Raw genomic sequence first — 55694 nt, 5'->3', positions numbered from 1 at the left:
GATCAAATTGAATGGGTTTCGAACTACTAGGAATTATGAGCGATATTCATCGGCGGACACTACTCGCGATGGGAGCAACCGGCCTCGTCGGCAGTGGAGCGGGCTGTCTAAACGACGACTCCGAGTCCGACAAGTGCAACTCGAGCATCTGGAACAGTGATCTCTCCCCGGCGGCGCAATGGATCCCGACCTCGGCAGGATCGGACTGGTTCTTCAAATACACGGATCTCGAGACCGTCCGAAGCCACGAGGACGGTCTTTTGGAAGACACGATCGACGAAATCCCGGTCGCGCCGTCCGGTGCTGGCGGGCGGATCGTCGGGCGACTGGACACCGAGCCGACGTTCGAGTACATCCTCGAGTTCGGGCCGGAAGGTCAGAGTGGTCACTACGTGATGCGCGGAACGTTCGACCTCGCCGGACTCGACGTAGGCGACCCAACCGACGAAGTCGGGGAGTTCGAGGTCTTCGACGCGGCGGGTGAATCGGTCGCCGCCTCGAGCGACACGCTGGTCGTCATCGATCCCGAGGTCGGTAGCATCGACGACGTGCTGGCGGCGGGACTCGACGGGACGGACCGGCGAGTCGACGGCGATGGACCGTTCGAGACGGTACTCGAGCAGTTGGGTGACGACACGCTCGGTTTCGGGGTCGTCCCCGAATCGTCCGACGGAGTCGCGGTCGGAAACTCGTGGGCAATCGACTCCGAGACGACGACGTACACGCAAGTCATGACCGGCGCGGACTCGTCCGAGTTGAACGAAGACCAGCTGGAGTCGGAACTGGCCACCGAGTCGCCCTTCGATCGATTAGATGCGTTTTCTATCGACATCGAGGACGACACCGTCATCGCGACCGGAAGCGTGCCGACGACCGACTTCCGATATACCGATTCCATCTCGAAAACCCAAGCCGGCACCGGTAGGCCGGTGCGGGCGAGTATCTCCATCGCCGTGGAGACGGCAGCACAGTCGGTCACTGTCGTGCTCGCGTCGGTGGAAACTGGCGCTCACGTCGAGGTCCGTGACGGTGACGGAACGCAGGCAACGTTGACCGAGCGCGGCGAGGAGGTGACACTCGAGTACGAGGTCGGAGAGACCGAGACCATCTCCGTGGTCGTCGTCGAAGGCGATCAAGAGTCGGTTATCACGACCGAAACGGTCGAGTTCTGAACGGCCACCGCGATCGCGAATCTACAGGACGATACTCTTCTTGCGCATCATCGCGTGGATCGAGGCGTCGAGACCCTCGCGGCCGATGCCCGAATCTTTGTTGCCGCCGAAGGGGACGTCACCGAGGCCGTGGCTTGGCGCACCGTTGATGCGGACCGCACCGGCGTCGATACGCTCGGCCATCCGCATCGCGCGCTTGTAATCGCTGGTGAAGACGGCAGCGTCGAGCGCGAGATCAGAGCCGTTGGCGATCTCGAGAGCCTCCGCTTCGTCTTCGAAGGTGGTGATCGCCGCGATGGGGCCGAACTGCTCTTCGTCGACGAGGCGAGCATCGTGTGGAACGTTCGCGAGCAACGTCGGCTCGAAGAACTGATCGGCGAGTTCGTCCGGGACGCCCTCGGGTGCGCGGCGTTTACCACCGCGGACGAGATCGGCACCTTTCTCGAGGGCGTCGTCGACGAGTTCTTCGACCCAGTCGGCCTGCTCCTCGCTGATGAGCGGGCCGAACGCGGTGTTCTCGTCGAAGAGATCGCCAGCCTGCCAGGCGTCCATCTGGCCGTCGAGTATGTCGACGAGGTCGTCGTGGACCGACTCGTGAGCGAGCACGCGCGAGATGGCCGAGCAGCGCTGACCGGCGTACTTGAACGAGCCCTTGGCACAGTTGCCCGCGACATCCGTGAGGTCGGCGTCGTCGAAGACGATCGCTGGGGCGTTCCCACCCAGTTCCATGTGCAGGTTGACCATGCCGCTCTCGCGGGCGACGTGTTTGCCCGCCCCCGAGGAGCCGGTCATGGCGATCGCGTTGATGCGGTCGTCGCCGGCAAGCACGTCGCCGATCTCGCTTGCTTCCCCCGGCACGAAGTTGAACGCGCCGTCCGGCATCCCGTCGATGTCAGCGATGACGTCGGCGAGGATCGCCGCCGAAATCGGCGTTTTGCTCGCGGGCTTGAGCAGGACGCTGTTTCCCGCCGCGATCGCGGGCGCGACCTGCAGCGCCGTCGTCGCAAGCGGGTAGTTGTACGGCGTGATACAGAGGACGGCACCGATCGGCTCGTGCTTGACGATTGCCTGCCAGCCCTCGTGGCCCGCCGTCGATCCCTCGCGATATTCGCCTTTGCTGACGATGTTGCGCGCCTCCTCGGCCGCCCGGTCGAACCGTTCGGCTGCCTGCTCGACCTCGCCGCGAGCCGACGAGATCGGTTTGCCGGCCTCGCGGACGATGACCTCCGCGAGTTCCTCCTCGCGCTCGCGGAGTCCCTCGGCGATCGACTCACACCACGTCGCGCGCTCGACGACCGTCGTCTCCCGCAGCGTCGGCTTGATTTCGTGAGCGGCCGCGAGCGCAGCCCGTGCCTCGGTCGGTCCCGCTGCGGCGACCTGTGCGAACTCTCCACCCTCGGCGAGGTCCGAGACCGATACTACGTTCTCGGTCTCGAGCCACTCGCCGTCGACGTAGATCCGCTCTCGCCGCTGTGCGATTCTGGTTGCCATATTACTCCCTTGGACTCCCTCACTGAAAATGTTTACTCAGTCTCGAAAAAACAAATACTATATTGACAGTGTCAGTCAGTAACATGATTGGCGAATCACGGGGCGACTGGATCTATATATGTCGGAAATTATCTTTAGGTCTACCAAAGAAAAGTTTCCTCATGGAGGGGTTTTAAGTGGATCGCGGCGCTACCAATAGATACGATGAGCACTCAAAAGACCGTCCGCCAGTCGGCTGACAGTGTCGAGGAGAACAGTCTTCGCCTCGAGCAGGAGAAGGCTGAACAGATCGTCGACGCGCTGAACACGGAGCTGGCCAATTCGTACGTGCTCTACCACCAGCTGAAGAAACACCACTGGGTGGTCGAGGGCGCAGAGTTCCTTCCGCTGCACGAATTCCTCGAAGAGGCGTACGAACACGTCGAGGAAGGCGCAGACGAAATCGCCGAGCGCGCACAGGCGCTCGGTGGTGTCCCCGTGTCGGGTCCAACAAACCAGGAAGAACGCGCCACCGTCGAGTTCGAGGGCGAGGACGTCTACGACGTCCGCACGATGTTCGAACACGACCTCGAGATGTACGGTGACATCATCGAATCGATGCGCGACAGCATCGAACTCACGGAGAACTTGGGCGACCACGCGACTGCCGAAATCCTGCGCGAGATCCTCGTGACGCTCGAGGAAGACGGCCACCACTTCGAACATTACCTCGAAGACGACACGCTGGTGCTCGAGGACGCGACGCACTGAGCACAGCCCTTACAGCAACCGGCTCATACGGTCCGACGGTGCGTCGGCGGCTGCCAGAGCGGAGGGCCGAAAGCGGAGACGGCTTTTTCACCGAGGACGATCAGAAGCGAAGCGTCGTTTGCGATCGGGACGGGTGCATCACTACCAACGAGTCACACCGATCGCATGACGGCCCAGCGATCGACTGTGCAGTGGCCGACAGTCACTCCTGACGAGGCTCTCGTCGTCCCGAACGATAGCGAAATTAGGGCTCGAGGTCGACGATGAGATCCGTCGCGATCCAGCCGTCGCTGTTGTTTCGTTCGGTAAAAACGACCTTTCCGGGGCGGGTCTCGTGGCTCGTCACGGCCACTGCCGGCTCCTCAACTTCGGGGGTATCGTCTGCGTCTATGTCTTCCCTGCGAGCGGGCACGTCCATCACGATGAGTTAGGTGAGCCTAAATCTAAAAAGGTTTTGGTCGGCCTAAGACATGCTGCTGGACAACGACATCCGGTGACTGGTCTTCTATTCGGTGGTTTCGCCTGTTGATGTGCATCACGCGAAGATAGTACCTTTTTTCGTACCGGAGCGATTTCATCGTCATATGAGTTCACACGAGAACAGGTCACAGGGGCCAATGGATCGGCGCGGTCGGAATCTGGTCGCCCACCTGTTCGACGTTGATATCGAACGCATCGAATCACTGAGCTGGTCGCTTGGCAACCAAATCATCGCCGAGGGGGACACAGACCAGCGCTTTCGATTCGATCACCAGCGGTCCACCCGGACAGTGACTGCGTTCGAGGTAACCGACTATACGTGCGTGCTCCGGCTGCGGACTCCGGTCGGTCGCGAGAAGTTTTACGGGATTGCACGCGCCGATCTCGAGCCCGATCCGATCGCCGCTGACTGGGTTCGGACGGCGTGAGCCACGCCGAATCAGGTCCCACAGAGCGATCTCACGAGTATAGTAGCCACTGAACGTCAGTGCAACCTGATCGCACGACAGCTGTGCGATCAGTGTGTCACTCGTTTCAGTTGTTACTATAGCTTCATTGAGCTTGGTGCGAAACGACCGCACATGGAGTACGACGTCGTTCAGGGTGACATTGCTGCACAGTCAGCCGACGCGCTCGTCAACGCCGCCGGCACGAGCCTTCGGATGGGCTCTGGCGTCGCCGGCGCGCTCCGACGTGGCGCGGGCGGAGAGATCAACGAGGACGCGATGGCGAAGGGGCCGGTCGACCTCGGCGACGTCGCGGTCACCGACGCCTACGACCTCGACGCCGAGTACGTCATCCACGCGGCCGCGATGCCCCACTACGGTGACGGTCAGGCGACCGCCGAAAGCATTCGGAACGCGACCGAAAACAGCCTCGCGGAAGCCGACGAACTCGGCTGTCGCTCACTCGTGATTCCCGCGCTCGGCTGTGGCGTGGCCGGCTTCGATCTCACGGAGGGAGCGGCGATCATCGGCGGCGTGATCGACGACTACGACCCGGACACGCTCGAGGACGTTCGCCTGATCGCCTACAGCAAAGCGGAGTACGACGCGATACGGGCGGCGACAGCGCCGAATCAGTAACAAGGCAGTCTCGAGCCCACTCGCGGTAACTGGCGAATCGCTCGAGCAGGTTTTGAGAAACGGTGGTAGTTTTTCCACGAGGCAGGTTCAATCGTCACCTGAAGAATGTACGATACGATCCTGATTCCGACCGACGGGAGCGAACAGGCCGAGCGCGGCATCGACCATGGACTCGATCTCGCCGCTCAATACGACGCAACGGTGCTGTGTCTCTACGTCGTCGACGAGCGTCGATACGGCAGACCGCCGGCGCTTGGCACTGTCGAGGTCGACCACGAGAAACATGAAGATGAGGCCATCGAACTGCTCAAAGCGATCGAAGCCCGCGGTCGTGACCGTGGCGTCGAAGTCGAACACGAGTGTCGACGCGGCAACCCGTGGGACGAGATCGTCACCCTCGCAGAGCGCGAAGACGCCGATCTGATCGTCATGGGGCGGCGTGGGGAGACCGACGACCGGCGAACACCGCTTGGAAGCGTCACCGAACAGGTTATGCGCCAGACGGAAATTCCCGTCCAGGCGGTCTGATCGAACTGAAAGCGATCGATCCCCTGGTTCAGGACAGCGAGAGGCCGCGAATCTCGACCGAGTCGCCGTCTTCGACGTGGCCGATAACCTGTCCGTCGGTGTCAGCGACGAGGTCTTCGGCACGGTCCTCGGGCAGCGCGACGGCGAAGCCGGTCCCCATGTTGAACGTCCGGTGCATCTCTTCGTCCGTGACGTTACCTTCCTCCTGAATGAACTCGAAGATCGGCTGTGCCGGCAGCGGGTCGTCGATCACGTACTCGTACTCGCCCATCCGCAGCAGATTCGTCCAGCCACCGCCCGTGACGTGGGCTGCCGCGTGGACGCCGTGCTCGCGCATCGGCTCGAGCAAATCCGTGTAGAGTCGCGTCGGTCGCAGCAGTTCCTCGCCGATCGACCGGTCGGCATCGTGTGGGAACGGGTCAGTGTACTCGTGGTTGCGCGTAACGGCTTCGCGAGCGAGCGTGAGGCCGTTCGAGTGAACGCCGTTCGAGGCGAAGCCGACGAGGACGTCACCGACCTGTGTCTCGCCTGAGAGGATCTCGTCTTTGGCGGCGAGACCGGCACAGGTCCCCGCGAGGTCGAAGCCGTTGATCACGTCGGGCATGACGGCTGTCTCGCCGCCGAGCAGGGTCATGCCGGATTCCTCGAGGCCGACGGCGAGCCCTTCGCCGATCTCGTTCGTGAGGTCGTCGTCGGGTTCGTCGATCGCGAGGTAGTCGACGAACGCGACGGGTTCGACGCCCGCTGCGACGAGGTCGTTGACGTTCATCGCGATGCAGTCGATCCCGATCGTCGAGAAGTCCTCGATGGCCTCGGCGACCATGAGCTTCGTGCCGACGCCGTCGGTCGCCAGCGCTAGATACCGGTCGCCGATATCGATCAGGCCGGCGTACTCGGTGGTCAGGTCGCTGCCGAAGGCCTCGAGCAAGGCCGCAGTCGCGTCTTCACTTGCCTCGATGTCGACGCCGGTTTCGGCGTAGGTGAGTCGATCCGCATCGGTTCCCTCGTCGTCCGTGTCGGTCATACTCGAAGGACCTCTCGGGGCGAGCAAAAGGTCACCGGTCCGGCGGAGCCACCGCGGTTGGCGACGACCGCTTGTGGGGCTCAGAAGAGCCCGACGAAGAAGAGAACGTAGCCCGCAAGCAGGACGCTCGGGACGAACACCAGCACGAAGACGCCCTTGTGCCACTTGAGGACGGATTTCCCGTCCAGCGGGCCGAAGGGGATCATGTTGAACGCGGCCAGAAAGAGGTTGATCCCGACCCCCATCTGCCCGATCGCCGTAAGCAGGGCCGGCAGGAAGCCGGGCGTCGCAGCGAACATCAGCAACGGGACGAAGAGAGCGGCGAGCAGGAGATTCGTCACTGGGCCGGCGACCGCGATCAGCCCGTTCTCCCGCGTCGTGATCTGGCCCCGGTGGTAGACGGCCCCGGGTGCGGCAAAGAGGAAGCCGACGACGGCACCGACGAGCGCCAGAAAGAGCATCTGGTAGTCCGCGCGGAACTCTGCTATCTGGCCGTGTTCGATCGCGACGACCTTGTGTGCGAGTTCGTGCAGCAGGAAGCCGACGCCGACGGTCACGAAGCTGATGCCGACCGAGATGGTGAACTCCTCGAGACTGGCGAGCCCGCGGTGAAACGGCGCGCGGATCAGCGCGAACGCCACGCTGAGCGCGATCCAGGCCACGGCGAGATCCCGTAGCTCCCTGTCGCTGAACGTCAGGTCTTGCTCTTGGGCGTGAGTCGTCCGGTGGCTCATTAGAGGAATCCTCGCAGTAACTCGAGACTGTTTCTCGCTCCTTGCAGGAGCTGTCCCATCAGGGCGTCGACGCCGCCGATCTCGGGTGCCAGCCACGGCAACACCACGAACGGGAACAGGAACGTCGCGATCATGCTCCCGACGTTCGTCAGCGCGACGATCATGATCAGCCGAAACAGTGGGACGTCGAACATCGCTGAAAGGGCCTCGTCGACCGGACGGTCAGTGTCGTCGACGATCTCGTTTAGCGTCTGGATGTCCCGGACGTTGACCGGTCGGTGCCTGAGTTCGACGTAGCCGGCGAACCAGCCCGGCGCGAGCAGCGGATTGATACTCGTCAGCCAGGCGATCGCACCGCCGACGCCCGCGCTGGTCCAGCGCGCGCCGGCCAGTCGCGCCAGCCCAAAGGCGAAGACCCCGTTGAACAGGAACCAGGCGACGAACAGCTTCAGCAAGAACATGTTTCTGACACCCGCCATGATCAGCAGGAAGAAGAAGGCCAGAAAGCCCACCATGATCAGGTAGCCACCTATCTTCAGCGGCGAAAACCGGCGGCTCGAGGCGGTGCCCGAGATCGACTCGAGCGACGGGAGCCCCCCTGGGTTTCGCAGGTGGTGTTCGATGCCGGCTTTGTGGCCGGCACCGACGACGGCGAGGACGTCGTACCCCTGCTCGCGCAGATCGTGGAGGTTGTGTGCGATGTAGGCGTCACGTTCGTCGATCAGGGCGTTTGCGCCGCCCGGACTGAACTGGCGAAACTCCTCCATCATCGCGTCGACGACGTCGCCGTCGGTCATCTCCTCGATGGCGATCTCGTCGACATCCTCGACGTCAGCGCCGAACGCGTCGAGGACGAATCCGAGGGCGGCACCGACCGTCACGCCGACGCCGAGTCCAGCGAGGGTACCGGCCGCGCCGCGGACCGCGTAGACACCGACGTTCTCGACAGCCGCAGCCGAGAACGGCCCGGCGAACGTGTCGGTCGCGACCATGGCGAGCCCGCCGCCGAGGCCGAGGACGACCCCGGCAAGGATTCGTATCGAGAATCCCGAGAGATAGCCACCGGTGTACCGGCCTGCAGACTCGAGAGAGGGAAGCGCCGCGAGGCCGACGAACGCACCGACGAGCGCGCCGATCGCGCTGCCGCCGGCATACTGCAGCAGCGTGGGGTCGGACAGCCCGACCAACAACAGCTCACCGACGCCGAGCAGCGGAGCGAGAAACGCGCCGATAACGAGCCCGGCGAGCGCACCACTGACGACACCGAACGTGAGTCCGAGGGTTCGTGGCTCGGTGATCCCGAGTGCGAGCCCACCGACCATCTTCAGCTTCTCGACCCCGGAAAGCCGGCTCCAGAATCGCTGGATCGTCACCTGAATGTCGCGGTCGACCAGCGCGACGCCGCTGCCGTTTGCCTCGGCGGCCTCGATGGCGGCTCGCATGTCAGCACCGGGCTCGATGTCGAACTGGTCGCCCAGCCGCGACTGGACGTACGACAGCATCCAGTAGGCCAGAAACTGGAAGACGGTGTTGCCAGACAGGAGATCCTCCGCTTCGATGTCGTCGGGTGTCCCACCCTGCATCTGACGGTAGCGCCCCTCGTCGAGTTCGACGGCGACGATGTCGGGGTCCTCCTGGTCGATCGTTTCGCGCACTTCGTCGACGCTCGCTTGCGAGACGTGTGCTGTCCCGAGGACTTCGACGGAGCCGCCGTTGCCATCGGGTGGTGCTGGCGGCTCCGGCACGTCGGCCTCGCCTGCATCGCTCATTACAGGCTCAAATCGGCGGCGACTTTTACCAGTATCGGACACCGGGTCGAACCTGTCACCGATCGCAATCGTGACGTGGACCGTCCTCGACTCCCCCGTAGGCCGGGGCTATACTTATGAAAGTGGATGTACAAGTCACTGGTATGCCTCACGATCAGGACGTCGAAGGTGCGAACGATCCGGACTCTGCGTCGACGTACGAATGCCTGCAGTGTGGAAACGTCGTCAAAGCGACGACTAATCCGGGGAAATGCGAGTGTGGCGGCGAGTTCCACAATCGGGCAAAATCGCTCGAATAATAGGCCGATCGACTACTCCGCGTCAGTCGAACCGGACCGCGGGTCGTACTCTTCGACGGTCTCGAGTAGGTCCTCGATGGTTCCACGAGTGTCGGCGGCGGTCGCGCCGATGAGGCCGCCGATCGCACCGCCAGTACTCGCGGCGTTGCGACTGAAGACGCTGCCGATTGCTGCACCGATCGCTGCGCCGATGGCTGCGTATCGTGCACGCAGCAACACTTCGCTGAGACGTTCTCTCATGTGTCGTACGTTGTGACTGTGAGTGATAAATATATCTCTCGAGCGCGCGTGACGAGGGAGACGGGGTGGAAAAGCGGCGTCTGGAGACGTACCTACAGGAGCGTCTCGACTCCAGCAAGCGACTCGAGGACGTGGTCGGGTTCGATCGACGACTCGGCGAGGGCCGCCCGGTCGGTGACACCGGTGAGTACCAGGGCCGTCTCCATACCGGCGCGGTTCCCGAGTGCGATATCGGTGTTGAGCCGGTCGCCGACGACGAGCGTGTTCGACGGAGCGGCGTCCAACCGATCCATCGCCGCCGTGGCCGCGACCGACGACGGTTTGCCCAGAATCGCATCCGGTTCACGACCGGCGACGGTCTCCATCGCGGCGAGGATCGCTCCCGTGCCCGGAATCTCTCCCTCGTCGATCGGAATCGTCGCATCTGGATCGGTGCCGTAGAAGGGAACGCCACCCTCGAGCGCTCGCAGGGAGTCCCAGAGCGTTTCGAACGAGAATCCCCTGTCGAACGATCCAAGCACGACTTCCGCCGCATCGGGATCGCTCGTCAGTTCGACAGCTGCGTCCTCGAGAATCGCCTCAAGTCGCCCGTCGCCGACGAGGAAGACCCGCTCGTCTGGATGAGTCGCCGCGAGATACGCCGCCGAGACGGTCGCGGAGGTGAGAACGGTCGCCGGATCGACATCGATCCCGTGGGGTGTGAGTTTCTCCCGGTAGTGATCGGCCCCGCGCGTCGGGTTGTTCGAGAAGAGCAGCCGCGAACAGCCCACCGCCTCGAGCGCTCGCAGGCCGTCGATCGCACCGGGGAGTAACTCCTCGCCCCGGACGATCGTCCCGTCGACGTCGAGGATCGCCGCCTCGTACGCTGTCATCGCCTCCCGCTAAGGCTGGCAGGCGATTGAGTGTTTGGATGGCGAGACGACTCCGACGGCACGTGGCGGGCGGTGCCCACGGCTCGATCCACCAGCACGACCGGTGGGAATTCTTATCCGATGACCCGACCTACGACCGCGTATGACACTCGAGGTCGAACCCCCCGAGCCGCCGGAACTGGAGTTCGTCGATCCGAACGAGTACGAGGACGCGACCATCAGCGCCGACGGCGAGGAGATCGACTACCGTCGCGAGGAGCTGCAGGCGTTCCTCAAGGACGGGGCCTGGGAGGAAGCGTTCGACGAGTGGCGCGCGGACACGGACCTCGACGAGCGCGAGTACGGGATCGCTCGCGACCTCGAGCTCTTTGCGGGCTTTGACTTCTTCTGGGACGACTTCGCCGACCGCGTCGGCTATCACGCGCCGGGAATTCCGGAGGACTGGCAGGCACGGAAGTACCACCCGGACCTCGACACGTGGGGAACGGTTTCTTCGATCAACGCCGAGCTCACGGAGTTCGGCCAGATCGTCTCGGTCACGCTCAAAGAGGAGTACGTCGACTGGGAAGCCGAGTACGAACCGCCGGAGGACCTGCCCGATTTCGACTGATACTGCCGGACAGAACTACGTGAAGTCGATCATCCCTACATCGGCCGGCACTACTCCCGAGCAACGGCGATATTGCGAACGTGACTGCCACACTCCGGACAGTGCCCGAGCGACTCGGTAGTCTCCCGGTAGGTGCAGTTCAGACACTCATAGTACGATCGAGCTGGCGTATACGGATCAGTGTATGCCATGGCCACTCATGGGATTCTATAGCGCAAAAGTGTTTCTCTAATAGTGTTCTAGCCGGATACAAGGCACGATAGTACGCTAGATCTCATTAATTACTGGACGAATGACCATCAGGAACAACAGCAGTGAGCACAGCCGCGTCAGTTCGCAGTACTCAACCCTCGATATCGAGCCCGCGGGACTGACGCGTCTGTTGATACAGTTGGCGTCATGACCGGCTCTGTCGGCAAAAACTGATCCCCAGATGGCTGTGGTGAGTGGTCGAAGACGATGGAACTGGCGGTTCACACACCGACTACACGAGCCACGATCGGGCTCGTGGACAGGTGTCCGTGGACTACCCCGTCCACTCGCCCGCGAGGTCGCCGGCGATGTTCGCTCGCCAGTGTTCGAATCCCACCTCGCAGTCGGCGCTGTCGTCGATATGATCAACGAACCCAGCACCGGGCGACGCGAGCTCGTCTCCGCAGAACGGACAGGTGACCGGGTCATTCCAGTTTGTCGTCGTGTTGGTAGCCATTCGTACCTCAGTCTATCATGAACTCTCATATAAACTCTGCCTGGTAATATCTATTACAATATTATGTTATTTAATGCCAACATTACATGGGTCGCAGGACGTTATCACACTGTTCGAGACACGACGCTGGCGACAGTTGCGACTCGAGTATCGGTTTCGAATCATCGAAGCGGGCCGTGAGCCGTCGCAGCGTGCGACTCGAGGGTGCGATCGGAGAATACTCGGTCGTCCGGTTGCGAGTCTCGGCGAGAACGGATGTCGGTTCGACACATCGCCGGACGGGTCGTGGGCTACGACGCGCTCGTGTTGACAGCGGCGATCTGGTTTCTCGCGAAGTTCCTGCGGTATGCCTTCCCGCCGCTGTTCGACGCGTTTGGGACGAGCTACGGGGTCTCGGTCCCGTCCTCGGACCGCCTTTTCGGGACTCATGCACGTCTACGCGATCATGTAGTTTCCGTCGGGCGTGTTCGCAGATCGGTTCGGCTCGTTCGTCGTCATCACGGCCGGGGTGCTCGTCGGTACCCTTTCTGAGACCGCCGGTTTCAGGACCGCGTTCTGGCTGCTCGCGATGGCGATCATCGGTACCACGGTACTGGGCTGTCTGCTCTGGCTCTTCAACCGGAACTCCGATCGTGGCCACTGACGGCCATTGCAATAGCTCGCACTCGGTGTCTCGATCGCCGTCTGAAAGGGGGATTTACCACAGTAAGAGTTAACACACATCTCGGTGTATGCTACCATATGACTCGAAAAGGGGAACGCGAGTACGTCTGCGTCCAGTGTGGTCGACAAGAGACGGTCGGTGACGCACTCCTCAGCACTTGCCAACAGTGCGGGGGCGAGATGCGAAACGTCGACCTGATTCGCGGGTAGTCGTCCTCGACTTCCGTCTGTCCACTCGAGCGAGACATCCCGTCAGGCTGTGACGCAACCTTTGACGCGTAACGCCTCACCGAGCGAGGCTGGCCGCAACGGCGATCAAAACGAGTCCGACGACGGCTGCACCGGCTCCGACTGTGGCATCGCCAGAGAGTGCAGCGATAGCGCCAGCGACGACGCCCGCTCCGCCACCGCCGGCGACGATCGATGGCGGAAGCGCCGGCGTCGCAGCCGCGTCGGCCCGGACGGCTTCGAGCTCGCTCCGAAGTGCCTCGAGTTCTTCCTCCCGGGTGGCCTGCGTCTCGACGTCGTCGATCCGGCCGTCGGTTGCGTCGAGGCGGTCCTCGAGCGCCGAGTGCTGATCGACGACCGTGGTCAGTCGCCCATCCAGCGCGTCGAGATCGGATTCGAGCGCCTCGAGTGCCGATTCGTCGGGATGCGTCTCGACGGCTTGGGCAAGGTCGTCGTGGTCCGCCCGGAGTGACTCGAGACGATCAATGACGGTCTCGAGGTCGGTTTCGACCGCTGGTATCTCGCTGGCCGCAGCCTCGACCGTCTCGAGCGACGATGTGAAGTCGTCGAGACGGTCGCTCTGGTCGTCCAGCTGGGACTCGGTTTCATCGATGCGCTCGTCGTGATCGTCAAGTCGACGCTCGGTCTCCTCGACGCGCTCGTCGATCGTCGCAATCGTCTCAGCGAGTGCATCCGTTTCGCGCTCGAGGTCGGCCTCGAGCGCGGAGAGGTCCGCCGTGAACGTCGCTTCCACGTCGTCGATTCGGTCGTCGACCGTCTCGAGTGTCGTTGTGAGATCGGCGAGGTCCGTCGCGACCGCGTCGAGTTCGTCGTCGGTGTCGGCGAGCGCGTCACGCAGGGCGTCCAACTCGTCGTCCGTGACCGATTCGGCATCGATCCGCTCGACTGTCGACTCGAGCGCCGCGAGATCGTTGTCGAGCGCGTTTGTCGCCGACTCGATACGGGCATCGATGTCGGCGACGGCGGCATCGATCTGACCCTCGAGTTCGTCTTCGAGCGAGTCAAGCGAGGACTCGAGGCCACGGACAGCCTCTTCGACCGTCTCGAGATCCGTCGTGAGGGTATCGACCGTCTCCGTGCTGGCTGTACGCGTTTCGAGGTCGGCCAGTTGCGTTTCGACCGCCGAAATCGTCTCGCCGGCGTCGTCGACTGCCGTCTCGAGATGTGCCAGTTCGTCCGCGATATCGTCGACCCGCTCGTCCGTCGCTGTCGTCGATTCGATGTCGGCGATCGCATCGCGAACGCGCTCGATACGGGTGTCGACCGTCTCGCGGATCGTGTCCAGTTCATCGTCGACGGCGTCGAGCTCCTCGTCGAGGGTCGTCTCGACCGTCTCGATCCGTGCGTCGGTCCGCTCGACGTGTTCCTCGAGGCGGCCAGCAACACCGTCGAGGCGCGTCCGGAGTTCTTCGAGTCGGCCAGCGACGCCATCGAGTCGCGCGTCGCGTTGCTCGATGTCTCGTTCGAGATTCGCGATGTCGCCCGTGAGTTCCGAGACGGTTCCCTCGAGCGTCTCGAGTGACGCTTCGGTCGCGGCGGTCACGGCGAGGTCGTCGAGGTCCGTCCGAACTTCGTTGAGTGCCTCGTCGATCGTCGCCGTCCGATCGGTGACGGTCTCGAGGTCGCCGGCCAGCTCGGCGAGTCGGTCGTCGAGCGTGGATCGCTCGTCGGCTGCGGTCGCCTCGATCTCCGTGAGCGTCTCGCCGACTTCGTCGACATCGGCCTCGAGTGCGTCGAACGCGTCCGACAGGGCCTCGAGATCGGCGTCGAGACTCGCAACGTCAGTTTCGGTGGCGTGGGTCTCGCTTTTGGTCTCGAGATCGGACAGGTCGGCGGCGAACGACTCGAGTCGGTCATCGAGTGCGGCGACGTCTTCGGCGGCAGCCGTCCGTGCCTCGATGTACTCGAGGTCCTCGAACAGGGCATCGAGATCCTCGCGAACGGACTGGATCTCGTCGTCGCGATTCGCGAGCCGATCGAACAGCTTCTCGATAGCGTCGTCCGTCGGATCGGGCGTCGTCTCGGCAGCGTCGAACTCGTCGAACGCGAGTTCCGTGGTCGTGGGTGACGCGCCCTCGACAGCCGACTCAGCGGCGGCCGATTCGGTGTCGCCCCCAGCGGATTCGGACCGGGTCATCGCTTCGTCGGCTTCGACGTCGTCTCGAGCGGCCGCGAGCGCGCCTCGAGCGGCGCTCTCGACGGGGACATCCGCGAGTCGAACGTCTCGGATCGAAAACGGGACCGTCGCCGCATCGAAGCGGCCACCGACGAGGAACTCGAGGCCCTCGATCGCCCCCTCGCCTGCGATCGCGACCGGGATAGACAGCCCCCGCTGGACGTCGTTCTCGTCGGCTTCGTCCCGGATCGCGTCGATCAACTCGGCCACGAGCTCGTCGTAGGCCTCGGCAAGGGCACTCTCGAGTCCGCCTGCTTCCACGTCGGGGTCGAGCGTCAGGTTCTCGAGTGTGCGAGCGACCTGCGACGGCGCGTGACCGGTATCAGCGGCCGCGCGGTCGACGACCCACTCACGTCCCTTCGCGATCGAAACGGTGACTGCTGGCACGCCGTAGTACGCCACCGTCGCACTGGTCGTCTGGGTCTCGAGACAGACGCCGAGTCCGGTGTAGTTGTCGGCCGCAAACTGATCGTAGACGACGGCGAACCCCTTGCTGATCGGCGTTGGATCGACGCCACGATCGGTCAGTGCTGTCGTTACGGCTTCGTGGTGGGTGTCGGTCGGCGCTGCCGAATCGACTGGCGTTCCCGCTGTCGTATAACAGAGTCGGCCGTCGGCCACGTCCCCGATGGCGTCATCGATGAGCGCGTCCAGCACGACCGTTGCGTCCGCAGGGCTATCTTCCGTGAGGAGACCGTTTACAAACAGTGGCTGGGGTTCTTCTTCAGCCGTCGCTGCGGCGTTCCGGGCTGCCGTACCGACCGCATACGTCGTTCCGTCGACCTGGACGGTGTCGCTCTCCCTCGAGAGACCTGCCCTGGTAAGCGTATCGTCGTCGACCGGCATCACGACCGGCGAGACCGAGTCGATCGTCGGGCCGTCACCGTCGTCGGTGGCGGCGCGAATCGCTGCTGGCCCGATATCGAGACCGTACATGCCCTCGGCAACTCAAACCACCCTCTTGTGATTTTTCCCTGGACTACCAGATGTGATACTGCCGGATAGCACGGAGGAGCCGCGAAGCACGATCGCTGACGGCGAGAGAGCTCGAGGCGTGAGACGGGCTGCTGTCAGTCAGTGCCGGTGGGACCGCACACCGGTCGCGGTTGGACCGGTACACAGTGACAGCAGCCCGTTGAGTGGGCGGTCATGGACAGCTATCGAACAGCACTCTACTCAGAAATCCGACGCTATATTGACCAGAATTATCTCGTATCTGAATACTTGTGGCGGGGTGTCACGGAGGCTGTCTTACAGTGGCGTGCCAATCAGAGTATTGCCGGCTACTCAGGGTCTACGCACCGTACGTCATCTCGTCACTGGGTACGCCATGCCACACAAAGAGAGAAATCCTCACGTTTATCTATCAGGCTGGTGGTGGTTTATGTGTATGTCTGAAACCGGGACGGAGTCTCGTCCGCTGGTCCGGCAGCTTCCCGATCCAGCGGCAGCGTCGAACGTCCGGTACAACCCGTCGCTCGAGGAGCTGCGCGAACTTGCCACACCAGACGAGACGACGACTGAGTTCGGGTCGCCGTCGTACGTCAGCGAGTTTCGATCACGGAGTTCCGATCGGACGAAAAACGCCATCGACCACGAGTTCACCGACCACGATCAGGAACTGATCGACGACGCCGTCGATCTGGCTTCCGACGTCGAACTGGTCTGTGTCGACCGGCTGATGGGCCGCCATCCGGACGCCTCGTTCTGCTGTCGGCTGTTCGTTCCCGTCGAGCACGCACGGATCGCCTACGCGTGGGCGAACCTCTTCGAGCCCGCTGACGGCGAGGACCCCGACCTCTACACCGTCCAGCTGCCCGACTACGACGAGACTGCGATTCGCGTCCTGCCCGACACCGGCTTTACCGCCGTGCTGGGCAGCGACTACACCGGTGAGGCCAAGAAGTCGTTCCTGCGGCTGTTCATGTACCGGATCAAACAGCAGGGCGGCCTCGGCCTCCACGCGGGCAGCAAGCGCGTCCGCGTCCGCAACGAAAACGACGACCTCCAGACCGTCGGTCAGGTGTTCATGGGTCTGTCCGCGACCGGCAAGTCCACGCTGACCTCCCACGGCTGCTGGCTCGAGGACCCCGAAGACGCGTCCATGCTGCAGGACGACGTCTGTGGCCTGCTCTCGGACGGCTCCGTCGCCGGCAGCGAGGGCCAGGGCCTGTTCATCAAGACGATCGGCCTCGGCGAGGACGAACAGCCCGAACTCTACGAGGCTGCGACCGACGAGTCGGCCATTCTGGAGAACGTCGCTGTCGATGACGACGGGACCGTCCACTTCGACGAGGACCGCTATACCGCGAACTCCCGGGCGATCATCCAGCGTGACGAACTCGAGAGCGCCGACGAAGAGATCGACCTCGGCAGCATGGATCAGGTTTTCTTCATTACGCGCAACCCCCTGATGCCGCCAGTCGCCAAGCTCAACGAGGAGCAGGCCGCCGTCGCCTTCATGCTCGGTGAGTCGATCGAGACCAGTGCTGGCGACCCATCGCGCGCCGGCGAGTCGATCCGCGTCGTCGGGACCAACCCCTTCATCATCGGCCCGGAGGGCGAGGAAGGCAACATCTTCCACGAACTGATCGACATCCTCGACGTCGACTGTTACGTAATCAACACGGGCTATCTCGGCCAGAAGTCCCAGGACATCGGCGTCACCGAGTCCGTGACGATCCTCACCGAGGCCGCTCGCGGCACCATCGAGTGGACCGACGACGAGGAGATGGGGCTGACGATCCCCGAAACCGTTCCGGGCATCGACATCGAGGAGTTCTACGTACCGGACCACGTCGAGGACTACGACGAGGCGCTTTCGGACCTCCGCGCCGAACGGCGGGAGTATCTCGAGCAGTTCGAGACGCTGCGCGACGAGATCAAAGACGCCGTGTACTGATACTACTGGACAGCAGTCAAGACGACGCCGGTCGCGAATTTGCGGCCGGCGTCACGTCGATCTGTCCGGCAGTATGACGCTGCCGGACACTCGTTCGTCCGACGGACGCGTCGCACACCGTTTTCCGATCTGCGCGAGCCGCTTTCCTGCAGCGAGCACGCCGCTCGAGCGGGAGTGCTGTGCTTACCGCACACAAATACTGTTATATGTGTCGAGTTCCCACGGGTGGGTAATGAGCGCACAGGTACGAACACCGACCGCACGAGTTTGCGAAATCTGCGGCCGCAGCGAAGTATGGGACGAGGACCTCGAAGCGTGGCAACTCGCCCGCGAAGACGGCGAGAAGCAGGTTGGCAATCCGCATTGTCTCCACGAGTGGGACATCAATGGCACGTTCAACCCAGTCGACGATCCCGATAGCTAACTGCCGACAACCCACACGACGGCTATAGCCGCGCGACGACAGTGCTCTTTTCCCCAACTCGAGCGTAGCCCCTGCTATGCCGACCGTCTACATCACGGTCCCACCCGAGGCAGCCGACGAGCTCGCCGATGTGCTCGTCGAGGAGCGACTCGCCGCCTGCGTCAATCAGATCGAGACGACGTCGACGTATCGCTGGGAAGGCGACGTCCATCACGACGACGAAGTGATCCTGTTGGCGAAGACGACTGACGATGCTGCCGCCGATCTCGTTGCACGCGTCCACGAGATGCATCCCTACGACGTGCCCTGCATCGAACGGTTCGACGAGGGAGACATCCTCGAGTCGTTCGCGACGTGGCGAGCCGACAGCGTCGAGTAGTCGTGAGACTCGCGATGGTACGACAGACGGTCACAGGCGATGATTGGCTGAATTAGCAACCCTTAAAACTCGCGCACGGGTTGTGACGGGTATGGCTGGAACCATCGAAGTGCTCGTTCCGGGTGGCCAGGCCAACCCTGGCCCACCGCTCGGTCCCGAGCTCGGACCGACCCCCGTCGACGTGCAGGCTGTCGTACAGGAGATCAACGATCAGACCGAGGCGTTCGACGGGACCGAAGTCCCCGTTACCGTCGACTACGAGGACGACGGCTCCTTCGAGATCGACGTCGGTGTCCCACCGACGGCGGCACTGATCAAAGACGAGGCCGGCTTCGACACCGGCAGCGGCGAGCCCCAGGAGGACTTCGTCGCGGACCTCTCGGTCGATCAGGTCAAAACGATCGCCGAGCAGAAACACCCCGACCTGCTCGCGTACGACACGATCAACGCCGCGAAGGAAGTCGTCGGCACCTGTGCCTCGATGGGCGTCACCATCGAGGGCAACGACGCCCGCGAGTTCAAAGAGCGCGTCGACAGCGGCGAATACGACGACGTGCTTGCGGCCGACGCATAATCGACGGATCTCGAGCGCGTTTCCGTTTTCGCAGCAGTCAGTGAGACGACCACTGAAAGTCAGTGCACACCTGATCGTACGAGAGCTGTGCGATCGGTGTGTCGATCGTTTCAGTTGGTACGATAGGTCGTCGAGTAGCGAACGCGAGCGAAAAACGAGTTCCAGTACGGTCAGTGCCGAGTTCGGAGAGCGATTAGCGAGAGCGTCGAACGGAACGCAGGAACTCAGATTTTGTTCGCGGGCGGGACGGTTCGCTCGTCGGGTCGCGCTGTGCCGACGCCGCTGAACAGGACGCGAATCCCCGCACCGAGACCGAGCGCGCCGGCGAGGGTGGCAACGGCGACGGTCGCCGGAAGTGCCAGCCCGGCGAGCCCACTCACGAGTGCGCCGCCGACGATCCCGACCCACAGCCGGTCGGTCCCGAACCGCGCGGCGAGCGTGCAGCCGATCGCAGTGAGCCCGATCGCCAACACCACCGGAATGACTGTTGCTCCGAGAATGACCAGCGGAATGCCGAAGAACACCCCGATACTGGTGTCGACGATGAGATAGCCCGTCCCCGTAAGGCCAACGACGACGAGCAGGCTTGGAAGCCCGATCCCGACCGATATCACCGGACTGCGTCGCGATTTCGTCACCGCGTTGCTCGCGTAGGAATGGAGCAATCCGAACACGTTCATCGTGACGAGCACGGCGACGGCGAACTGAACACCGACGCGAACGAGCGGCTCGAGCGATCGATACGCCGCGAGCATGCCGTCGGCGACGGGCAGCGTGCCGGTCGAATTCGGAACCGGGAGCCCAACCCTATTATATAAGTCTAATGGCCAAATCGATGTATATTACACGCGACCTTATAATAGAACTTTTGATTATCGGGGTGACATACCAGTTGACGAAGAGACGGGAGACCGTATCGGTCCGTCCTGCGCTCGAAGTGCAATCGCTGATGAGACGCACGGGCACAGCCTGAGCGCGCGGGTAGTTCGACGGGTTTAAGTCTGCGATGACACTTGGTTCAACGGAGACAGGCATCGCCTGTTTCACTGACCCGTAGGAGCACTCCTGCGTACTACGGAGGTGAACGATGGCAGATTCGGATATTGAAACAGCAGTAGCCCGCGCACTCGAGGATTCGCCCGATCGGAACTTTACCGAGACGGTCGACCTCGCGATTAATCTGCGCGACTTAGACCTGAACGAACCGTCGAACCGCGTTGACGAGTCGATCGTCCTCCCGTCCGGTACCGGACAGGAAACGCGTATCGCCGTCATCGCCGAGGGAGAAACCGCAGTCCGTGCCGAAGAGGCAGCGGACGAGGTCCTCTCGGGCGATGACGTGGCCGATCTGGACGACGACGAGGCCAAAGACATGGCCGACGAGACGGACTTCTTCATCGCCGAAGAGGCGATGATGCAAGACATCGCCCGGCACCTGGGTACCATTCTCGGTCCCCGAGGGAAGATGCCGGACCCGCTCGCACCCGACGACGACGTCGTCGAAACCGTCAACCGGCTCAAAAACACCGTGCAGCTTCGCTCCGGCGACCGACGTACGTTCCACACGCTCGTCGGCTCCGAAGAGATGGACGCCGAGGACGTCGCCGACAACATCGACGTCATCCTGCGTCGCCTGCACGCCGACCTCGAGAAGGGGCCCCAGAACATCGACGCCGTCTACGTGAAGACGACGATGGGGCCGTCCGTGGAGGTGGCCTAGAATGAGCGCACAGGCTGAACGCAAAACCGAGAACCTTCCCCAGTGGAAGAAAGAGGAAGTCGACGAGCTCGCCGAGATCATCAGTGAGTACGAGAGCGTCGGCATCGTCGGCATCGCCGGCATTCCTTCGAAGCAGCTTCAGGACATGCGCCGCGACCTGCACGGCACCGCCGAGTTGCGCGTCAGCCGCAACACCCTGCAGACGCGTGCGCTCGAGGACGCCGACCTCGGCGACCTCGTCGAGCACATCGAGGGACAGGTCGGCATCATCGGCACGAACGAGAACCCGTTCTCGCTGTACAAGGAGCTCGAGGCGTCGAAGACGCCCGCTCCGATCAACGAGGGCGAGGTCGCTCCGAACGACATCGTCATCCCCGAAGGGGACACCGGTGTCGACCCGGGGCCGTTCGTCGGCGAACTCCAGAGCATCGGTGCGAACGCACGCATCGAAGAGGGTTCGATCCAGGTCATGGAGGACTCGACGGTCTTAGAGGCCGGCGAGGAAGTCTCTGCGGATCTGTCGAACGTCCTCAACGAGTTGGGCATCGAGCCCAAGGAAGTCGGACTTGACCTGCGCGCCGTCATCGCTGACGGCGTCCTGTTCGACCCCGCAGACCTCGACATCGACATCGAGGCCTACCGGAGCGACGTGTCGACGGCCGCCGCTCGCGCCCAGAACCTCTCGATCAACGCGAGCTTCCCGACCGCGGCGACCGCACCGACGCTCATCGCCAAAGCCACGGGCGAGGCCAAGAGCCTCGGCCTGCAGGCTGCAATCGAGGACGAAGCCCTCATGCCCGACCTCGTCAGCAAGGCCGACGCACAGCTGCGTGCGCTCGCGACCCAGATCGACGACGAGGAGGCACTCCCTGAGGAGCTTCAAGGCGTCGAGGCGGCCGCTCCGGCGGCAGCCGACGACGAGGACGAATCGGCAGACGACCAGACCGAAGACGAGACTGAGACCGACGAGGCCGACGCCGACGATGACGACGACGAAGACGACGGCGACGGCGCGGCCGGTCTCGGCGAAATGTTCGGATAACGACTCACGGAGGATACACCAATGGAATACGTATACGCTGCACTCATCCTGAACGAATCGGGCGAAGAGATCAACGAAGACAACCTCACGGACGTGCTCGACGCTTCCGGCGTCGACGTCGAAGAGTCCCGTGTCAAGGCGCTTGTCGCCGCGCTCGAGGACGTCGACATCGACGAGGCCGTCGAGGAAGCCGCTGCCGTCCCCGCTGGCGGAGCCGCCGCAGGCGGCGCCGCAGCTGCGGAAGGTGGCGACGACGAAGGCGACGAGGCCGACGAGGCCAGCGACGTGCCGGACACGACGGACGAAGACGAGGACGACGAGGACGAAGAGGCCAGCGGCGAGGGCCTCGGCGAACTCTTCGGATAACGTCACCGTCGAACCGGTTTCGACGAGTTGCAAACACCGATTTTTTATTGGACTCATCGAGGAGTGGCAACGCTGCAGTGAAGCGGCGCCAACGGCTCGCGCGCTACCGGGCGAACCGAGAGCATATAAGTGAAGGCGCGGCCAGAGCCGCCGATGGCTGCCCCGGTCGAAGTCGCCGCCGAGCCCGCACTGACGCTCCAGTTGCTCGTGTGGGTCCTCGCCGGCTCGCTGTGTGGTGCCTGTAGCGGGCTCGTCCCGGGACTGCACGCCAACAACTTCGCACTCGTACTGGCGCACCGTCGGTCCCCGGCCCACCGCTGTTCGTCGGCTGTGCGATGCTCGCTGCCGGCGTCGTCCACACCTTCCTGAACGCCGTGCCGGCGATGGCACTCGGCGTCCCCGACGCGGAGATGGCCGTCACCGCACTGCCGGGCCACCGACTCGTCCTCGAGGGCCGTGGCTCCGAAGCGATCAGGCTCTCCGCGCTCGGCAGCGTCCTCGCCGTCGTCGCCGCGGTGCCGCTTGCTGTCCCTGTGACTCGCGTCGTTACAGTCGTCTATCCGACGCTACGAGCCCGGCTATCGCTGCTCCTCGCAACGATCGTGGTCGCGTTGCTCGCCTCGGAGCCGACCTGGCGGAGCCGCCTGGGCGGCCTGCTCTCGTTCGGGCTGGCCACCGGACTCGGCGCACTCACCCTGGATCTCTCGCCGGCAGCGCCGCTCGAGGCCGGCGGCACCCTCGCACCGCTGTTTGCCGGCCTCTTCGGCGCACCGATGTTGATCGACGCGATTCGCGGGAGTGGGATTCCCCCCAGGACGGCCCCGAGATCACGATGTCACGCGGACTCGTCGGAGGGACGGCGGTCGCCGGTACGCTCGCGGGTGCTGCAGTCGGCTATCTGCCTGGTATCACGGCGGCGATCGCTGCGGTCGCGGTGCTGGTCGTCGTCCCGGACGGTGCCAGCGACCGGGGATACATCGTCGCGACTAGCGGCGTCGACACGGCCAACACGGTTTTCGCGCTTTTCGCGCTGGTCGCCATCGGCCAGCCTCGAACCGGTGTGTTAGTCGCCGTCGACAGCATTGGCGTGCCACTCGAGATACCGATCTTGCTTGCCGCCGTCGTCCTCGCGGGGTTCGCTGGCTTCGTACTCGTCCTCGTCGTCGGGGACGCCTACCTCGAGGTCGCCGGGCGGCTCCCCTACTGGCAGGTGTCGACCGTCGTGCTCGCGCTGTTGCTCGTGCTCTCGTTTCTGTTTACCGGGCTGCTCGGCATCGCGATCTTCCTCGCTGCGGCCGCGATCGGGCTGGTGCCAGTTCGGCTGCGAGCACGGCGCGTGCATCTGATGGGCGTTTTGATCGGCCCACTCATGCTGGGTCTCTAATCACGGGGAGAGCCCGAGCCTGCCGCTCGGGCGGTCGCCACGAGGTCCGCGACGCGTTCGCTGGCGACCGGTGCGGTCGTCTCCCCACCTTCCTTGAGCGCAGTGCCGACGATAACGCCGTTTGCACCCGCTTCGAGACAGTCGTCGACGGTCTCAGTCGTCACCCCGCTGCCGACGAACACCGGCACTCGATCGTGGCCGTGCGCTGCGAGCGCGTCGGCGACGGACTCGACGTCCGCGAGCGGTGTTTCGACGCTCGTTCCCGGTCCGGAGACGATTACGCCGTCCGCCCGACCGCGTTCGACCGTCTCGAGTGCCGCTCGGTCGATCGTCTGCTCGCCGACCGGTGTCGCGTGTTTGACGTGGACATCCGCGAGGATCGCGACGTCGGTTGCGAGCCGATCACGAAGCCGAAGCGTCTCGTGGGCGCGGCCCTCGAGGACACCCTGATCCGTCGCGGCGGTCCCGATGTGGACGTTGACGCGGACGAACGCGGCGTTGACGGCCGCGGCGATCGACAGCGCTGCCTCGGCGTCGTTGCGAAGCACGTTGATGCCGACGGGGACATTGACGGCGTCGGTCAGGTCCGTCGCGAGTGCCGTCATTTCGGCGACGACGTGTTTCGGCACGTCATCCGGATAGAACGGTGCATCGCCGAAGTTCTCGAGGATGATTCCGTCGACTCCGCCATCTGCAAGTCGGCGTGCGTCCTCGAGTGCGCGAGCACGGACGGCGTCGCGATCGCCGCCGAACCCCGGCGCGCCGGGGAGTGCCCGGAGGTGGACCATCCCGACGACGGGCCGGTCGGTATCGAAGCGCTCGAGCAGTGCTGTCCGTGTGCTCATACCAGTGCTGAGAGCGCGAGCGGGATAACGTGCTGTGGTAGCGAGAACGAATAGGTTCGAGCCGGCAATCTCCTCCCCCATCACGGCTGTTTTCTCTCCGCCGTGGCTATCTCTCTCCGATGGCCGACTTGCTCTCCACGTTATCGCTGCGCGAAACGGAGATACCGAATCGCATCGCCGTCTCTCCGATGTGCCAGTACTCCTGTGAGCCCGACGGACTGGCGACCGACTGGCACCAGGTTCATCTCGGGAGCCGTGCCGTCGGTGGTGCTGGCATCGTCATGACCGAGGCGACTGCCGTTGAACCACGCGGTCGTATCACTCCCCACGACCTCGGGATCTGGAGCGACGAGCACGCGGCAGCGCTCGAGCCGATCACGGCGTTCATTCGCGATCAGGGTGCCGTACCGGGAATCCAACTCGCCCACGCAGGTCACAAGGCGAGCAAGACGCGGCCGTGGGAAGGTAACGTGCCGAAACAGCCCGACGAAGGGGGGTGGGAAGTGCTCTCCCCGTCGCCGGCTGCCTATCCACCGTTCGACGGCGACCGGCCGGCACTGTGCAAGGCCGACGCGGACGACATTCAGGGCGTGATCGACGCCTACCGCGCCGCGGCCGAACGCTCGCTTGCGGCTGGATTCGAGATTGCCGAGGTTCATGCAGCCCACGGCTATCTGCTCCACGAGTTCCTCTCGCCGGTCACGAACCGCCGGACGGACAACTACGGCGGCAGCTTCGAGAACCGCACCCGACTACTCCGCGAAGTCGTCACCGCAGTCCGTGATGTCTGGCCGGCCGAGAAGCCGCTTTTCGTCCGCATTTCCGGCACCGACTGGCTCGAGGTCCGCGAATCATGGAATATCGAACAGTCCATGCGGCTAGCCGACGATCTTGCCCGCCTCGGCGTCGATCTGATCGACGTTAGCTCGGGCGGACTCCACCCTGAACAGGAGGCTCCTGGCGGTCCAAACTTCCAGGTGCCACTGGCCGAACGCGTCCGCAGGGGGACCGACGTCGCCGTCGGCGCGGTCGGCGGCATCACCGAACCCCAACAGGCCGACGCGCTGGTTCGCAACGGCCGCGCCGACATCGTGCTCGTCGGACGGGAGTTCCTGCGCGATCCGTACTTCGGGCTCCGTGCTGCTGGGGACCTCGAGCGCGATCCGGACGACGTCGCACAACAGTGGCCGGTTCAGTATCGGCGGGCCGTCCGTCGGTAGTCGGCTCGATCAGGCGTCGTGACCGACTCCTCGAGCGGTCACGCAGCGTCGTAGTCGTCTAACCACCCCGTCACTGCCGACTGCAACGCGCCCGTCGTCGTGCCGATGTTCAGCAATTGATACCCCTGCTGTGCTTTCTCGTTGACGTCGTCCATTCCGAATCCGAGCCCGCCCACCGGGACGTCCGCCTCGATTGCCGCCGTGCGGATCCTCTCGACTGCGTCCTCGACATCGGGGTGGTCGAACTCGCCTGGATGGCCGAGCGAGACTGAGAGGTCGAGCGGCCCGATGAAGACGAATCCGAGTTCCGGTACTTCGAGGATGTCCTCGAGGTCGTCGAGCGCTGATTGAGTCTCGACTGTCACGCCGACGACGACCGACTCGTCTTCGGTCGTCACGTAGTCGTCGGCGAGCCCCCAGCGGCTCGCACGAGGGTTCGCGAGCCCGCGCCGGCCGGGATCGCCGTCGTACTCGAACCGACCCGCACGGACCGCCCGCTCGAGTTCGGCGGCGCTGCCGACGCGTGGAAGGAACACGTTCCGAACGCCGGCGTCGAGCGCCTTGCGGACGAGCGCCGGATCGGTGTCGGGGACGCGTACCAGCAGTTCCGTCTCCGTGCCGTCGACGGCCCGGAGCAGTCCCTCGAGTCGTTCGGCGTCCCACGGGCTCGGGCCGCCGTGCTCGAGGTCGATCCAGACGAAGTCGACGCCAAGTGCTGCGTAGAGTTCGACGATCGTCGGGCTGTACGTGCTCTCGAGGACGCCGAGCGCGACGTCGCCGCCCTCGAGCGTCTCGCGGAGTTGGTTTTCGCGTGGCTGATGGCTCACGACTCGGGTTCCCACGGCCACCACCAAAATCGACCTGCCGACCGGTTGCCCGCCGGGACAGTCAGCTCGTCCTACTCGTCTTTCCACTTGATCGAACAGCCCTGGGACGGCTGCCACTCGAGGTCGACCGCCTCGTCGGCCAGCACGGCGTCGATCGCCTCGCGGATGTGGAACCGGGTCGGTTCATCGTCAGGGTTCAGCGCGTCGTCGAGGCGGCCGTGATAGACCAGTTCGAAGCCGGCATCGTCTCGCGGTTCCGCCGCTTGATCGTCCGCAGCGCGTTGCGCCGCGCGTGCAAAGAGGAACGGATCGGGCGTACAGACCGCACCGTACGCGCGGGCGACGTCCTGGCTCTCGTCACGGAGGTAGGCGTCGTACTGGATCGTCCCCGCTTCGACGCGTTCGCGCATCGCCTCCATGGAGTCGTCGGGGTACTCCTCGGCGTCGTTGGGGTTGATTCCGACGACCGCGACGTCGTCGTACTCGTCGGCCAGTTCGTTCAACAGGTCGAACTTCGCCTGCGCGTACGGGCAGTGGTTGCACGTAAAGACGACTAACAGTGCCTTCTTGTCGGCAAACGACTCGAGCGTGTGCGTCTCGCCGTCGACGCCTTCGAGTTCGAAGTCGGGTGCAGCGTCGCCGGCCTCGAGTTCAGGTTCGGATTCCGTCAGGACCATACCCGATCGTTCGGCTCGTTTGTTCTTAATCGTCCCGCTCGTTTCGTGTAGCTTGCGGCTCGCATATCGGCTGTGTTGACTGTCTGGGTCATCGTGACAGCGTATTTTTGCCATGCGGATCGACAACCGGGATATGCAAGGGCTGCGCTGGCTCCAGATGAGCGACGACGAGATTGCCGATTTCCTCGGCCGCGGTGGGACGGGGGTTCTCTCGTTTGCCGCCGAGTCAGACGAGCCGCCGGTTTCGATACCGGTGTCGTACGGCTACAACGCGGACGAGGGTCTGTTGTACTATCAGCTGTCGACACCTCAAGACAGCCGAAAGAGTGACTTCATCGATCAACCCGTCTCGTTCGTCGTCTACAGCAAAACCGACAGCCGGTGGGAGAGCGTCATCGCGACGGGCACACTCGACGATATCGAGGAGAAGCAGTACGAATCCAGTGCGGTACAGGGGATGTGGGCGATTCAGATCCCGCGCGTCGACATCTTCGAACGGCCGCGAAGGGAGGTCACGTTCCACTTTTTCAGCCTCGACCCCGACACGCTGACGGGGCGAAAAGAGGTTCCGTCTAGTTCCTGATCGGCCTTCTCCACCTCCCAGCCGCAAATCACAGCAGTGGCCGACGGTTCCGCTAGCCGAACAGTTCGGCGATCGAGAGGAGGACGCTGGGAACGACGAGCAAGGCGATCCCGCCGACGATCAGGGCGAGCGGCAAGACGAGTATCCCCATATCGGTCAGCAGCCAGAGCCCGAGGCCGGCCACCACCGCGACCACCCCGATCAACCGAAGCAGCCAGACGAATACGCCTTCGAGCTCCGAATCGGCGACGAGATCGACGACTTCGAGCACATCGTCCATAGTCAGCCGGATATGTCAACTCGCAGCACTTGAATCCAGTGCTCGACCATTCTGGGCCCTGGCAACGAATCAACCGTCTCGAGATCGATCTCCCGACACCGAACCCCAGAGAACCACGGGTTGCGACGACTTACATATTTGTACCTTCAGGATCATCGACGGGGTATGAAGACGCTCGAGGTCACCGACGAGCAGTACGCGTTCATCCAGCACCTCCGCGAGGAGATCTCCGAATCCGTCGTCGGCAAGTACGGCTTCGTCCGCGAACGGGACGCCGTCCAGTACCTGATCGACAATCTCGACGGCGAGATCGAATTCGACGCCGCCGAGTTCGATTCCTCGGCGACCGACGACGTCGCAGCCTCCGTCGGCGCCGCGATCGACGGCGACGACGATCCCCACGAACTCGAGGAGGTTTCCTACATCGAAGGCGAGACGGAAACGGCGGCGGTCGACGATCACCCGGACGATCTCGAGTCCGATGAGACCGAACCGGAGCCGGACGACGACGAATCCGCAGGGGACGATCCGGAGTCGAGCGATGAGGACGACGAATCGGACGCTGAGTCGGGCACGTCCGACGATACTGAGTCTGACACGGACGGAGACGCTGATTCGGGCAGTGACGATGACAGCAGCAGCGAGGGCGGATCAGCCGACGACGACGACATGTTAGACGAGATGATGAGCCTGCTCGAGACCCATGACGACAAGTGGCAGGAGTCGAGTTCGGCGGACTACCGGTACGCCGTCGACCTCCCCGACGGCTCGACCGAACAGGTCCAGACGAAAGACGACGTGCGGGCGTTGCTGTTCAAGAATTACCGCTGACATCCTCGGCTACGAGTACTGTCCAACGTTCGTCTCAGCCAAGCGAGCAGTGACGCGGGAACAGAGCCTGTCGTCGGTGCGAGGAACGCGACAAGAACGTTAGACCTTTACTCGCGCTCGCGCTTCGAAGGGATATGAGCGAACGCGAGGTGCTCGAGTTGCTTCGTGAGAACGCGCGATACTCCGCGGCCGATATCGCGCGAATGACCGACCTCGAGGAAGACGAGGTCGAGGCAGCCATCGAGGAACTCGAGGCAGCAGGTCTGGTACGTGGCTACCAGGCTGTCGTCGACTGGGATCGGCTCGAGGACGAGCGCGTCCGCGCCGAGGTCGAGTTGAACGTTCGTCTCGACCGCGAGACGGGCTACGACGACATCGCAGAGCGCCTCGCACGGTTCCCGCAGGTCACGGCGTTGCGGCTGGTCAGTGGCGACTACGACTTCGATATGGAAGTCGAGGGCGACTCCATCCGTGAGGTCTCGCAGTTCATCAGCGAGAAAGTCGCGCCCGTCCCCGAGATCACCCAGACGGTCACCCACTACGTGATGACCTCCTACAAGGAAAACGGGATCGAACTCGGCAACGGTGAGGACGACGAACGCCTCTCGTTCTCCCCCTAACCATGACGTTCGAACTATCAGACCGGGTGCAAGCGGTTCCACCGTCGGGCATCCGCCGGTTTTTCGAAATCGCCGAGGAACGCGACGATGTCATCTCGCTTGGCGTCGGCGAGCCCGACTTCGCGACGCCGTGGGCGGCCCGCGATGCCGCGATCACCTCCTTAGAGCAGGGCAAAACGTCCTATACCGCGAATCGAGGGAAACGCGAACTCCGCGAGGCGATCGCCGACTACGTCGCCGACCGGTTCGAGCTGGGCTACGATCCCGACGAGGAGATCATCGTCACCGCCGGCGCGAGCGAGGCCGTCGATCTGGCCTTCCGGGCGTTCGTCAACCCCGGTGACACGGTCGCGATCGCCCAGCCGGCGTACATCTCCTACGAGCCCGGCGTGATCTTCGCCGGCGGCGAGGTGCTGTCGGTCCCGACCAGGGAGGAAGACGACTTTCGACTCACCGTCGAGGGCCTCGAGGAGGCCGGCGCGGCCGACGCCGACGTGCTCGTCCTCTGTTATCCCAACAACCCGACGGGGGCGATCATGACCGAAGAGGATCTCAAGCCGATCGCCGAGTTCGCCCGCGAGAACGACCTGACGGTCTTCTCCGACGAGATCTACGCCGAACTCACCTACGACGGCGAGCACACCTCGATCGCGAGTCTCGAGGGGATGCGCGAGCGCACCATTGTCTTCAACGGCTTCTCGAAAGCCCACGCGATGACGGGCCTCCGGCTTGGCTACGCGCTCGGGCCCGCCGACGCCATCGGCGCGATGAACAAGATCCACCAGTACACGATGCTGTCGGCCCCGACGACGGCCCAGTACGCCGCGCTCGAGGCGCTCGACACCTGTGACAACGACGTCGCGGAGATGGTCGAGGAATACGACCGCCGACGGCGGTTCGTCCTCTCACGCTTTCGTGAGATCGGAATGGACGTCTTCGAGGCCAAGGGTGCGTTCTACTGCTTCCCCGAGGTTCCCGAGGGCTTTACCGCCGAGGAGTTCGCCGAGGGAGTCCTGCGCGAACAGGGTGTCGCGGTCGTTCCCGGCGACGTCTTCGGCGACGTCGGCGAGGGCCACCTGCGTGTCTCCTATGCGACCGGCCTCGAAGACCTCCGGAAAGCACTGAATCGGATCGAGGCGTTCGTCGCGGACCACGCCTGATACGGTCTGTATAGACAGCGCGACAGGCACCGTACCGGTAGCCACCTCGGCCGCGCGGTACCGACCGCCTCGAGGAAGACGTTGCGCATGGTCGCTAGCATGTCGTTCTCACGCCAGTAATATCGTTGAAGGCAGAATCCATGCTGCCTATAGTTACAACTGAAACGATTTCCACACCGATCGCAGGGTCCGTGGGGATCGCTCACGATGTACTCTGAACCGCGCCCCCGTCGTGCGATCGGGTATGCAGTGACGGCCAGCGGTTACTAGTATCATCCCTCCTGATTGACGACCACGATGTGCCGTTCGCCTGTCTTTTATATGGGCCTCAGCGAACGTAACCGCCGAAGCCGATCGTGGCCGCGACGATTCCTGATCGCCGTATTGAGCGCCTGTGTCAGCCGTTTCTTATGGAATAGGAGCATGTGATCATAACTTATGCCGTCGCTCGGCCGCGGCACTAAAATAGGGGTTTCACAAACAATGGGCTGACTGTCCGTCGATGATGGGAGCGACTGTGAGTGGTGTGCGCCTCGAGCGCGCAAGAGAGACGAACCGATCGGCCTGCGGAGGTGCAGCGTCGTGACGACGCGATCCGTTCCGATCGTCGATCGCGTCACCGATGCGTTCTTCGCGCTCGATACCGGCTTTCGGTTCACGTATCTCAACGAGCGGGCCGAGACGCTGCTGAAACGCTCTCGCGAGGAGCTGATCGGTCGGGTCATGTGGGACGAGTTCCCCCAGACCGTCGAGACGCAGTTCCCCGACGGGTTCCACCGTGCGATGGACGAGCAGGTACCAGTCTCCTTCGAGATCTATCACACCCACCTCGAGACGTGGTTCGAAGCCCGCGCCTATCCCTCCGAGACCGGGCTCTCGGTCTATATGCGCGATGTCAGCGAGCGCAAGGCCCAGGAGACGACGCTGGCTCAACACGCCGCGGTCGTCGAGGCGATCCGTGATGCCGTCGTCACGCTCGATCGCAACCGCGAGATCGTTACTGTCAATGGAGCAACCGAATCGATCATCGGCGCGGACCGATCGCAACTCGTCGGCGAACACGTCGAGACACTGACCGAGTTGGCGGGGATCGACGACGACCACGCCGTCGAGATCGGCCGGGCGATCACCGACATCGATATCGGGACCGCCGAGCGTCGCCAACTCGAGTTGCCCTACAGTGGGCCCGATGGCGACGACCGGATGGGCGAGTTCCGGTTCGTCCCTATCGAGGACCACGCGGCGACTGTCGCCGCCATCATCCGAGATATCACCGATCAACACGAGTACGATCGCGTCGTCACGTCGCTTCACGAGGTTACCCGGTGGCTTCTCGCGTCCGACGATCCAGAAGAAATCTGTGCGATCGCCGTCCACTCGGGGAGCGACCTGCTCGATTTGCCCATCAGCGGCGTCTGGCTGCTCGATCAGGAACACGGCTATCTCGAGCCGGTCGCCGGCACTGCCGGTGCCCACGACGAGTTCGGCGGCCTCCCGCGGTTCAATCCGGGCGAGGGCCTCGTCTGGGACGTCTTCGAGGGTGGCGACGTCGAACTATTCGACGATCTCTCGGAGACCGACGACCTCTACGACCCCGAGACGCCGCTTCGCTCGGAAATCATCGCGCCCATCGGCACCCACGGCGTGCTCATGACCGGCTCGTTCGATCCCCACCGCTTCGACGAGTCCGATGTCGATCTCATCTCGACGCTCGTCGAGAACACGCGTGCCGCCCTCGACCGGGCCGACCGGGAACGAGTGCTCAAGGACCGTACCGCGGAACTCGAGCGTCAGACCGAACGCCTCGAAGCCGTCGCAGATATCCTCTCGAGCGATCTGCAACGTCAACTCGAGGCCGTCGCCGACGCACTCGAGGACGACGAAATCGACGACTGGGAGTTTCCGCTGGCAGAAAATACCGTCGAGACCACGCTCGACCGGGCCGAATGCCTCGTCGACGACGTCCGCGAATTCGCCCGTAACGCCACCGCCGTCGGCACCCGGAGCCGCCTCCGTCTCGAATCGGCGATCGCCGATGCTGTCAGCGACTCCGGGATCAACGAGGACGCACTCGTCGTCGACGCGACGGCCACGCTCCGAGCTGATCCCGACCGGTTCGTCCACCTCCTCGAGACGGCCTTCGACAGCGCCGCCGCGCGGGCCGACGACGGCGTGACGATCCAGATCGGACTGGTCGGCTTCGACGACGAGGGCTCACGCGGCTTCTTCCTGCTCGACGATGCCGCTGAGATCCCGCCGAACGCACACGACCGTGTCCTCGATCCGACCGCCGACGACGAGACCGCGATCGACGGGCTCGGGCTCGCGCTCGTCCGCGCCATCGCGGAAGCTCACGGCTGGACGTGTACCGTCACCAACGGTGAGAACGGCGGTACGCGAATCGAAATCCGAGATATCACGACCCTCGAGCGACGGCTCGAGTAATCAACGACGCAGCCACGAGTCTGTCCCCGGCCTCACTCCTGAACTGCGGACCCACGCGCCATATCTTGACAGGACTGCCGGTAGCCGCCCTGTTCCAGCAGTTCAGTCACCGTCTCGTTGACCCGGGCACGGAGGACGGCCAGCCGGTCCGTGAGTTCGGCGTACTCCTGACTGGACTGGCGTTCGGCCTCGGTCGTTCGCTCGTCGAGCAGCGCCTTCTTCGACGCGAGTCTGAACAGCTCCCGCAGTTGCTCCCCGTAACTCGCCCGAATGTGGAGTTGCCCGATAACGCTGGTCAGTTCGCCCTGCGAGACTGGTTTGACGAGGGAGTCGTCGAATCCCAGTTCGACGGTGTCGAAGTCGGGCTCGATCGCCGTCATCATCGCAACTCGTGAAAAAGAGCCGTCGATCCGGCCGTTACTCGAGTTCGCGTTCGATCGTCGCGCGTCGCTCGGCGATCTCGTTCGCGTCGGTCTCGATCGTCCGGTCGCCGACGTCGATCGTGAGTCGACCGTCGTCGGTTGCGGAGCCGAGTTCGACGACCGGTGCGACGCCGTCGAACGCCTCGCGGACCGCCTCGACCGACTCGGTCTGGATTAGCGCGCGACCGGCCTGTTCGTGGAAGAGTTCGCCTGCGGGGTCCTCGCCCGGAAGCGACACCTCGAGCCCGGCGTCGTCGGTGACCATCTCGGCGAGTGCGACTGCGAGGCCGCCATGGCTGATGTCGTGGACGGCAAGTGTCGACTCGTCGTTTGCGACCGCCGCCAGCGTTTCGACGACGGCAGCCGGTTCGTCGGGCAGTTCGGGGAACCGGTCGCTGCCGTCGAACTGTGCGAGATACTCGGAGCCGCCCAGCCGAGCGTCGTCGGCCTCGAGTCCGAGGTCACCGACGAGCACGAGCTCGCCGTCGGTTTCGACCGACAGCGGCGGCGCGTCGTAGCCGTCTTTGGCACCGACCATCGCCAGCGTCGGCGTTGGCGGAATCGGCCCCGCGACGGAGTCGTTGTACAGCGAGACGTTCCCGCCGACGACCGGCGTCGACAGCGTCTCACACATCTCGGCGAGGCCGTCGACGATACCGGTGAAGCCGCCGTACACGTCGTCTTTCTCCGGGTTCCCGCCGTTGAGACAGTCGACCGCGGCAAGCGGCGTTGCACCCTTGGCCGCGATGTTCGTCGCGTTCTCGAGCGCGACCGCGCGGGCTCCCTCGTAAGGCGCGACGTTGGTCCAGTTAGGTGCCGCACCCGAGGAGATCGCCAGTCCCTGTTCGGCTTCGCGGACGGCGACGATGGCCGCGTCGTCGCCCGGCCCGACACTCGTGCGGACGCCGACCTCGTGGTCGTACTGGCGGTAGACCCACCGCTTCGAGGCCGTGTTCGGACTCGCGACGACAGCGTCGAACGCGTCCGCGAGATCGGCATCCGGGAGGTCGGTTTCGGGTTGCTCGGGTTCTTCGGTCGGGAGGTCGTTCATCGGTGCGCCCTCACCGAGGAAGTAGGCGTCGACGTCGACGACCGTCTCGCCCTCGAACGTACAGACGTAGTTGCCGTCGGTGACCTCGCCGATGACTGAACAACCGAGATCGAACCGCTCGACGATCTCGCGGACGCGGTCGACGTTGTCGGGTTCGACCTCGTAGCACATCCGCTCCTGGGACTCGGCGAGCAGGATCTCCATGGCGTTCATGTTCGGCTCGCGCTGGTGGACGCGCTCGAGGTCGATCTGTGCGCCCAGATCGGCTTTGGCGACCATCTCGCTCGAGGCACCGCCGAGGCCGGCGGCACCGAGGTCGCGGGCCGATTCGATCAGGTCCTCGTCGACGAGCGCCTCGTTGGCCTCGATGAGCAGCTTCTCGGCATATGGGTCGCCGACCTGCACTGCGGGGCGGTCTTCGGTTTCGGCGTCTTCGGCGAGGTCTTCGCTGGCGAAGCTCGCGCCACCGAGTCCGTCACGGCCGGTGGCGTTGCCCACGAGGACGAGTTTGTTGCCCGGCTCCTGGGCCTCGGCGGTGACGAGTCGCTCCTCGTTGGTCAGGCCGACGCAGGCGACGTTGACTAACGGATTCCCCTCGTATTTGGGATGGAAGTCGACGCTGCCGGCGACCGTGGGGACGCCGATACAGTTTCCGTAGTGGCTGATCCCCTCGACGACGCCTTCGAAGAGGTACTTCGAGTGATCGTCGTCGAACTCGCCGAAGTACAGCGAGTCCGCGAGCGCGATCGGGTACGCGCCCATCGAGAGCGTGTCCCGGACGATGCCGCCGACGCCGGTCGCCGCGCCGTCGAACGGGTCGACGTAGGAGGGATGGTTGTGACTCTCGATCCCCATCGTGATGTACGTGTCACTGGTCCCGTCTCCGTCGCCGCTGTCGGGGAGTGCAACGACTGCCGCGTCGTCGCCCGGTCCGATGACGACCTGGTCACCCTCGCTGTCGAACGCCGACAGCAGCGGCCGCGAGGAGCGGTACGCACAGTGCTCGCTCCAGAGGTTCTCGAACAGCGCCGCCTCCGCCTGCGTCGGCTCCCGGTCCAGCTCGGAAACGACGAGTTCGCGATCCGAATCGGCAAGACTCATTCATCTAGGTGGTGAAAGTCGGTCGGTAAATGGGTTTCCATGTGCACGTTCGTGAATATCGATTCCGCTCTCGAGCGGCTGGTTCCCGTCGAGCGATCGACGCCAGGAAAACGAAGCAGGAGCTTGCTGCTATCCGATGCCGACGCGCCGCGATGGCCTTATTCGAAGTCGAGATCGAACTCGAGGGACACCTGGTTCGTCACGTTGTCGTACAGCGGCGACGTCTCGAGGACTTCCTCGTGTAACGCTTCGAGTTCCTCGTCCGACGCGTCGGCGTCGATGTGGGTCGTGGCACGAATCTCTTCGTACCCCGCCCGAACGTCGTCACTCAACCCGAGGAAGCCCCGCAGGTCGATGTCGCCCTCGAATTCGAAGTGCATGTCGTCGATCTCGATGCCCTTCGCCGCGGCGTGGCCTGCATAGGTCACGCTGAGACACGAGCCGATGGCAGCCAGGAGGTGTTCGACCGCGTTCGGGCCGTCCCGTTCGCCGAGCAAGGCCGCTGGCTCGTCACCGGTCACGGTGAACTCCGGCGACTCGATCGTCTCCTCGTTCTGTTCGAAGTCGCTAATGCGTGTTTCGCTGGCGAAGCCACCCGTCCACTCCGTCTCGGCACGGAACGTGAACGACGCTTGCTCTGGCTCTGCGGAGACCCCTTCGATGAGTGACTCGAGTTCGTCGACGTCGAGTCCGTTTACGCTAGTCATGAGTGAATTGTGCAATACTACGTTCCCTGTGGGCTCCCATAACCCTTTCGAAGTAGTCACAATATATCGTGTCGGACTAGGAAGAACTAGCAATATTCATATCTACTTAACACCGACTATTTTGCGTTCCTGGGTGGGGCCGCAGTCGGTACTTGTTATCGAACTCCCTTAAACGAACAGTAATGGCCGTATTACGTCTGTTTTCGAGATCAATATGCTCAACAGCATATCTTAGAACTAGCTGCACGTCGGGTATAGTTATCTCATCCCATTCGGAAATAATGTCTATTTCCGCCGGGTTTACAACCGGGCCAGCGCTACCTGGTATTGGATAGTATCTGCATGACTCTGAAGAACGGAATCGATATGGAGAAGTTCGAACAGCTCACCGCCGCTGCCGAGGACGACCCAGAAAACGCCGACTTCCGGTTTTTCGCGGAAACGGAGTGGACTGGCGATACGACGTGTGAAACCACCGTCAGTGAGATCGAAAAAGGAGGTACGCTCGTCGACTCGCCCGAGTTCACCATGGAAGGTGCGTTGTTCGGCCACCGTGACGCACCGAACGCACTCGAGCAGTTGTTGTCCTCGCTTGGGACCTGTCTGACGATTACCTACGCCGCCCACGGCGCAAAGCGGGATATCGAGATCTCCGAGATTCGCCTCGAGTTCGAGGGCCGGGCCGATATGCGCGGCCTCCTTGGGCTCGCCGACGACGTCCGCCCTGGCTTCGATCACATCGAGTGTACCGCACACGTCGAGTCGCCCGCATCGACAGCCGAACTCGAGGAAGTACAGGAAGCCGCTCACGCGAGTTCGCCCATCCTCGATAACCTCGAGAACGAAGTGACAGTCGACATCCACCACGCGACAGCGGAGTAACCCGACGTCGCGTTCGATCCTGCATACTCACTCTGGCCTCGACTGATCGAACGCTCGCTTTCCGCTTTCACTCGGCTTCGAGACCACTCGTTTTTCGTCCCACCATGTGACCGTGATCGCGACTCGAGTCGCACGGCTAATCGAGGCGCTTTTGATCAGGCCGTCTAAACGTACGTTCGTGCTGTCGGTCGAACTCCACACGCACTCGGCGCTGTCGTACGACGGCCGGGATCCAGTCGAACTCATCTTGGAGCAGGCCGAGGCGATCGGTCTCGACGCGATCGCGGTGACCGATCACGACGAGATCGACGCGAGTCTCGAGGCCGCAGAGCGCGCGCCAGACTACGGCCTCGTCGGCATTCCGGGGATGGAAATCTCGAGCCAAGCCGGCCATATACTGGGACTTGGCCTCGAGGAGGCGGTACCAGCCGGCTTGTCCTTCGAGTCGACACTCGAGGCGATCCACGAGCAAGGTGGCCTGGCGATCATTCCACATCCATTTCAGGAGGCCCGCCACGGCGTGATGGCCCGTATTTCCCGCGAGCAACTCGCGGCCGGCGACGCGATCGAGGTCTACAACTCGCGGCTGTTTACCGGTCGAGCGAACCGACAGGCAGAACGCTACGCCCGATCACGGGGACTGCCGATGACGGCCGGCAGCGACGCCCACATCAGCGAGATGGTCGGGCAAGCGGTCACGCGCGTCGATGCCGAGGAACGTTCCGCCGAGGCGATCCTCGCGGCGATCGCGGACGGGCGGACGACAGTTGAAGGAAAGCGCACGCCCTGGCGAATCAGCGTCCAGCAGTTCGCCGGCGGCGTCACGAGACGAGTCGGCCGCGTTTTGAACCTCCTCCGATGACCGAACCAACGATTCGCGGTGCCGATCCAGTGACCGTTCGCAATGCACTCGCAGACGCCGATCCGCTTCCGGGAACGACCGGCTTCGCCGGCGAGATCGATGGCCGCCTCGTTCGCGACGTCCTCGGACGGGTGCCCCTGTTCGTCGAAACCGATCCCGCTGCGAGTCCAAACCCGACCTGGGCGTTTGAGCCGAGCGCACTCGAGGAGCCGACGCTTTTCCCGGCCGGCGCGGCCGCACCCGTCGGCGAGTCGCTCCCCGAGCCGGAGTCATGCTGGTCGCTGCCCGATCCGACCCCCGAACCGAACCACGAGGCCGCCATCGACGCCCTCGAGCGCGCCGTTCGGACGGCCAGCGAGACCGTTCGAGAGGACGATCGAGACATCGCCGTCGCCTTCTCCGGCGGGGTCGATTCGGCGCTGGTCGCCGAACTGCTCGACGCGCCGCTGTACGTCGTCGGCTTCCCCGACAGCCACGACGTCGCAGCCGCGCGGACGGCCGCCGACGCGATGGGCCGCGAGCTCACGGTCGTCGACCTCGAGCCCGCCGACCTCGAGCGGGCCGTCCCCGAGGTCGCACGAGCGACCGGGCGGACGAACGCGATGGACATCCAGATCGCCCTGCCGCTGTATCTGGTGGGCGAACGCGTCGCCGCCGACGGATTCGACGCACTCGCGGTCGGGCAGGGAGCCGACGAACTGTTCGGCGGCTACGAGAAGGTCGTCCGACTCGACCACCGGGTCGCAGCCGAGACGACCCGCGGAGCCGTCCGCGAGGGGATCAGGAGCCTCCCCAAGCAACTGCCGCGAGACGTGCTGACGATCGAGGCGACGGGACTCGAGCCGGCCGCGCCGCTGCTGCACGACGCCGTCGTCGCGGCGGCGCTTCGTCTGCCGGACGCGTTGCTGGCCGACGAGGACGAACGAAAGCGTGGCTTCCGACGCGTGGCGGCCCGCTATCTGCCCGCCGAGGTCGCCAACAGGGACAAAAAGGCCGTCCAGTACGGCAGCCTCGTCGCTCGCGAACTCGACCGACTCGCCCGGCAGGCCGGCTACAAGCGCCGGATGGACGATCACGTCACCAAGTACGTCGCGTCGCTACTCGTGGACGGGGAGACGGCTCCCGAGTAAGGACGCGATTCGTCTCATACGGTCTGCTGTCACGATGTACCGGTGCAACCGCAGTTCGGTTGCGGTTGTATCGGAAATGACTGACAGTAGTCCAGATCAGGACGGCAGCGGGCAGAGACTCGCCGTAAAGACTACCGTCTCGTCGGTGTCGTTTCTCGCGCCGTGGACGACGCCGCGCTCGTGATGGACCACTCCGGGCGCATCGATTTCCTTGCGCTCATCGCCCTGGATGACTGTCACCGTCCCCTCGAGCACGTGGAAGACGTTCGTACTCTCGCCGTGGTCGTGAGCGTCGAGTGTCGCACCCGGTCCGAGTGCGAACGCTTTCACGAGCACGTCGTCACTGACGACCAGTTCCGTACTTTCGATCTCACCGTCGGCTGGCTCGAGGTCGGCGATCGCGTCGGTGTATTCGTCGCGCATATCGACCCTGTTCGACGGATGGAGTTATAACGACAGGGGAGGGGGAGAAACGAGAGAGTCGGACGCCGGTGTGGCGAAGGCGCTCAGTCTTCCGTTTCGGTCGGCAGCTTGTTCGCGGGTTCTTGCGTAATGTTTTCGGAGACCGTCCGGCGGTTGGTCTCGCCCACTCGATCGGCGACCTCGCCGACGACGTCCTCGAGGTGGCTCTGGACCTCGCTGTCGTCGTTTTTGACCAGGGCACCTTTGCTGCCGTCGGCCCCGAAGTCGGGATGGATCGGAATCCGACCCAGCAGTGGGATGTCGTACTTGTCGACGATGGTGTCAGCACCGCCGGTGCCGAACAGACCGTGCTGGTCGCCACAGGACGGACAAATGAAGGAACTCATGTTCTCGACGACGCCCAGGACAGGGGTGTCGTGTTTGTTGAACATCTGGATTCCTTTGCGGGTGTCGTCGAGTGCCATTTCCTGTGGCGTCGTGACGACGACGGCACCAGTGACGGGCATCGACTGCAGCAGGTTCAGCGTCGCGTCGCCGGTCCCCGGCGGCAGGTCGACGATCAGATAGTCGAGTCGGCCCCACTCGACGCCCTCGAGGAACTTCATCATGAACTTGTTGACCATCGGGCCGCGGAGGATCGCGGGGTCGTCCTCGTCCTCCATCATCATGCCCATGCTGATGATACGGACGCCGTCAGAGCGCGGTGGCACGATTTCCTCGTTGGGTGTGACGCCGGGGTCGCTCTCGGCCGGGAGGATCTGGGGAATGTTCGGCCCGTGAATGTCGGCGTCGAGGAGGCCGACCATCGCCCCGCGTTTCTCGAGCCCGGCCGCGAGGTTGGCTGCGACTGTCGTCTTGCCGACCCCACCTTTCCCGGAGGAGACGGCGATGACGTTGCGGACGCGTGGCAGGACTTCGTCGTCGAAGCCGTGTTCCTCGCCGACGTGTGCTCGCAGGTCGGCCTCGAGGCCGGCGTCTTCGATGACATCACGGATCTGGTTGCCGATCTCCATCTCGGAGGGTGCATACGGCGCATTGAACGCAAGCGAGATGCGAGCGGTCTCGTCGTCGATCGTGACGTCGTTGACCAGTCCAAGTGAGACGATATCCTCGCCAATGTCCGGATCCTCGACCTGCTCGAGTTTGATTTCGAGCTCGTGTGCTGTGATGGTCATAGTGTCGGTATGCTAGCCGTAGGAAGGGCCCGGAACGGGATACGTGTGATGGTTCGAGTGTCAAGCGCGACAAAACCGGAGTTGGGACTGGCGAGTTCGACTGCGTGGCTGCGAAAAATGAACGCGATCGTTCGAATGTGAGACGGCTGTCAGCTGTCAGTTACGGCGGGCCGACGCTGCTGATCGGCTCCGGTGGGCCGCCGTAGAAGACGACGCCGATCAGGACGGTCAGGATGAACATCCCGACCCACATCGAGGTCGTCAGACCGACGAGATAGCCGACGCCGAGCAGTCCGGACGACGTGTCGCGGGGCTTCCCGAGGAACCATGCTGCGAGCATGATGTAGACCGGGACCAGGATGATCGCGAAGATGACCCAGGTCCCCTCATTGGGGAAGCCGGTGAAACCGCCGGTGCCGTCGTAGCCGTGATACAGGAGTTCCGACGCGAATGTTGTCAGTGCTGGACTCATGCTTCCACCTCCGGTTCGGTCGCCTCGTCACCGTGTGCGTGGTCGCCACGCATGTGTTCGACCGCGTGGAGCTCGACCACTGGGACGAGCTTCGAGACGTTGAGGAATAAAAGTGCCACCAGTCCAGCCGTCCCAGCGAGCGACGCCCACTCGATCAGGCTCGGGAAGTAGGTCCCGGGCGTGTTGGCGTAGATGTCGAACACCGGGTGCTTGAATCCTTCGACGACGAACAGGACCTTCTCGGTCAGCGTCCCCGTGAGGATGACCCCGCTGGCGAGGAGCGCTCGCTTCTTGCTGAACAGCGATGGACGGATCACCTGCAGGAAGATGTACACGAGCGTACTGAAGATCAGGAACATCGCAATCTGATAGAGCGGGTGAGCAAGCTTCGCTTCAGCCGAGATTGCCTTCGCATTTGGTCCGAGGAAGACACCGTTGAGAACGAACTGGAGCTGGAACCAGAGGAACAGCAGGGTGAAGAATCCGAGCCACAGGAGCAGCCCGCGGAAGATGTCGTCAGTGATGATGTGGTCCCAGTCGTAGGCGCGTCGGAACGCATACGAGATGATGGTCACACCGCCGATCGCCGACATCAGTGCGATGCTCAGGAACATCGGGCCCTGAATGCCGCCGGTCCAGGCTGGCATCGCCGGGAGCAGTGCGAACAGCCACGGGATGACGCCACCGTGGAGCAAGAGTGGGGCCATGATGATGACTGCGGCTGCGAGCCACCAGACCATCCGATCGATGACCTTGTCTTCTTCTTTGGTGTAACCGATCGTCATGATCTTGTAGATCGGTTCGAATCGGTCAGGGAGCTGGTCGCGCAGTCGGTTGACGTCGTATCGGAGCGTGAGCGCGAGGTAGGTCGCCGACAGCACGAAGTAGGCCGTAATGACCGTCACGTCCCACACCAGCGGCGAGTTGTTGACCGTGATGTGGTAGTGACCGATGACGCTCGTGACCATCCGGTCCGGTCGGCCCATGTGGACCAGAATGTAGAAGCCGGCGGCCGAGAGGCCACCGATGGTCGTCAGCTCCGCGATTCGGGCGATCGGCATGTACCGATCCATCCCGAGCAGTCGGACAGCAGCCGAGAGGATGATACCGCCGTGTGCGACACCGACCCACCAGATGAACGCGCCGATGTACAGTCCCCAGGTCGAGCCACCACCGGAACCCCAGTCACCGAGCCCGGTGACGACCAGTCCCTTCTGAAGCTGGTAGGCCCAGCCCACGAGGAAGGCCACGAGAGCCAGGGCCGCGATGCCGTACAGGATGAAGTACTTCTTGGTCAGCGTGTTGATCGGACGAAGGATGTCCGCTTCGGTTGGCTCCTTCGTGCTCATAGCGACACCCCGTCGATGCGACCGACGGTCTCTTCATCGAGTTTCTCCTGTCGCTTGTCGAGGAGACCGACGTCTTCGTACTTCGTCGGCCCGTCGACCTGATAGGCGTTGGTGCCGGGCTCCGCACCGAGGTACGTGACGTTCGGGTTCGTCCCGATGTCGTCGAGCAGGTTGAACGCGCTCGACTCGCCCACGTACTGCTGGAGCGTGAACCGAGCTTCCTGCTCGCTGCCGTCGGCGAGGCGCAGCGTCTCGAGGGCCTCGTCGCTCTCGAGGTCGACGTACTCTTCGATGGCGTCGAGGGACTCGAGAAGAGTCTGTTGGCTTTGGAGCAGAGTGGTGTTCGCGTTGCCCTCGGGTTCGAGCCGTTCGCTGATGATGTCGATTGCTTTCATCATCGACAGCACCTCGACGTCGAAGGTATCGTCCTCGCCGGCGGCGTCGAGGGCCTCGATTGCAGACTGGAGATCGCCACCATCGCTGAGCGTGCTGTTGACCGTCTCCGGATCGGGAACGTACCGACCGCTACTGACGTGGTCGCCGCTCAGGTGGGCGATAGCCCGGCTCTTGACCGGGTGCTCGCGGTGCTGGTACGAGTCGCTCTTCTCGTCGTTGACGTCACCGAACTGGATCGCGTTCGGCGGACAGGCCGATTCACAGGCGGTCGTCCCGACCTTCTCCTCGCCCTGTTTGCCGTCCTGCATGGTCGGACAGAACGTACACTTGCTCATGACGCCACGCGGAGCACGACTGTCGACCCACCGCGTGCCGTGTTCGTACTCGGCGTGCGTGATCTGGTCGGGGTCTTCGGGGCTCTCGAGGCCGTCGATGTCGTCGTAGGCAACCTCGGGTTCGTCCCACTGGAAGTAGTTGACGCCGTACGGGCAGGCGACCTGACAGTAGCGACAGCCGATACAGACGTCGTAGTCGGTCAACACGATACCGTCCTTGTCACGGGTGTGACGGGCGGTCGTCGGGCACACCTTCTCACAGGGGGCGTCCGTGCAGTGCTGGCACGGTCGCACGAGCATGTTGAAGTCGCTCCCCATGTTGAAGTCGGTGTAGGTACCGGAGTCGACCAGTCCTTGCCCACCCTCGGGAGAAGTATGATTGCGGTCCTCCCAGGCCATGACGTACATCCAGTTGACGCCGGCGTCGAGGTCGTTCTCCTGCTTGCAGGCCTGCATGCAGGTCAGACAGCCGTCACAGCGTTCCAGGTCGATCGTCATGCCCCACTGGGTATCGGGTTTCTCGTGGGTCTCAGTACTACTACCGTGGCCGCCACCGTGGCCGCCTTCGGCGACGCTGGCCTCGGGACCGTCATCGACGGTGCCCCACGCACCGACGCCGACGGCTGCCGCGCCGACACCCATCTTCTTCATCGTTTCGCGACGGGTCTGTTCGCCGTCACCGTCGAACTTGTCGAGCATTCGGGAGACCGTGCCCTTGGTCTCTTCCTGGGCCGCTTCGTAGGCCTCCTTCGTCGGGCGCTCGTCCTCACCGAACTCCTCCATCACGTCGTCGTGATATTTCTCGTGGAATTCGGCCTCGGAAAGTTCGCCGTTGGTGACTCGCATCGCGTCACGAGCCATGTCCATACCGAGTTGGCTATCGTACTCGGTATCGTCGAGCATCGACTCGAGTTCGCCTTCCCACTCATTTCCGAGTGGATGGAATGATTCGTCGTCCGTACTCATCAGATCAGAACACCTCTGAATATGACACTGGTGTCATGCCGAGAGTACTCGACGGCATGCACTTCAAATCGTTCATTTGTGGTTCCTCATCCCTCGCTCATAACCCGACTTGGATGAAATATAGAGCCGATTTCCAGCGCGTGAGAATCTACCCGACTATGTTCGCCTATATAAGTCAACCCTCCCAACAGTGGACCAACGCGTCCGCTCGAGCGTATCTATCTATTACGTACCCGTGGGCCGATCCTCGAGGTCGGCGTATTCGGCGACACCTGGTAGCTCCGCGACGAATCGCTTGATGATCGCCTCTTCAGCCCGATGAAGCGTCTCACTGCACGTCGATTTGGCGATGTCCAGGCGGGCCGCGAGTTCAGTCAGTGAACAGCGCCGTGGGGTGTCGTAGTAGCCCGCTTCGACGGCGGCGACCACAACTTCGAGTTGGCGCTCCGAGAGGAGCTGGCTCTCGTGAAGTCGCTCGCTGACGTTCTCGATCCGATACTGGAACCCGAAGCGCTCGAGCTGTTCGGCGAGGTCTGCCAGCCGTTCGCGGGAGCCGGTGACCTCGACAGTCGCCTCGCCGTCGACGATTTCCACTGGGAGTTCGATCGGCACACCCGCCTCCTGCGAGGATGCCAACAGCAACGGTGCCGTCGTCTCGAAGTGAACCGTCGCTTCGCTGTCCGCTTGCTGTATGATCGTGAGTTCGGTGAGCTGTGAATGGTCGGCCATCGCTTCGATCACCGCCGTGACTGTCTGCCCGGTGATCCGGACGAGCGCAAACCCGGACTCGGGCCCGGGAACAGCCGCGAGCACCCGAAATGTCGACTCGGGATAGGCTGTCGATAGCTGCTGAATCCAGATCTCCTCGGGCATCGTAATCGTGAGTGTTGCGTGGGCCATACGAGCGGATTCCGTTCGTCTCTCGGCCCCGTGGATACGAATATGTTCGTTCCTTCTCAAGCTGTGGACGATTGGTTGTGAACGGGAGCGACTACCCGTGTAACGGCCGACGTGGAAGCCGGAACCGCGTGACGAGTATAGTAGCCACTGAAACGATTTACATACTGATCGCAACGCTGCCGTGCGATCAGGTGTACACTGACGTTCAGTGGCTACTGTATTCTGCGTCGAGATGCCCAAGCAGGAGATCGCACAGTCGGCCGGGCGCTTCGTGGGGCACCCAGTGACTTGTCGACGGCAGGATCTCGAGGCGACTCGTCGTACAGAACTCCGCGCTATCGACCGCCAGCGAGGGGACGAGCGCCGCGTCGTCCTCGCCCCAGACGACGAGTGTCGGTGCATCAACCCGGTCGGTCGGGAGCTGAGGTGGATACCGCAGCGCCGCCCGGTACCAGTGTAGCATCCCGGAGACCGCCCCATCCCGGCTCCAGGCCCGCCGGTAACGGGCCAGTTCGGCGTCGGTGAACGTTCCCGGCGCGGCGGTCCCCCGGAGCGCTCGCTCGAGGAGGCGATAGTCGTCGAACCGACAGGCGAGTTCGGGAATCCATGGGGGCTGAAAACAGATGGCATACCAGCTCCGACGCAGTTGCTCGGGGTTCGAAAGTAGTTGTCGCCGGTAGGCGGTCGGATGGGGCGCATTGACGATAGCGAGCCGATCGACGACCGCGGGGAACCGACACGCCAGGTCCCAGGCGACGATGCCACCCCAGTCGTGGCCGACGATGTGTGCAGTGTCGCGGCCTTCAGTCGCGATCAGGTCGACGATATCCTGTGACAGTACGCTCGTTCGGTATGCCCGAACACCGTCAGGCTTCTCGCTGCGGTTGTAGCCGCGCTGATCGGGAACGAGGACCCGATAGCCGGCCTCGACGAGCGGGGCGACCACGCCTCGCCAGCCATACCAGTACTCGGGAAAGCCGTGGAGTAAAACGACGAGCGGCGCGGCCTCGTCGCCAGCAGCGATGACGTGCGACTCGGTCCCGTTGACCGTTCGCCGTGACGATGTCGCGTCGACAGCTGACGGAAGAACGGACGCAAGCACGTCCTCCGGAACGGTCGATCCCCGGTTCGATCTCATTCCAATTGTCCTGTCTCCCGATTCGACATAGGAGTTGGGGCCTGTTCTCGAGTCGGTCGACTGATCGCGGCAGCGTCACGTCCAGACGCGAAGGCACTCGCTCGAGCAGAAGTCGAGGTCGATGGACTCCTCGCTGGCGGATTCGACGTGGGTCGTGAGTGTGTATGCAACCGCGTCGGATTCGCAGTTATCGCAGCCCATATGCTCCGTCCCCGGACAACATGCTTGAGTATATACCTATTAATCGAATAGTTTTGCGAGTAATAACCTATTTCATCGAAATGCTGTCGCAGTAAACACAGTGTTTCTTTCCTGGTGTCGGCCGGCGACTGCAGGAATGAGAGGGGCCCGCCCGTCGCCGACCGTGTCGATCACACTGACTCGCCGCGTGTCGAACGCTCGCCAGCCGACTCACAGCGTCGCCGCGAGACACCGGTATCGAAACCCTTACTCTCCGGAAGCCGGTGCGAACACGTATGAGCGACGACGCCGTCAGTCCCGAGGAGGTCCGCCACGTCGCGGAGCTGGCCCGCGTCGACCTCGCCGACGACGAGGTCGACCGGTTCGCCGGACAGTTCGCGGACATCCTCGAGTACTTCGAGACGTTAGACGAGGTGCCGGAGGTCGACCGCGAGGCCGATCTCGCGAACGTGATGCGGCCGGACGAAGAACGAGCCTCGCTCGACAGCGAGGAGGCACTCCGGAACGCGCCGGAAACAGAGGACGGCTACTTCAAGGGGCCGAACGTCTCGTAATCATGTCGGAGAATATTTTCATCACCGAGGAGCGGATCGAGGGTGCCGACGACGGCCCGCTGGCCGGCAAAACGGTCGCAATCAAGGACAATATCTCCACCGAGGGCGTTCGAACGACCTGCGGCTCGAAGATGCTCGCCGAGTACGTCCCGCCCTACGACGCGACGGTCGTCGCCCGGCTCAAAGAGGCCGGCGCGACCATCGTCGGGAAGGCCAACATGGACGAGTTCGGGATGGGGACGACCACCGAGACCTCCTACTTCGGGGAGACGGACAACCCCGCTGCACCCGGCCACGTCCCTGGTGGCTCCTCCGGTGGCTCGGCGGCCGCCGTCGCCGCCGGCGAGGCCGACCTCGCGCTCGGGTCCGACACCGGTGGCTCGGTTCGCTGTCCGGCCGCGTTCTGTGGCGTCGTCGGCATCAAGCCCACCTACGGGCTGGTCTCGCGGTACGGACTCGTCGCCTACGGTAACAGCTTAGAGCAGATCGGCCCCTTCGGCGAAACCGTCGAAGACGCCGCCGCGTTGCTCGACGTGATCGCCGGCAGCGACGAACGCGACGCGACCACGCGCAGCGAGGGCGACGACGCGAACTACGCCGACGCTGCGACCGGCGACGTCGACGGGCTCCAGATCGGCGTTCCCACCGAGTTACTCGAGGGGGCCGACGAGGGCGTCGTCGAGACGTTCTGGGACGCCATTGCTGATCTCGAGGACAAGGGCGCGTCGTACCACGAAGTTAGCCTCCCGTCGGTCGAACACGCCGTCGAGGCCTACTACGTGATCGCGATGTCGGAAGCCTCGTCGAACCTCGCGCGGTTCGACGGCGTCCGCTACGGTCACTCGGGTGGCTACGACGGCAACTGGAACGAGACGTTCGCGAAGGCCCGCGAGGAAGGGTTCGGTGACGAAGTCAAGCGCCGCATCCTGCTGGGTACCTACGCGCTCTCGGCGGGCTACCACGACAAGTACTACAAGAAGGCCCAGGACGCTCGCGCGTGGGTCAAACAGGACTTCGACGAGGCGCTTACCGAAGCTGACGTGCTCGCCAGCCCGACGATGCCGGTGCCGCCGTTCGAACTCGGCGAGAGTCTCGACGATCCGCTAAAGATGTACCTCGCCGACGCCAACACTACACCGGTCAACCTCGCGGACCTGCCCGCGATCTCGGTCCCGGCAGGCGAAACAGATGGGCTCCCCGTCGGCCTCCAGCTCGTCGGACCGGCGTTCGGCGAGGAACTGTTGATTCGGGCCGCGAGCGCGCTCGCCTGAACGCGACGCGCAACGGGCAGTCGCGGCCGTTCGTCTTCGTCGCTCGGGTGGCGGCGTATTCAGGTGTGCTTCTTATCTGTCAGTGATCGATACAGTACGTGTGCCCGTCGCTCCGGATCCCACGGACATATTCGATCGCGCCGTCGCCGAAGGTGAGCGGCGACTCGAGCAATCGACGCTCGAACTCGCGTCGACCAGCTTCATCGCGGGGTTTACGATCGTTTTCGGTATCGCTGCACTGGGAGTCGTCGATGGACTGGTTCAACCGCGATTCGGAGACATCGCACATATCGCGGGTGCGCTCGCCTTCGGCGTCGGCGTCGTGTTCCTGGTCGTCGGTCGAACGGAGCTCTTCAACGAGAACTTCGTTGCTCCGGCCGCCAAGGCGGTCGATCAGGACGGCTCGTGGATGCTCCAATCGCTCGGCCGCCTGTGGACTGTGACCCTCGTTTTCAATCTCATCGGTGGATTCCTCTTCGCGTTCGTCTTCGCCGTCGACGGCGTCCTTCCGTCGGGATCGGCGCATGCGTTGGCGCAGACTGCCGAGGGGATCGTTCATCGACCGATCAGAGGGATGTTCGCGAGTGCTATCGTCGGGGGCGCACTCGTGAGCCTCCTGTCGTACCTCCTCGCGGCCGTCAACAGCGTCCGAAGCCGCATCACGCTGGCCTACATCGTCGGCTTTCTGCTCGCGCTCGGTCCTTTCGATCACGTCATCGTCACTGCGGTCCACGTCTTCTTCGGCTTCCTCTTCGATGCCACGATCGGCTACGGCGCGCTGTTCGAGACGGTCGCCGTCGCTACCGCGGGGAACGTCGTCGGGGGCCTCGGGTTGGTGACGTTCACCCACGTTGCGCAGGTTCGGGGTGCGAGAAACGCGGAGTAGTTCGCCCCGAACAGTCGGGCACCGTGACTCGACGGGGCTGAAAACGGGTTTTCGGTCTCGAGCGGCGGATCGCGCCGACTACTCCTCGTATGCGAGGTTCATGATCCACTGCGAGAAGGCGTCGCTGTTGGGATCGACCTCCTCCTCGCCGATAAACGGCGAGAGCATGTCGCCGGCCATCAGCAGTCTGAAATCGAGGTCGCGTGCTGTCGGCGAGATGTAGTAGGTGTTGTGACCGTCGTAGACGGTCTCCTCGCGATCGACAAGGTCCTTTTCGACAAGCGATTCGACGATCCGGCTGCCCTTGCGCGAGGAGACATCCAGTTCCTTCCAGAAGTCGCTCTGGTGGATGCCGCCGGACTCGCGGACGAGTTCGAGACCGGCACGCTCGTCCTCGGTGAGTTCGGCTTCGGCCGTGGAAACGCTCACGGAGACCACCTCGCCGTGCGCGTCGCTACAGGCAGGAGTGCGTCCATACTACACCCAAGCGTGGGCGAGCCGCTTAAATGTGCCTTTCGTCGTCGACTGTCGATTCGACCACGGTGCCGTCGCTCTCAGGTCCGTTGCCGATCGCGAGGTCGACCTCATCATAGCTCGTTCGACAGGGCGGTCCCGGCGCGAAGGCGTGGTATTCTATGTCGGGGCCGAGCGCGAGCAGTGACGACGACTGGGTCCCGTATCCGTTCTCGTGGACGCAGGCACCGTACTCGTGGTCGCCGAGGACGTCGCTCGCTCGCTCGAGCCAGTCCATCGCCGTCTCGTCTGGTTGAGCCGTCAGCACCTCGCGAAGCGCGTTCGCGTCGTCGGCCTGCTCGCGGCCGATCTCGGCCCGACGCTCGGGAATGTCGATGTCGTCGTCGACGGCGACGTTGACGACGACGTGGATGCCCGGCTCGAACGCGGTCAGCGAGAGCGTGCCGTCCCACTGGTAACAGAACGCGTCCGTCGCGTCGGCGGCGACGAGATAGAAGCCGCTGTACTCGTCGGCGTCGGTCGCCGCTTCGACAATCGCTTTCGCATCGGCAGCGGAGCGGGCCTCGAGGATGTCCGCGACGAGCAGGCCACGCGAGCGCTCGCCGGCCAGATCGGCGTCGGTCCACTTGTTCGTGAGGCCGACGAAGACGCCGAACTCGTTGTAGCCGATCCACGTGCCGCCTGCTTCGGCATCCTGTGGCGCGATGACCAGCGGTTGGTCGTTGTAGACGGCAGGCGGAAGCGACTTCCGGTCGACCATTTCGTCACGGTTGGCCGCAACCGTGACCGGCGCGTCATCAAAGACCTGCCAAGCGAGCGTGAGCGTACACACGCGTCCGGGTAGGAACGCCAGTGTCTTAACTTCGGGTCCGACGGCAATCCGATTCGGGCCACCGCTCCGGCAGGCCGACGCGAAGACTGTCGTAGCCACTGACAGGCACTGCACACCGATCGAACGACAAAGCGCGGGTTAGACGGGTTCCGAACGCAAACCATCCACTGCGTGTGGTATCATCACTGTAGCGGCGCTCGAGACAAAGAGCACTTGAGTGGCTAGTGGTGGAATCCGAGACACATCTGATGGTGACTCACAGACCTGTGAGTAGCAACGTCACGCAGTCGCTCGATTGTCGTGAAGACGGCAGCGGTATCGGCAGGGTCGAACGATGAACGTGGGGACGGTCTTCGGGCTCGAGGATGCCACACGGGCCGAACGCGTCCTCTTCGTCGTGACGATGGCCGTGATGCTCGCACTCGGTGGGCTCGGACTGGCGCGGCCGTCGCTGCTGAGTAGCGCACTCACTGGCGCGAAAGGATGGATCCTTACCTACTTCGGCTGGTGGTTCATCTTGCTGGGGTTCGTCTTGCTCGCGGCCGTGATCGCCTTCACGGCCTCGCAATATGGGCGGCTCCGTATCGGCGGACCCGATGCCGAGCCGGAATTTGATCTCTTCTCGTGGTTGGCGATGGTATTTACCGTCGGATTCGGTGCCTCAGTGCTCATCTGGGGCGTCGCGGAGCCGATCTCGATCGTCCAGCACCCGCCGCCGGAGCCGGCCCCCGTCCAGGGGGCATCCGTCGAGGCGATGGCGCTGGCCTTCATGTTCATCCACGAGGTGTTCCCGGGACTGGCGATGTGGTATCTCCCCGTCGCGATCGCCTTCGGGATCGTCGTCTACACCGACGGCGTCGGTGACTACAAGATCAGCTCGATGCTCGCCGGCGTCGTCGACGAGGATCGGATCCCCGGCCTCTACTGGTTGGTCGATCTGGCGGCGCTGATCGCCACGATCGGCGGCATTTCGACCACGCTCGGCTTTAGCGCACAGACGATGTCGGCGATCCTCGGCCGAGTGTTCGGGCTCGACGCGACGATCCTGACCTACGTCGTGTTCGCGCTCATCGGGATCGTCTTCCTCGGCGACGTCTGGCTCGGGCTGCGGAAGGGCATCCGCAACGCGGCCCGCGCGACGGTGGTCCTCATCGGCGTCGCGATGGCCGTGCTCGCCGTCGTCGGGCCGAGCCTCTACATGCTCGAGTTGAGTCTGGACGCGACGGGCGTCTGGCTCAGCGAGATGTTCCGCCTGACGCTATACACGGCGCCAAACGCTGACGGTAACTGGGCGGCCAACTGGACCGGCTTCTGGTGGGCCTGGTGGGCCGCCTGGAGCATCTTCGTCGGAAGCTTCGTCGCCCGCGTCTCGAAGGGGCGGACCATCCGGGAGATGTTCGCCGTGCTCGTCGTGGTCCCGACGGTCTTCACCTGGATCCAGCACGGGCTCATCGGTGGCTGGGTGCTCGCGCCGGGCTATCAGGGACCGGTCGCCGAGGCGATGGCGTCGGCGGGTAACCCCGCAGCGATCGCGAAAGCGCTGCAGATCACGCCGTTTGGCACGGTGCTTGCGGTGCTGTTCGCCTTCATTATCGCCGGCTACATCATCACGTCGCTCGACTCGGCGGTCTTTATGATCTCGGCGATCACGCTCGGCGACGAGAACCCGAACCCGCGAAACCGCGCGTGGTGGGGCGGCCTACTGGCAGTCTTCGGCATGATGTCGCTCCGACTCGAGGAGTTCAGCGCCATCGAGTCGCTCTCGGTGACCATGGCGCTTCCGTTCTCGCTGTTCCTGTTGCTCGTCCTGTATGGCAGTTACGTCGTCGCTCGGGAGTACGTCCACGACGACGAGACGGCCCAACCGGATCCACAGCCGACCCGGCCACAGCCGGCGACCCGGAGCGTCACCGACGACGACTAGTCGATCATCGGATTCGGGCCGTTCTGCGTCCGGAACGACGACTGATACTGCTGGGCAGAACCATTTGAACTGTCATACCAGACGGCACAATTCTAATAGTCATCGTCGCCCGAATAGGGACAGTGGGTTCCTGGAACCGTACGCTCTCGGTCGTCGGTGGACGGCGTCTCGTCGTCGTCCTTGGCATACTCTATGTCGGGCTCGCAACAGGGCTGGCACTCGCCGAGCTTACAGGGGGGACGCCGCTTGGCAACGTGCTCATCACCGCGTTGCTCATCGCCGGCCCCGGGGCCGTCCTTCTCTCTGGAGGCTATCGGTTGACCACGTTCGACATCGACCCCGTGTTCTACACGACGATCGCAGGCTGGTGTCTCAGCGGCTTCGCAGTGATGGCCGTCGTCATCGTCGTCTACAGCCTCCAACCCGGCGAGGCAGTCAGCGAGTTGTCGACGATCCTCATTCTGACGGCACTCGCCACTGTCGCCGGCTTCGCCGCCGGCATCCACGATGCAAAGGCCGAAACCCGCACGCGCGAACTCGAGGAGCGCAACCAGGTGCTGGAAGCCACGCAGACGGAACTCGAGGAGACGGTCACCCGACTCGAGGAGGCCAACAAGAAGCTCGCAGCGTCGAACCAGCGCCTCGAGCACTATCGGGCCTACACCGACCGCGTGCTCGACGCCATCGACGACATCTTCTACGTGCTGGACCCCGACGGCACGGTCCGCCGGTGGAACGAGAGCCTCCGTGAGGTGACGGGCTACTCGGAATCGGAGCTCGCGTCGCTGACTGCTGTAGACGCCATCGACGAGGACGATCACGACCGCGTCACGGCCGCGATCGCCGAGGGCTTCGAAACGGGGAGCGTCCAAATCGAGGCGACGTTGCGCACCAGCAGTGGCGAGCGGATTCCCTACGAGTTCGCCGCCTCGAGAGTCGAAACCCTCGACGGCGAGCCGGTGCTTACGGGCATCGGACGCGACGTCTCCGAGCGCATGGCGCGCGAACGCGAACTCGAACAGCGGGCCCACCAGCAACAGGTCGTCGCGGATCTCGGCCAGCTCGCCCTCGAGACGGACGACCTTGACGAACTCATGCACGACGCGAGCCGACAGATAGCGACCGTCCTCGACACCGACTACGCCAAAGTGCTCGATCTCGACGACGTCGGCGAGGACCTCTTGCTCCGCCAGGGCGTCGGCTGGGACGACGGACTCGTCGGAACGGCGACGGTAGCGGCCGTCGAAGCCAACTCCCAGGCCGCTTACACCCTCGAGCAGGATCGGCCGATCGTCGTCGAAGACCTCGAGACGGACGAGCGGTTCAGCGGCCCCGCATTGCTAACGAATCACGACGTTCGCAGCGGCATCAGCACCATCATCGGCTCGGTCGACGACCCGTGGGGGATCCTCGCCACGCACGACACCGACCCGCAACAGTTCACCGACGAAGACATCACGTTCATCCAGAGCGTCGCGAACGTCCTCGCCGAAGCGATCGAGCGCCAGCAGTACCGGACTGAGCTCGAGGACCTCGTCGCCGATCTCGAGGAGTCAAACGAGCGCTTAGAGCAGTTCGCCTACGCAGCCTCCCACGACCTGCAGGAACCGCTGCGGATGGTCTCGAGTTACCTGCAGCTGATCGAAAGCCGATACGGCGACGACCTCGACGAGGACGGCCAGGAGTTCCTCGCGTTCGCCGTCGACGGGGCCGAGCGGATGCGCGAGATGATCGACGGCCTGCTCCAGTACTCCCGAGTCGAGACGCGGGGCGACCCGTTCGAGCCGGTCGACCTCGAGACCGTGCTCGAGGACGTGCGCAAGAACCTGCGGATGAAAATCGACGAACACGGTGCCGAGATCACGGCCGAAGACCTCCCTCGCGTCGAGGGCGACGACGGGCAGTTGCGCCAGGTGTTCCAGAACCTGCTGTCGAACGCGATCAAGTACAGCGGCGAAGACGCCCCTCGCGTACACGTATCGGCCGAGCAAGATGGAACGACATGGACGATCTCCATCGCCGACAACGGGATCGGCATCGACTCCGACGAACAGGAGCGGGTCTTCGAGGTGTTCCAGCGGCTCCACAGCCGCGAAACCCACAGCGGCACGGGCATCGGGCTCGCGCTCTGTGAGCGGATCATCGAACGCCACGGCGGCGAGATCTGGGTCGACTCCGAACCCGGCGAGGGCGCGACGTTTTCGTTTACCCTGCCAGCAGTCGGTACCGCCTCCGACCGTGAGGCCGGCGTCCGGTCGACGTGAGCCGTGCGTGATCGGCCTCGAGTCGGGTTAATTGGCAGCCGTCACACGGTCTGCTGTCCCGATGTCCCGGCCCGACCGCAGTGCGGGTCGCGGCTGGCCGGCACCCACTGACAGGAGTCCGTCTCATATTACTGGACAGCAGTCAATACGACGCCGGTCGCGAATTTGCGGACCTCACCTGCGGGGACGGCCGCATACACGCGACCGGCGTCACGTCGTTCTGTCCGGCAGTATCAGTCGGCGCACTGCTCGGGCGGCTCCGACTGGTCGACCTGCAGTGGATCGCCCACAGCCGTCGCGGTCACCAGCCGCAGGAACTCGCCAGCGTTCGTCAGCAGCTTGTTCTCCGCCTTCCGGAGGTGTTCCTCGTACGTCGACCGGGCGACGGCCGTCCGCTCGGCCAACTCACGCAGCGACGTCTGTCGCGGTTGCTCGTAGTAGCCGCTCTCGAGGGCCAGTCGGATCGCCGCCAGCTGTCGCTCGGTCAGGTCCTCGAAAAGTCGGTCGACCGGAGCCAGCATGCTGTGAGGGATTGCCTGTTCCGTGATCGCCGTCTTCGAGAGCACGTCGATGTCCCGGTCAGCCTCGAGGTCCTGGATGAGGGCCCGTACGTCGGCCTCGTTGAACGCGATCACCGTGTAGTGTTCCCAGCCCTGCCGGTGAACCGTCGGCGGCTGATACAGACAGTTGTTCGCCTCGAACCGGTCGATGATCGACTCCTCGAGCGAACAGAGACACGCCTGCGTGACGACGTGCAGTCCGGTGTCGTCGACCGACCGGTGGAGAATCGATCCCAGCGCGTCGATCTCTGCGAGAAGGTCGTCCGTCGGGGTCTCCGGGGACGTGATC

General features: G+C 63.7%; 57 protein-coding genes and 3 pseudogenes (1 of these 60 running past the window's edge). 31 read left to right on the top strand and 29 right to left on the bottom strand.

The window, feature by feature from the left end; all coding sequences use genetic code 11:
- Positions 1–35: 35 nt before the first annotated feature.
- Positions 36–1172 (top strand): hypothetical protein, encoded by a 1137-nt coding sequence (locus E2L06_RS05385; protein ID WP_138779329.1) that lies wholly within the window; start codon positions 36–38, stop codon positions 1170–1172.
- A 21-nt stretch (positions 1173–1193) separates the two neighbouring features.
- Here the strand turns inward: E2L06_RS05385 and E2L06_RS05380 are convergent, their stop codons facing one another.
- Positions 1194–2663, bottom strand: coding sequence for an aldehyde dehydrogenase (locus E2L06_RS05380; protein WP_138779327.1), 1470 nt, complete (start codon positions 2661–2663; stop codon positions 1194–1196).
- 204 nt (positions 2664–2867) lie between these two features.
- Here E2L06_RS05380 and dpsA point away from each other — a divergent pair, with 204 nt between their 5' ends.
- Positions 2868–3413: a DNA starvation/stationary phase protection protein DpsA gene (gene dpsA / locus E2L06_RS05375; RefSeq protein WP_138779325.1), complete on the top strand. Its 546-nt coding sequence runs from the start codon at positions 2868–2870 to the stop codon at positions 3411–3413.
- Between the two features lie 244 nt (positions 3414–3657).
- Here dpsA and E2L06_RS21745 read toward each other — a convergent pair whose 3' ends face one another.
- Positions 3658–3831, bottom strand: a complete 174-nt coding sequence (locus E2L06_RS21745) for a hypothetical protein (protein WP_171052315.1) — start codon at positions 3829–3831, stop codon at positions 3658–3660.
- Between the two features lie 166 nt (positions 3832–3997).
- Between E2L06_RS21745 and E2L06_RS05370 the strand changes: the two genes are divergently transcribed.
- The 3 genes from E2L06_RS05370 to E2L06_RS05360 all read left to right on the top strand — a co-directional run bounded on the left by E2L06_RS05370 (position 3998) and on the right by E2L06_RS05360 (position 5506).
- Entirely contained in the window at positions 3998–4321 is a 324-nt protein-coding gene (locus tag E2L06_RS05370) for a hypothetical protein (protein ID WP_138779323.1), read from the top strand.
- A gap of 153 nt (positions 4322–4474) precedes the next feature.
- The gene (locus tag E2L06_RS05365) at positions 4475–4978 is read left to right on the top strand and encodes a macro domain-containing protein (protein WP_138779321.1); all 504 of its coding nucleotides are present in this window, start codon (positions 4475–4477) and stop codon (positions 4976–4978) included.
- 105 nt (positions 4979–5083) lie between these two features.
- The gene (locus E2L06_RS05360) at positions 5084–5506 is read left to right on the top strand and encodes a universal stress protein (protein ID WP_138779319.1); all 423 of its coding nucleotides are present in this window, start codon (positions 5084–5086) and stop codon (positions 5504–5506) included.
- 28 nt (positions 5507–5534) lie between these two features.
- On the opposite strand, the gene purM is transcribed toward E2L06_RS05360, so the two are convergent.
- The 3 genes from purM to E2L06_RS05345 all read right to left on the bottom strand — a co-directional run bounded on the left by purM (position 5535) and on the right by E2L06_RS05345 (position 9033).
- On the bottom strand, positions 5535–6530 hold the full coding sequence (gene purM / locus E2L06_RS05355; protein WP_138779317.1) for a phosphoribosylformylglycinamidine cyclo-ligase: 996 nt from the start codon (positions 6528–6530) through the stop codon (positions 5535–5537).
- A gap of 80 nt (positions 6531–6610) precedes the next feature.
- The gene (locus E2L06_RS05350) at positions 6611–7264 is read right to left on the bottom strand and encodes a metalloprotease (protein ID WP_138779315.1); all 654 of its coding nucleotides are present in this window, start codon (positions 7262–7264) and stop codon (positions 6611–6613) included.
- Positions 7264–9033 carry a TraB/GumN family protein gene (locus E2L06_RS05345; RefSeq protein WP_138779314.1) on the bottom strand — a complete coding sequence of 590 codons (1770 nt, stop codon included), beginning with the start codon at positions 9031–9033 and terminating at the stop codon, positions 7264–7266. The genes E2L06_RS05350 and E2L06_RS05345 overlap by 1 nt, the downstream gene beginning before the upstream one ends.
- A gap of 143 nt (positions 9034–9176) precedes the next feature.
- On the opposite strand from E2L06_RS05345, the gene E2L06_RS05340 reads away from it, so the two are divergent.
- The gene (locus tag E2L06_RS05340; protein WP_138779312.1) at positions 9177–9332 is read left to right on the top strand and encodes a rubrerythrin-like domain-containing protein; all 156 of its coding nucleotides are present in this window, start codon (positions 9177–9179) and stop codon (positions 9330–9332) included.
- Between the two features lie 12 nt (positions 9333–9344).
- Here E2L06_RS05340 and E2L06_RS05335 read toward each other — a convergent pair whose 3' ends face one another.
- Positions 9345–9572, bottom strand: coding sequence for a glycine zipper 2TM domain-containing protein (locus E2L06_RS05335; RefSeq protein WP_138779310.1), 228 nt, complete (start codon positions 9570–9572; stop codon positions 9345–9347).
- A gap of 92 nt (positions 9573–9664) precedes the next feature.
- The gene (locus E2L06_RS05330) at positions 9665–10444 is read right to left on the bottom strand and encodes an HAD-IIA family hydrolase (RefSeq protein ID WP_138779308.1); all 780 of its coding nucleotides are present in this window, start codon (positions 10442–10444) and stop codon (positions 9665–9667) included.
- A gap of 142 nt (positions 10445–10586) precedes the next feature.
- Between E2L06_RS05330 and E2L06_RS05325 the strand changes: the two genes are divergently transcribed.
- Entirely contained in the window at positions 10587–11054 is a 468-nt protein-coding gene (locus E2L06_RS05325) for a hypothetical protein (protein ID WP_138779306.1), read from the top strand.
- Between the two features lie 50 nt (positions 11055–11104).
- On the opposite strand, the gene E2L06_RS05320 is transcribed toward E2L06_RS05325, so the two are convergent.
- Complete coding sequence (locus E2L06_RS05320) at positions 11105–11245, bottom strand: rubrerythrin-like domain-containing protein (RefSeq protein WP_138779304.1); 141 nt, start codon at positions 11243–11245, stop codon at positions 11105–11107.
- Positions 11246–11580: 335 nt separating this feature from the next.
- Entirely contained in the window at positions 11581–11763 is a 183-nt protein-coding gene (locus E2L06_RS05315) for a hypothetical protein (protein ID WP_138779302.1), read from the bottom strand.
- A 255-nt stretch (positions 11764–12018) separates the two neighbouring features.
- On the opposite strand from E2L06_RS05315, the pseudogene E2L06_RS22950 reads away from it, so the two are divergent.
- Together E2L06_RS22950 and E2L06_RS05305 are read left to right on the top strand one after the other, a co-directional pair.
- A pseudogene (locus E2L06_RS22950) lies at positions 12019–12301 on the top strand (MFS transporter); the annotation flags it as partial.
- 203 nt (positions 12302–12504) lie between these two features.
- Positions 12505–12636, top strand: coding sequence for a rubrerythrin-like domain-containing protein (locus tag E2L06_RS05305; RefSeq protein WP_138779298.1), 132 nt, complete (start codon positions 12505–12507; stop codon positions 12634–12636).
- Between the two features lie 76 nt (positions 12637–12712).
- Here the strand turns inward: E2L06_RS05305 and E2L06_RS05300 are convergent, their stop codons facing one another.
- Positions 12713–15787 (bottom strand): chromosome segregation ATPase, encoded by a 3075-nt coding sequence (locus tag E2L06_RS05300; RefSeq protein ID WP_138779296.1) that lies wholly within the window; start codon positions 15785–15787, stop codon positions 12713–12715.
- A 454-nt stretch (positions 15788–16241) separates the two neighbouring features.
- Between E2L06_RS05300 and E2L06_RS05295 the strand changes: the two genes are divergently transcribed.
- The 4 genes from E2L06_RS05295 (at position 16242) to E2L06_RS05280 (ending at position 19130) form a co-directional block, all read left to right on the top strand.
- Positions 16242–17753 carry a phosphoenolpyruvate carboxykinase (ATP) gene (locus E2L06_RS05295; protein ID WP_138779294.1) on the top strand — a complete coding sequence of 504 codons (1512 nt, stop codon included), beginning with the start codon at positions 16242–16244 and terminating at the stop codon, positions 17751–17753.
- A gap of 232 nt (positions 17754–17985) precedes the next feature.
- Positions 17986–18177, top strand: a complete 192-nt coding sequence (locus tag E2L06_RS05290) for an HEWD family protein (protein WP_138779292.1) — start codon at positions 17986–17988, stop codon at positions 18175–18177.
- A 76-nt stretch (positions 18178–18253) separates the two neighbouring features.
- Entirely contained in the window at positions 18254–18556 is a 303-nt protein-coding gene (gene cutA, locus E2L06_RS05285; RefSeq protein WP_138779290.1) for a divalent-cation tolerance protein CutA, read from the top strand.
- A gap of 91 nt (positions 18557–18647) precedes the next feature.
- Positions 18648–19130 (top strand): 50S ribosomal protein L11, encoded by a 483-nt coding sequence (locus E2L06_RS05280; RefSeq protein ID WP_138779281.1) that lies wholly within the window; start codon positions 18648–18650, stop codon positions 19128–19130.
- Positions 19131–19354: 224 nt separating this feature from the next.
- Here the strand turns inward: E2L06_RS05280 and E2L06_RS05275 are convergent, their stop codons facing one another.
- Entirely contained in the window at positions 19355–19963 is a 609-nt protein-coding gene (locus E2L06_RS05275; RefSeq protein ID WP_394348741.1) for a hypothetical protein, read from the bottom strand.
- 254 nt (positions 19964–20217) lie between these two features.
- Here E2L06_RS05275 and E2L06_RS05270 point away from each other — a divergent pair, with 254 nt between their 5' ends.
- The 4 genes and pseudogenes from E2L06_RS05270 (at position 20218) to E2L06_RS05255 (ending at position 23642) form a co-directional block, all read left to right on the top strand.
- On the top strand, positions 20218–20850 hold the full coding sequence (locus E2L06_RS05270) for a 50S ribosomal protein L1 (protein WP_138779277.1): 633 nt from the start codon (positions 20218–20220) through the stop codon (positions 20848–20850).
- A gap of 1 nt (position 20851) precedes the next feature.
- The gene (locus E2L06_RS05265; protein WP_138779275.1) at positions 20852–21892 is read left to right on the top strand and encodes a 50S ribosomal protein L10; all 1041 of its coding nucleotides are present in this window, start codon (positions 20852–20854) and stop codon (positions 21890–21892) included.
- Between the two features lie 21 nt (positions 21893–21913).
- Positions 21914–22258: a 50S ribosomal protein P1 gene (rpl12p, locus tag E2L06_RS05260; protein ID WP_138779273.1), complete on the top strand. Its 345-nt coding sequence runs from the start codon at positions 21914–21916 to the stop codon at positions 22256–22258.
- Positions 22259–22411: 153 nt separating this feature from the next.
- A pseudogene (locus E2L06_RS05255) lies at positions 22412–23642 on the top strand (tripartite tricarboxylate transporter permease).
- Here the strand turns inward: E2L06_RS05255 and E2L06_RS05250 are convergent.
- Positions 23639–24487 (bottom strand): BtpA/SgcQ family protein, encoded by an 849-nt coding sequence (locus tag E2L06_RS05250; RefSeq protein ID WP_138779270.1) that lies wholly within the window; start codon positions 24485–24487, stop codon positions 23639–23641. The pseudogene E2L06_RS05255 and the gene E2L06_RS05250 sit on opposite strands and share 4 nt — an antisense overlap.
- Positions 24488–24606: 119 nt before the next feature.
- Here E2L06_RS05250 and E2L06_RS05245 point away from each other — a divergent pair, with 119 nt between their 5' ends.
- Complete coding sequence (locus E2L06_RS05245) at positions 24607–25707, top strand: NADH:flavin oxidoreductase/NADH oxidase (RefSeq protein ID WP_138779268.1); 1101 nt, start codon at positions 24607–24609, stop codon at positions 25705–25707.
- 38 nt (positions 25708–25745) lie between these two features.
- Here E2L06_RS05245 and E2L06_RS05240 read toward each other — a convergent pair whose 3' ends face one another.
- Positions 25746–26534 carry an HpcH/HpaI aldolase/citrate lyase family protein gene (locus tag E2L06_RS05240; protein ID WP_138779266.1) on the bottom strand — a complete coding sequence of 263 codons (789 nt, stop codon included), beginning with the start codon at positions 26532–26534 and terminating at the stop codon, positions 25746–25748.
- A gap of 71 nt (positions 26535–26605) precedes the next feature.
- Entirely contained in the window at positions 26606–27211 is a 606-nt protein-coding gene (locus E2L06_RS05235) for a thioredoxin family protein (protein WP_138779264.1), read from the bottom strand.
- 133 nt (positions 27212–27344) lie between these two features.
- Between E2L06_RS05235 and E2L06_RS05230 the strand changes: the two genes are divergently transcribed.
- Positions 27345–27794 (top strand): pyridoxamine 5'-phosphate oxidase family protein, encoded by a 450-nt coding sequence (locus E2L06_RS05230; RefSeq protein WP_138782507.1) that lies wholly within the window; start codon positions 27345–27347, stop codon positions 27792–27794.
- A gap of 52 nt (positions 27795–27846) precedes the next feature.
- On the opposite strand, the gene E2L06_RS05225 is transcribed toward E2L06_RS05230, so the two are convergent.
- Positions 27847–28074: a hypothetical protein gene (locus E2L06_RS05225; RefSeq protein ID WP_138779262.1), complete on the bottom strand. Its 228-nt coding sequence runs from the start codon at positions 28072–28074 to the stop codon at positions 27847–27849.
- 165 nt (positions 28075–28239) lie between these two features.
- Between E2L06_RS05225 and E2L06_RS05220 the strand changes: the two genes are divergently transcribed.
- The 4 genes from E2L06_RS05220 to E2L06_RS05205 all read left to right on the top strand — a co-directional run bounded on the left by E2L06_RS05220 (position 28240) and on the right by E2L06_RS05205 (position 33130).
- The gene (locus E2L06_RS05220) at positions 28240–28905 is read left to right on the top strand and encodes a hypothetical protein (protein WP_138779260.1); all 666 of its coding nucleotides are present in this window, start codon (positions 28240–28242) and stop codon (positions 28903–28905) included.
- A 134-nt stretch (positions 28906–29039) separates the two neighbouring features.
- Positions 29040–29525: an Lrp/AsnC family transcriptional regulator gene (locus E2L06_RS05215; RefSeq protein ID WP_138779258.1), complete on the top strand. Its 486-nt coding sequence runs from the start codon at positions 29040–29042 to the stop codon at positions 29523–29525.
- Between the two features lie 2 nt (positions 29526–29527).
- Positions 29528–30685, top strand: coding sequence for a pyridoxal phosphate-dependent aminotransferase (locus tag E2L06_RS05210; protein ID WP_138779256.1), 1158 nt, complete (start codon positions 29528–29530; stop codon positions 30683–30685).
- A gap of 582 nt (positions 30686–31267) precedes the next feature.
- Positions 31268–33130 (top strand): PAS domain-containing protein, encoded by a 1863-nt coding sequence (locus E2L06_RS05205; protein WP_138779254.1) that lies wholly within the window; start codon positions 31268–31270, stop codon positions 33128–33130.
- A 32-nt stretch (positions 33131–33162) separates the two neighbouring features.
- On the opposite strand, the pseudogene E2L06_RS05200 reads toward E2L06_RS05205, so the two are convergent.
- The 3 genes and pseudogenes from E2L06_RS05200 to E2L06_RS05190 all read right to left on the bottom strand — a co-directional run.
- A pseudogene (locus E2L06_RS05200) lies at positions 33163–33522 on the bottom strand (HalX domain-containing protein); the annotation flags it as partial.
- 25 nt (positions 33523–33547) lie between these two features.
- On the bottom strand, positions 33548–35704 hold the full coding sequence (gene purL, locus E2L06_RS05195; protein ID WP_138779250.1) for a phosphoribosylformylglycinamidine synthase subunit PurL: 2157 nt from the start codon (positions 35702–35704) through the stop codon (positions 33548–33550).
- Between the two features lie 158 nt (positions 35705–35862).
- A complete protein-coding gene (locus tag E2L06_RS05190) occupies positions 35863–36411 on the bottom strand; it encodes an OsmC family protein (RefSeq protein WP_138779248.1) in 549 nt (182 codons plus the stop codon).
- A 342-nt stretch (positions 36412–36753) separates the two neighbouring features.
- On the opposite strand from E2L06_RS05190, the gene E2L06_RS05185 reads away from it, so the two are divergent.
- The 3 genes from E2L06_RS05185 to E2L06_RS05175 all read left to right on the top strand — a co-directional run bounded on the left by E2L06_RS05185 (position 36754) and on the right by E2L06_RS05175 (position 39285).
- Positions 36754–37293: an OsmC family protein gene (locus E2L06_RS05185; protein ID WP_138779246.1), complete on the top strand. Its 540-nt coding sequence runs from the start codon at positions 36754–36756 to the stop codon at positions 37291–37293.
- 178 nt (positions 37294–37471) lie between these two features.
- Positions 37472–38155, top strand: a complete 684-nt coding sequence (locus E2L06_RS05180) for a PHP domain-containing protein (protein ID WP_138779244.1) — start codon at positions 37472–37474, stop codon at positions 38153–38155.
- On the top strand, positions 38152–39285 hold the full coding sequence (locus tag E2L06_RS05175) for an asparagine synthase C-terminal domain-containing protein (RefSeq protein ID WP_138779242.1): 1134 nt from the start codon (positions 38152–38154) through the stop codon (positions 39283–39285). Before E2L06_RS05180 ends, E2L06_RS05175 begins: the two co-directional genes overlap by 4 nt.
- A gap of 96 nt (positions 39286–39381) precedes the next feature.
- Here the strand turns inward: E2L06_RS05175 and E2L06_RS05170 are convergent, their stop codons facing one another.
- The 8 genes from E2L06_RS05170 to E2L06_RS22735 all read right to left on the bottom strand — a co-directional run bounded on the left by E2L06_RS05170 (position 39382) and on the right by E2L06_RS22735 (position 46640).
- A complete protein-coding gene (locus E2L06_RS05170; RefSeq protein ID WP_138779240.1) occupies positions 39382–39708 on the bottom strand; it encodes a cupin domain-containing protein in 327 nt (108 codons plus the stop codon).
- A gap of 83 nt (positions 39709–39791) precedes the next feature.
- Complete coding sequence (locus E2L06_RS05165; protein WP_138779238.1) at positions 39792–40883, bottom strand: P-loop NTPase; 1092 nt, start codon at positions 40881–40883, stop codon at positions 39792–39794.
- Between the two features lie 160 nt (positions 40884–41043).
- A complete protein-coding gene (locus tag E2L06_RS05160) occupies positions 41044–41355 on the bottom strand; it encodes a hypothetical protein (protein WP_008010444.1) in 312 nt (103 codons plus the stop codon).
- Positions 41352–42704: an NrfD/PsrC family molybdoenzyme membrane anchor subunit gene (gene nrfD, locus E2L06_RS05155; protein WP_138779237.1), complete on the bottom strand. Its 1353-nt coding sequence runs from the start codon at positions 42702–42704 to the stop codon at positions 41352–41354. Before nrfD ends, E2L06_RS05160 begins: the two co-directional genes overlap by 4 nt.
- Positions 42701–44401 carry a 4Fe-4S ferredoxin N-terminal domain-containing protein gene (locus tag E2L06_RS05150; protein ID WP_138779235.1) on the bottom strand — a complete coding sequence of 567 codons (1701 nt, stop codon included), beginning with the start codon at positions 44399–44401 and terminating at the stop codon, positions 42701–42703. The genes nrfD and E2L06_RS05150 overlap by 4 nt, the downstream gene beginning before the upstream one ends.
- A gap of 225 nt (positions 44402–44626) precedes the next feature.
- Complete coding sequence (locus tag E2L06_RS05145; protein ID WP_138779233.1) at positions 44627–45301, bottom strand: helix-turn-helix domain-containing protein; 675 nt, start codon at positions 45299–45301, stop codon at positions 44627–44629.
- A 205-nt stretch (positions 45302–45506) separates the two neighbouring features.
- Entirely contained in the window at positions 45507–46439 is a 933-nt protein-coding gene (locus E2L06_RS05135) for an alpha/beta fold hydrolase (protein WP_138779229.1), read from the bottom strand.
- Between the two features lie 75 nt (positions 46440–46514).
- Positions 46515–46640: a hypothetical protein gene (locus E2L06_RS22735; protein WP_283241348.1), complete on the bottom strand. Its 126-nt coding sequence runs from the start codon at positions 46638–46640 to the stop codon at positions 46515–46517.
- 275 nt (positions 46641–46915) lie between these two features.
- Here E2L06_RS22735 and gatC point away from each other — a divergent pair, with 275 nt between their 5' ends.
- The 3 genes from gatC (at position 46916) to E2L06_RS05120 (ending at position 49351) form a co-directional block, all read left to right on the top strand.
- Positions 46916–47194: an Asp-tRNA(Asn)/Glu-tRNA(Gln) amidotransferase subunit GatC gene (gene gatC / locus E2L06_RS05130; RefSeq protein WP_138779227.1), complete on the top strand. Its 279-nt coding sequence runs from the start codon at positions 46916–46918 to the stop codon at positions 47192–47194.
- Positions 47195–47196: 2 nt separating this feature from the next.
- On the top strand, positions 47197–48465 hold the full coding sequence (gatA, locus tag E2L06_RS05125) for an Asp-tRNA(Asn)/Glu-tRNA(Gln) amidotransferase subunit GatA (protein WP_138779225.1): 1269 nt from the start codon (positions 47197–47199) through the stop codon (positions 48463–48465).
- 100 nt (positions 48466–48565) lie between these two features.
- The gene (locus E2L06_RS05120) at positions 48566–49351 is read left to right on the top strand and encodes a formate/nitrite transporter family protein (protein WP_138779223.1); all 786 of its coding nucleotides are present in this window, start codon (positions 48566–48568) and stop codon (positions 49349–49351) included.
- A 78-nt stretch (positions 49352–49429) separates the two neighbouring features.
- On the opposite strand, the gene E2L06_RS05115 is transcribed toward E2L06_RS05120, so the two are convergent.
- Together E2L06_RS05115 and E2L06_RS05110 are read right to left on the bottom strand one after the other, a co-directional pair.
- Positions 49430–49780: a MarR family transcriptional regulator gene (locus E2L06_RS05115; protein ID WP_138779221.1), complete on the bottom strand. Its 351-nt coding sequence runs from the start codon at positions 49778–49780 to the stop codon at positions 49430–49432.
- Positions 49781–49853: 73 nt separating this feature from the next.
- The gene (locus tag E2L06_RS05110; RefSeq protein WP_138779219.1) at positions 49854–50657 is read right to left on the bottom strand and encodes an NRDE family protein; all 804 of its coding nucleotides are present in this window, start codon (positions 50655–50657) and stop codon (positions 49854–49856) included.
- Between the two features lie 334 nt (positions 50658–50991).
- Here E2L06_RS05110 and E2L06_RS05105 point away from each other — a divergent pair, with 334 nt between their 5' ends.
- Both E2L06_RS05105 and E2L06_RS05100 read left to right on the top strand, forming a co-directional pair.
- A complete protein-coding gene (locus E2L06_RS05105; protein ID WP_138779216.1) occupies positions 50992–52581 on the top strand; it encodes a BCCT family transporter in 1590 nt (529 codons plus the stop codon).
- Positions 52582–52703: 122 nt separating this feature from the next.
- Positions 52704–54845 (top strand): ATP-binding protein, encoded by a 2142-nt coding sequence (locus E2L06_RS05100; protein ID WP_212750764.1) that lies wholly within the window; start codon positions 52704–52706, stop codon positions 54843–54845.
- A gap of 233 nt (positions 54846–55078) precedes the next feature.
- Here E2L06_RS05100 and E2L06_RS05095 read toward each other — a convergent pair whose 3' ends face one another.
- Positions 55079–55694, bottom strand: partial view of a helix-turn-helix domain-containing protein gene (locus E2L06_RS05095; RefSeq protein ID WP_138779213.1) — the 3' portion only. Its footprint extends 119 nt past the window's final position; 616 of the gene's 735 nt are visible here — the last part of the coding sequence; its start codon lies beyond the right edge, outside the window; its stop codon occupies positions 55079–55081.

It is taken from the genome of Haloterrigena sp. H1, assembly GCF_005938085.1.
Taxonomy (GTDB): Archaea; Halobacteriota; Halobacteria; order Halobacteriales; family Natrialbaceae; genus Natrinema.
The sequence above is the reverse complement of the archived record's forward strand: the minus strand, read 5'-3'. Positions and strand labels throughout refer to the sequence as shown.

Bases quoted from the DNA above. Each gene is read 5' to 3' on its own strand.
- E2L06_RS05265 (WP_138779275.1), top strand. From the start codon at position 20,852: ATGAGCGCACAGGCTGAACGCAAAACCGAGAACCTTCCCCAGTGGAAG.
- E2L06_RS05335 (WP_138779310.1), bottom strand. From the start codon at position 9,572: ATGAGAGAACGTCTCAGCGAAGTGTTGCTGCGTGCACGATACGCAGCC.
- E2L06_RS05135 (WP_138779229.1), bottom strand. From the start codon at position 46,439: ATGAGATCGAACCGGGGATCGACCGTTCCGGAGGACGTGCTTGCGTCC.
- nrfD (WP_138779237.1), bottom strand. From the start codon at position 42,704: ATGAGCACGAAGGAGCCAACCGAAGCGGACATCCTTCGTCCGATCAAC.
- E2L06_RS05370 (WP_138779323.1), top strand. From the start codon at position 3,998: ATGAGTTCACACGAGAACAGGTCACAGGGGCCAATGGATCGGCGCGGT.
- E2L06_RS05350 (WP_138779315.1), bottom strand. From the start codon at position 7,264: ATGAGCCACCGGACGACTCACGCCCAAGAGCAAGACCTGACGTTCAGC.
- E2L06_RS05165 (WP_138779238.1), bottom strand. From the start codon at position 40,883: ATGACCATCACAGCACACGAGCTCGAAATCAAACTCGAGCAGGTCGAG.
- E2L06_RS05320 (WP_138779304.1), bottom strand. From the start codon at position 11,245: ATGGCATACACTGATCCGTATACGCCAGCTCGATCGTACTATGAGTGT.
- purM (WP_138779317.1), bottom strand. From the start codon at position 6,530: ATGACCGACACGGACGACGAGGGAACCGATGCGGATCGACTCACCTAC.
- E2L06_RS05220 (WP_138779260.1), top strand. From the start codon at position 28,240: ATGAAGACGCTCGAGGTCACCGACGAGCAGTACGCGTTCATCCAGCAC.
- E2L06_RS22735 (WP_283241348.1), bottom strand. From the start codon at position 46,640: ATGGGCTGCGATAACTGCGAATCCGACGCGGTTGCATACACACTCACG.
- E2L06_RS05380 (WP_138779327.1), bottom strand. From the start codon at position 2,663: ATGGCAACCAGAATCGCACAGCGGCGAGAGCGGATCTACGTCGACGGC.
- E2L06_RS05145 (WP_138779233.1), bottom strand. From the start codon at position 45,301: ATGGCCCACGCAACACTCACGATTACGATGCCCGAGGAGATCTGGATT.
- E2L06_RS05230 (WP_138782507.1), top strand. From the start codon at position 27,345: ATGCAAGGGCTGCGCTGGCTCCAGATGAGCGACGACGAGATTGCCGAT.
- E2L06_RS05270 (WP_138779277.1), top strand. From the start codon at position 20,218: ATGGCAGATTCGGATATTGAAACAGCAGTAGCCCGCGCACTCGAGGAT.
- E2L06_RS05315 (WP_138779302.1), bottom strand. From the start codon at position 11,763: ATGGCTACCAACACGACGACAAACTGGAATGACCCGGTCACCTGTCCG.
- E2L06_RS05105 (WP_138779216.1), top strand. From the start codon at position 50,992: ATGAACGTGGGGACGGTCTTCGGGCTCGAGGATGCCACACGGGCCGAA.
- E2L06_RS05360 (WP_138779319.1), top strand. From the start codon at position 5,084: ATGTACGATACGATCCTGATTCCGACCGACGGGAGCGAACAGGCCGAG.
- E2L06_RS05250 (WP_138779270.1), bottom strand. From the start codon at position 24,487: ATGAGCACACGGACAGCACTGCTCGAGCGCTTCGATACCGACCGGCCC.
- E2L06_RS05150 (WP_138779235.1), bottom strand. From the start codon at position 44,401: ATGAGTACGGACGACGAATCATTCCATCCACTCGGAAATGAGTGGGAA.
- rpl12p (WP_138779273.1), top strand. From the start codon at position 21,914: ATGGAATACGTATACGCTGCACTCATCCTGAACGAATCGGGCGAAGAG.
- E2L06_RS05215 (WP_138779258.1), top strand. From the start codon at position 29,040: ATGAGCGAACGCGAGGTGCTCGAGTTGCTTCGTGAGAACGCGCGATAC.
- E2L06_RS21745 (WP_171052315.1), bottom strand. From the start codon at position 3,831: ATGGACGTGCCCGCTCGCAGGGAAGACATAGACGCAGACGATACCCCC.
- E2L06_RS05290 (WP_138779292.1), top strand. From the start codon at position 17,986: ATGAGCGCACAGGTACGAACACCGACCGCACGAGTTTGCGAAATCTGC.
- E2L06_RS05345 (WP_138779314.1), bottom strand. From the start codon at position 9,033: ATGAGCGATGCAGGCGAGGCCGACGTGCCGGAGCCGCCAGCACCACCC.
- dpsA (WP_138779325.1), top strand. From the start codon at position 2,868: ATGAGCACTCAAAAGACCGTCCGCCAGTCGGCTGACAGTGTCGAGGAG.
- E2L06_RS05305 (WP_138779298.1), top strand. From the start codon at position 12,505: ATGACTCGAAAAGGGGAACGCGAGTACGTCTGCGTCCAGTGTGGTCGA.
- E2L06_RS05185 (WP_138779246.1), top strand. From the start codon at position 36,754: ATGACTCTGAAGAACGGAATCGATATGGAGAAGTTCGAACAGCTCACC.
- E2L06_RS05170 (WP_138779240.1), bottom strand. From the start codon at position 39,708: ATGCGCGACGAATACACCGACGCGATCGCCGACCTCGAGCCAGCCGAC.
- gatC (WP_138779227.1), top strand. From the start codon at position 46,916: ATGAGCGACGACGCCGTCAGTCCCGAGGAGGTCCGCCACGTCGCGGAG.
- E2L06_RS05160 (WP_008010444.1), bottom strand. From the start codon at position 41,355: ATGAGTCCAGCACTGACAACATTCGCGTCGGAACTCCTGTATCACGGC.
- E2L06_RS05225 (WP_138779262.1), bottom strand. From the start codon at position 28,074: ATGGACGATGTGCTCGAAGTCGTCGATCTCGTCGCCGATTCGGAGCTC.
- E2L06_RS05330 (WP_138779308.1), bottom strand. From the start codon at position 10,444: ATGACAGCGTACGAGGCGGCGATCCTCGACGTCGACGGGACGATCGTC.
- E2L06_RS05280 (WP_138779281.1), top strand. From the start codon at position 18,648: ATGGCTGGAACCATCGAAGTGCTCGTTCCGGGTGGCCAGGCCAACCCT.
- cutA (WP_138779290.1), top strand. From the start codon at position 18,254: ATGCCGACCGTCTACATCACGGTCCCACCCGAGGCAGCCGACGAGCTC.
- E2L06_RS05385 (WP_138779329.1), top strand. From the start codon at position 36: ATGAGCGATATTCATCGGCGGACACTACTCGCGATGGGAGCAACCGGC.
- E2L06_RS05235 (WP_138779264.1), bottom strand. From the start codon at position 27,211: ATGGTCCTGACGGAATCCGAACCTGAACTCGAGGCCGGCGACGCTGCA.
- E2L06_RS05175 (WP_138779242.1), top strand. From the start codon at position 38,152: ATGACCGAACCAACGATTCGCGGTGCCGATCCAGTGACCGTTCGCAAT.
- E2L06_RS05190 (WP_138779248.1), bottom strand. From the start codon at position 36,411: ATGACTAGCGTAAACGGACTCGACGTCGACGAACTCGAGTCACTCATC.
- E2L06_RS05325 (WP_138779306.1), top strand. From the start codon at position 10,587: ATGACACTCGAGGTCGAACCCCCCGAGCCGCCGGAACTGGAGTTCGTC.
- E2L06_RS05210 (WP_138779256.1), top strand. From the start codon at position 29,528: ATGACGTTCGAACTATCAGACCGGGTGCAAGCGGTTCCACCGTCGGGC.
- E2L06_RS05295 (WP_138779294.1), top strand. From the start codon at position 16,242: ATGTCTGAAACCGGGACGGAGTCTCGTCCGCTGGTCCGGCAGCTTCCC.
- E2L06_RS05340 (WP_138779312.1), top strand. From the start codon at position 9,177: ATGCCTCACGATCAGGACGTCGAAGGTGCGAACGATCCGGACTCTGCG.
- E2L06_RS05365 (WP_138779321.1), top strand. From the start codon at position 4,475: ATGGAGTACGACGTCGTTCAGGGTGACATTGCTGCACAGTCAGCCGAC.
- E2L06_RS05300 (WP_138779296.1), bottom strand. From the start codon at position 15,787: ATGTACGGTCTCGATATCGGGCCAGCAGCGATTCGCGCCGCCACCGAC.
- purL (WP_138779250.1), bottom strand. From the start codon at position 35,704: ATGAGTCTTGCCGATTCGGATCGCGAACTCGTCGTTTCCGAGCTGGAC.
- gatA (WP_138779225.1), top strand. From the start codon at position 47,197: ATGTCGGAGAATATTTTCATCACCGAGGAGCGGATCGAGGGTGCCGAC.
- E2L06_RS05245 (WP_138779268.1), top strand. From the start codon at position 24,607: ATGGCCGACTTGCTCTCCACGTTATCGCTGCGCGAAACGGAGATACCG.